The organism is Streptomyces sp. NPDC005728 (assembly GCF_040630895.1).
Lineage (GTDB): Bacteria > Actinomycetota > Actinomycetes > Streptomycetales > Streptomycetaceae > Streptomyces.
Genome location: NZ_JBEXYL010000011.1, coordinates 1 through 56,291, shown reverse-complemented (window position 1 = coordinate 56,291; position 56,291 = coordinate 1). Strand labels below are relative to the sequence as shown.

The following is a 56,291-nucleotide window of genomic DNA, read 5'->3' as shown; positions in this document are numbered from 1 at the left end:
GAGGGTCTGGCTGAAGGCCTTGTCGTGGGAGTTGTCGCGCATGAGGCGCTGCCACTCCTTCAGGTCGTCGCCTTGCAGCTTGTCGCCGTTCAGGATCTGGTTCGCGTACTGCTTGGCCTCGCGGGCCTCGTACACCTCGATGTCGCCGACGGCGGAGCCGTTGAAGGTGTGGCTCTGCCCGTTGACGGGGTCCAGCATGCGCTGGAACCAGCTCTTGATGCCGGCCGCCTCATGGAGAGCGAGCCTGACGCCCTGGTCGGCGTCGTCCACCTTCTGTACAGCGTCCTTGATCTTCTGCGTCCAGCCTGCCTCAGCTGCCTTTGCCAAAGAGGCGTGTTTGGGATATTCAGGGTCGTTCCGGTAGGGGGCGAGCTTGCTGAAGTCGTAGACCGCCTCGCCCTTGCTGTTGACGGACATCTGGTCCGCCTTCGCCTGCTGGACGACGTCGTTCACGTCGCCGATCAGCTTGGAGAACTGCTGATGCGCGTCCCGCAGAATTGAGGCGATGGCGCGGGCTTCTGTCTGCGCGCCCTTGAACTGTTCGCGGGTGGCCGCCAATTGCGCGGCCATGGCAGCGGCGGTGAGACCTGCTGTGCCCTCGGTCGCGGCCGACTCCACCTTCGCGGCATAGAGGGCCTCCAGGTCCTCGAAGCCGCCGGCCATGGCCTCCCAGTCGGCGGCCGCCGTCGTCAGAGTGCCGAGCTTGATGGTGACCAAGTCCTGATAGCTGAGCATGCCCGTCCTTCCCCCAGTCCCCGTTTCCCCGTTTTCCTAGATCTAGCGCCGGGGGTGGGTCCTGGCATCGATCTGCGCTGTCCGGCTGCCGACGCCATAGTCGACGTACTGGAGATGCTGGTGGCTGTCCTCCAGCGCCTCCTGGTCCTGCCCCAGGCGACCCTTCAGGTTCTTGACCTGCAACTCCCACTCAGCATGGGCGTCCTTGAGCCCGGATCCGGTCTCCCAGCCGCTGAACTCTCGCACGGCCGTGGCGGAGGACTCGTCGGCGTGACTGCCGGCCTTGTCCGTTTCCCGCGGTATTTCACCCTGCAACGCCTTGGCTGCGGCGTCCTTCCCCGCTTTGTTTGTCTTCAGATCAGGCGCGCCCCCAGGGCTGCCTCCTCCGGTACCCGCAGCACTGTCCAGCCGCATCTGGTTCTGCCGATGGGCCAGCGCGTCAGCCTTCAGCTGCTCCCACTCGTCCCACGCCATCTCAGGACCTCCCCCGGTAGTTGCTGTCTCCGTACCACGTGGTCTGCCCCGGTCCCGGTGGCATGGCCACTGGAGCATGGGCTACCGCCGCTGCACGTCGGCGCTTACGAAACGCTCCGGCGATGAGAACCCCACCCGCAAGTACGACAACTCCAGCGCCCCCGAAAATCCATGGCAGCGCAGCGCCGTTGGTCTTGGATGCGGATGCCGTCGAGCTGCCCTCATCCCTCGCCGACGCCGTGGCGGCCCCCTTGGGCGTCTTGGACGCGGCCTGCTTGAAGTCAGGCAACGGGTACACGTCAGCAGGACCCGGGACGCCGGGGCTGGTCAGCGCGATGCGGGGGCGGACGGCGCCGTAGCCGAGGGAGTCGGTGCGCTCTTTGCCACTCGTTGGCTTGCTCGCGGTGTTGAGCATGACCCGTAGGACCTGGTTGTTGGTCCAGTTCGGGTGCTTGGACCAGATCAGGGCGGCGGAAGCGGAGGTGAGAGCGGTGGCGTCGCTGGTGCCGTGTGAATTACACAGTTCCGTGCCGCCGAGGCAGGCGGAGACGATATTCTCGCCCGGCGCGACCAGGTCAACCTGAGGGCCGTGCTCGGACTCCTTCGTCGCCGTGACGTTTCTGTCGATGGCTCCGACACCCACCGCACCCGGAGTCGCCGCCGGGTACTGCAATGCGTTGAGGGTGTCACCGTCGTTGCCCGCAGCTGCGAAGATCAGCTTTCCTTTGGACAGTGCGTAGGCGACGGCGTCTGTCAGCTCCCGGGATTGCGTGGTACTCCCCGCCGAGATGTTGATGATCTGGGCATCCGAATCGGCCGCGAACCGGATGGCCTTCGCCGCGGCAGTGGGAAAGTCATCCTGATTGCCGTCGGTGCGGTTGCGTTCGATGAAGCCCGGGATTCGGATTGGCATGATCTTCGCGCCCGGGGCCAGGCCGTACGAGCCCGTGGTGGCGCTTTTGGCGCCCGTGCCGGCGATGAGGGCAGCAATGGTGGTGCCGTGGCCGTCGTAGTCCGTGCGTTCGTCACCGGCCCGCCTGGAGAAGTCCTTGCCCGCCACGACCTGGCCGCGCAGATCCGGGATGTCGGCCTGGACGCCAGTGTCGATCACGGCAACAGTGATTCCCTTGCCCGTACTGGTCCTCCACATCTGCTCGGCGTGCATGGCGTCGAGGTACCACTGCCGCTCACGGACGGTGTCTGCGTGGGCGGGTGTGATGGCAAGGCTCGCCAACAGGACCCCGACGGCTACGGACGCGGCCCGGCTGCGCCATCCGGCCTGCTTGCTGCGGCTGCGCATCGTCATCCTTCTCGTCCTATGTCTCCATCGGGCCCTTTGGGCAGGGGCGGCGGCTTCAGCCGGTTGTCCCTTGCTTCTGCCAGGTGATCCCTCTCCTCTGCCTCATGATCCCTGTGCTCTGTCCGGTCGGTCGCGCCGGGGCCGGAGCGCTTGTCGCGAGCGGAGCGGTCGTCGCGCTTCGAGGCGGTGGAAGAACCCCGGGATGCTCCACCTTGTCGCAGCAGCTGCTCGTCTTCGGGTGCTCCCTCTCTGGCTCGGACATCACGTGTGGTGAACCCCGCCCGACCGCGGCCCCGGGATGGTTTGGGTTGCCCGCCGACGATCCCATTGGACGGGGCAGGCATGCGCCCTCTTGCCGTGCCCTCCCGCTCCGCTGCGGGATTCTCACCGCGGGCCGGCGCGGCCCCTGCAGCAGGACGGCCCGGCACTGCACCGCGGCCCCTGAGAGGCTGCTGCTGGTTCGGAGTACCACCGATGACGTTGCCGCGTGGAATCGCACCACCAGACCGTCCTGCCGTTGGCGAGGCGGGACGACCGCCCGAGATACCGCGGGTAACTCCAGTGGAGGGGGAGCCAACCGGCACGCGCGCAGTGCCGGACTGACCGCCGGTCTCACCAGGGCCAAAGGGACCGGAGAATGCGCGCCCTGGGGGACGCGGATTCGTGGACGTGCCTGGTCCAGTCGGCGTGACCGGAGGGCGTCGGCCCTCGTTCAGGGGACGCTCACCGCCTCCCCGGACCCCTGACGGCGGCGTCGGTCCGGTCCCGAACACAGGGGGGAGCGGCCCTGTCGCCGAAGGCAGCCGACCGTCCGGGCCGCCTGGTGCGACGGACGGTGGCGAAGGGGAGGCAGGAAGCACCGGCGAGGACGGCAAGTTCTTTACGCTGTCGATCGCCGTGTTCGGTGCATCCTCGTGAGTTCGTGGCGGTGTATCCGACACGTCAGCCGGGTTCGTCGGGTGGTTTGGGGTCGTCGGGTGGTGTGGCAGGGACACCCTCGGCACCGGACTTGACTCGCTCCTGCCGGAGCCAACGGTCGGCTGCCGCTCTGGTACCGCTGTTCGCGCGGTCGTCCCCGGGGTTGCCTCGCCGCCAGCTTTAGGGGCGGAAATGTGGGTTTCGCCGCCGCGCGAATCCGGCACAAACCGCTGAGGCAACTCCGGGAACTTCGGCGCCTCCAGGGCGTTGATCTGCTCCGTCGATGCCGTGTACGACTGGGCGAGCTTCATCATCAGCCCGCCGGCCTCGGTGCGAGAGTTGGTGTACGAGGTCTTGGCCTTCGTCACCGCGGAATCCGACGGACCGCCGTCGTGACTGCCGACATCCGTCGCCTTCGCCGCGTGCGCGTCCAGCACCGAGCGCGCGCTGACACTCTGGTTCCGCAGCATTTCCAGCTGCGGCTTGACCTCGTGCAGCGTGTCCGCCGCGTGCCCCAGCCACTTGCCCGCATTCTCGCTGTAGTCACCCAGGCTCAGTGTGGCCAGCGCGGCCTGGTTGCACCAGATCCGGAACGCCTCACCGCCCTCACCCTCCCACTCGACGGCCAGACTGTGAGTAAGCAGATCGCCGCCGATCTCCTTGATCGTCCCGGCAGCCTCCGTCAGGAGCACACCGAGACCGCTGACCGTCGGCCCGTCGGCGGACTCGACCATGGCCCACAGCTGTTCAGGATCCTGGACAAAGAACCGGGTTTGGCTGATCGACTCCCACATGCGGCCAGCAAAGTCAGACATGGAGCCGTACCGCCTTCCCCGTTGTGGACGCCCCACCGCACTGCCACGACGCCACGAACATCACAGATCACCGGCCTGCGAGTCCGACCTGGAGCCGTGCCGGCCCCGGCTGGGCCCGCCCACCCCGCTATTAGCGTGTCCCTCCGCTCCCGGCCGAGCCCCATCAACAGCCAGTTTGTCGGCCTCGACGCGGATTCGGTGAAGGCGAGCGCGAACACCGTCATCGAGATCGTGATAGTTGCTCTTCGACGCGTCCACCGTGACCATCAACCCCTCGATCTGCAACGCCAGCATCCTGGACAGGTGCTCCAGTCGGGAGTGCACACTGCTGTAGGCGTTGTGGAGCGCGTTGGCCTCCTCGAAGTTGCCCAACCGTCCCGTCGGCAGGGCTCCGTCCGAGATCCTGTGCGGGGCAGCCTTCGACTCCTCCAGGCGGGTCAGGAGGTCATCCACCCGGTTCTTGAAGGTCGTCAGAGTCTCGCCCTCGACACGCAACTGGGCCATGGCGGCACCGACGCCTGCAATCGGCGCGATGCCAGACGCGGCAAGCGCACTTGCCGACGCTTCCGCCGCAGCAGCAACTGCCTGCGGGTCCTCCCCCTTGTCGGCCACCACACCCTCCCCCGGACAACCGGCCGCCAGCAAGCACACTCAACACTCGCTGTGTCGTACCCCTGTCGATTCCGTGAACAACAGAAGCAACTCAGGCACGATAGCTGCGATCTCGGTTCCCGGCGGAGCCCTGACGCCCCAGCAGATCACTGCTGGCTGAAAGGCGACCATGGCTTACGTCACAACTGGGCTTTTACTCCCGCATGCGGCCGAGCTGCTTAATCGTAACGCGGCGGCGATCCTCAGCAGGTCGCTGTAGCGGGGGTCGGCCTCACCGGATTCGATGCGCTGGTTGGCTGCGGCTCAGGCCGGTGGTGGCGCACAAGCTCTCCTGGGTGTGGCGGGGGCCGACTCCAAGGTCTGCGATGCGTTCGCCCAGTTCGCGACGCTGCTTACTGCTGGATTCCGCTTTCGGTGGGTATAGCAGCAGGTTGCGGGTACTCGGGGGCCACGGTCGACTACAACCTCTGGTTCCGCTCCACGGGCAGGGTGACCGTGCGGACGCCGGTGGTCGCGGGCCCGAGGTGACAGGACCCGCAGCGACGGGTGCCGGCGCCGCCCTCACGGTGGTGCGGAGTTGACGCCGGCTCCGTCGTCCTCAGGCCGCCGTGGGGGTCCGAGCGGGAGTGCGGCGGGCGGGCTCCCGTAGGTCCGCGTTCGGGCCGGCGCCCTCTGCCTCGACGAGCAGGCCCATGAGAGTCATCCGGGCGCGGGCCACTCGGGAACGGACCGTGCCGACCGGGCAGCCTCCGACCCGGGCCGCCTCCTCGTAGGACAACCCCACCACCTGGGTCAGGACGAACGCCTCACGGCGTTCGTCGGGGAGCGTGTCCAGCAGGTCGAGCAGCGCGATGCCGTCGTCGAAGCCCGGCAGGCCGCGCGGCTGGGCGCACTCGACGGCCAGCTGCCAGTCCTGGGTGTCCGCCGTCCGGGGCCGTACGGCGGCTCGGCGGAAGCTGTCGACGACCGCGCAGCGGGCGATGGACAGCAGCCAGGTACGGGCCGAGGCGCGCCCCTCGAACCGGTGCAGGCTGTCGAGCGCGCGCACGAACGTGTCCTGGGCCAGGTCGTCGACGTTCTGCGGATCGGCCCCCAGATGGGCGACGTAGCGCAGCACGTCGGCGTGCAGGGCACGCACGAAACGTTCGACCGCGTCCGGGTCACCGCTCCGGGCGGCCAGTGCCCAGGCGGTCGCCGCCGCGTCCGCCGAGGCCCTCTGCGTTCGTGGAGCAGACAGGACAGAAGTGATCACGAGGTGTCCTTCTCAGTCATCCGGAGCCCGGCCTGTCGTGAGGCCACGGCTCTACGGTGAGTGGGGTCCAGCCGTACGGGTGGTACGGCGGTGCCCGGGGCTCGCGCAGGCTCGTGTGCGTGTGGCAGCGCGTGCAGTTCCTCAGGAACGGGTCACGGCACGGCTGGTGAAGTCTTCTCAGGAAGGCTCAGGAGACCTGCTGCTGAAGAAGAAGGAGGAGAGCGAGGAGAGCCCCGGTGGATCCGGCTGTCTCAGGCGACAGCGGTACCCAGGGGCGGCCCCCGGGAGGTGATCGCGTAGCAGAGAAGGAGTCGCGCCAGCGGCCGGCGACCGGAGTCGGGGCCCCTCCGCACGGTCGTACGGCACTGCGGCACGGGCAGGGCGAGCAGCATCCGCAGGGGTGCCACCAGGCGGGCGGCCACGGCGCGCAGGATGCGGAAGACGGCACGCTCGCCGTACGCGAGCCACAGGCCGCACAGGACCGCGGCGATCAGGTGGGCGGCGAACATGCCGAACGCGGCGCCGCCTCCCATGCCGTGGGCACCGTACATGCCGGGCTCCAGGTGCGGCATGGAGCCCGCACCCGTGTATCCCATGCCCGTCATGTCCATCGCGTCCATGGGCACGGAGCCCATGTGCATGGAGCCCATGCCCTGTGTCACGCCGGACGTGCCCGCGTGCGGGCCGGACGTGTGCGGGCCGGACATGTGCGACTGTGCCAGGGAGAAGGTCTCGTGGAGCACCGCCTGGGCGGCGACCACGACGGTGACGATCAGCGCGTGTCCGCGCTCACGGCCGGCGAGGCACCAGCCGGCGGCACCCGTTCCGGCGGCACCCGCCGCCATGGCCCACCAGGACACCGGGGCACCGGACATCATCACGTGGCCGAGGGCGGCGAGCAGCACGCAGGCGGTGGCGAACACACCGGCCCGCAGCGTGCGGCACCACCCTCTGACAGTCATGACGCGCCCATCTTCGCACCCGCGGTCCGGTAGTTGTCAGGGGGTACGCAAGGACACGTGCCCTCGGACTCAACCACAGCAGGGTGACACACAGCACACCGATGGGGCGGGAACTCGGCGGGCCCCGGCAGCGACTTCTGGAACGCCACCGCTTGAGAGCAACTTACGAGCACATGAGAGCCATCACTGTCGGAACACGACCGTTCCAGGTCGGACTACGACCGCGGGCAGCTTCACCAGGCCGCTGCGGCTGAACGTCAGTGTGAACGAGACCAGGTCGCCCGCGCGCCACTCGCCGGCCGGGGCCGTCACCGTCAGGTCCACCCCGTACGGCGACATCGCGAGGCTCTCCCCCGCCCGTATCTCGATCGAGTCGACCGGGGTCCGGTAGGCCGTGGCGCCGCTCCCCATGCGGTGGCGGGCCAGACTCACTCCGCCCGGAGCGCCGGTTGAGGTGACACCCACCAGCCGGTCGGCCGAGCCGCCCTCGTTGGTGAGGCGGAAGAACGCCGCCGTCTCGCCGGAACCGGCGGCCGGGAGGAGGACGCGTCCCTCGGTGACGCTCATACGGGGCGGACTGCCCGCGTTGCCCGTACCGACCCAGGTGGTCAGGCCCGCGAGGGCCACGCTGGAGGCGGCGACGGGTACCAGGGCGGCGAGAAGGGTGTCGGTCAGTCGTCGGCGGTCGGTGAGCCGGGCCGAGAGGCGGGTGCGGAATCCGTTCACCGGTGACCGGCCCTCCCCTGCCGGCGCCCGCGCGCCGGGGCGGGCGACGGCTGCCAGGCACGCAGGCGCAAGCTGTTGCCCACCACCAGCACGGAGCTGGCCGACATGGCGGCCGCGGCCACCATGGGATTGAGCAGACCGACCATGGCGAGCGGAACCGTGACGACGTTGTAGGTGAACGCCCACGCCAGGTTGGCCCGGATCGTGCCGAGCGTGCGCCGGGCGAGCCGGACGGCGTCCCCCAGGGCTTCGATGTCCCCGCGCACGAGCGTCAGGTCGGCCGCACCGATGGCCACGTCCGTACCGCTGCCCATGGCGATGCCCAGATCGGCGACGGCGAGCGCGGCGGCGTCGTTCACGCCGTCGCCGACGACCGCGATGCGGCCGCCCTCGTCCTGCAACCGCCGTACCAGGGCGGCCTTGTCCTCAGGCGTACAGCGGGCGTGTACTTCGTCGATGCCGAGCGCGTCGGCCACGGCCCGGGCGGGTGCCTCGCGGTCGCCGGTGGCGAGCACCGGGCGGATCCCGAGCCTGCGCAACCGGTCCACGGCACGGTAACTGCCGGGTCGGACGACGTCGCCGACCTCGATCACCGCCTCGGCCACCCCGTCCACACACACGAGGACCGGCGTGTGCGCTGCGGTCTCCGCCGCGGCGAGGGCGTCCGCCAGCGCGGTGGGCAACTCGCCGTCCGGCACCAGCACTTCCACCGTACGGCCGTCCACGCGGCCGCGGACCCCCCGCCCCGGCGTGGCCGCGAAGTCCCGCACAGGGGGCAGCGGCTCCTCGGCCGCAGAGCGCCGCGCGTACGCGGTGACGGCCCGCCCGAGCGGATGCTCCGAACCCTGTTCCACGGCACCGGCCAGGCGGAGGACGGCTTCCTGACCCAGGCCGCCCGGATCGGCGGTGACCCGTGCGACGGTCATGTGGCCGCTGGTCAGCGTGCCCGTCTTGTCCAGGACGACCGTGTCGACGTGCTGGAGAGCCTCCAGCGTCTGCGGGCCGCTGACCAGCACGCCGAGCTGGGCTCCGCGGCCGGTGGCGGCCATCAGGGCGGTGGGCGTGGCCAGGCCGAGCGCACAGGGGCAGGCCACGACGAGCACGGCCACGCACGCGGTGATCGCCGCCTGCGGATCGGCCCCGGCCCCGAGCCAGAAGCCGAGCACGGTCACCGCGACGGTGAGGACGACGGGCACGAACACCCCGGCGACGGCGTCGGCGAGGCGCTGTGCCCGCGCCTTGCCCGCCTGAGCCTCCGTCACCAGCCGTGTGATACGGGCCAGCTGTGTGTCGGCCCCGACCGCGGTGGCTCGGACGAGCAGCAGACCGCCGGCGTTGACGGCCCCGCCGACCAGCGCCGAGCCGGGCCCCACCTCGACGGGTTCGCTCTCGCCGGTGACCAGCGAGAGGTCCACGGCGGAACTGCCCTCCGCCACCCGGCCGTCGGTGGCGACCCGCTCGCCGGGACGCACGACGAAGACCTGGCCCACCCGCAGCTGCCCGATGGGGACGGAACGCTCGCCGTGCTCGTCGCGTACGGACACCTCCTTGGCGGCGAGCTGTGCCAGCGACCGCAGGGCAGCTCCGGTCCCCCGTCTGGCCCGCGCCTCCAGGAACCGCCCGGTCAGCACGAACAGCGGGACGCCGACCGCGGCTTCCAGGTACACGTGCGCGGCACCGTCCGACGCGGACGGCAGCAGACTGAACGGCATCCGCATGCCGGGGTCGCCCGCTCCGCCGAGGAACAGCGCGTACGCCGACCAGGCGAAGGAGGCCGCGACACCGAGCGAGACGAGCGTGTCCATGGTGGCCGTGGAGTGGCGCAGGCCGCGTAGCGCCCGCGTGTGGAAGGGCCAGGCGCTCCACACCGCGACCGGGGCCGCGAGCATGAAGCACAGCCACTGCCAGTTGCGGAACTGCAGGGCCGGCACCATCGACAGCACCAGGACGGGGACGGCCAGCAGCGCCGTGACGACGAGCCGCTCGCGGTCCTGCCGGGTGGCTGCCCCGGTCCCGTCCTCGTCGTCTGCTGCCTCGTCGTGTCTCTCCGGCGCGGGGGGCTCGGGCAGCGCCGCCTCGTATCCCGCCTGTTCGACGGCCGTGACCAGGTCGTCCGGCAGGATGCTCGCCGGATGGCTGACCCTGGCGCGTCCGGTGGCCAGATTGACGGTCGCCGTGACCCCGTCGAGCTTGGCGAGCTTCTTCTCCACCCGCCGCACACACGCAGCGCACGTCATACCGCCGACCGTCAGGTCCGTGACCACGAGCGGCGCCATCGATTCGGTTCCCATCACTCACCGCCCCCGTGCATCCCGGGCATGTCGCCCGTGTCCCCGCCGCCCCCGCTGCCGCCCCTGTCGCCGACGCCGGTCCCGGCCCCGGCCCCGGTGCCGTGCATACCGGGCGCCACCGGGCCGGCGGCCGATCCCACGGCGTAGGACACCGAGAAGACCAGCACCAGCAGCAACAGGAAGCCGCAGAGTGCGGGCGGGGGCATCAGGCTGCGGGGAACCACGCCCGCGTCGCGGGACGAAAGTCGGGACTCGGCCATGCTCGGCCTTCCTGGTCGCGTCGAACCGTCGTACGGCGCAGAGCAGCTGCCGCCGCACCGCTGTAGCAGTCGGGCGGATCGGGAGCCGAGTTCCGGTTTCGAATTGTGGCGTGCGTCACATGACACACGCGTGCCGGCCTGCTCCTACGACGAGGCGTCGGCGTTCGCTTCGGCCTGGCGAAGGAGGCCGGGGCTTAGGTGCGGACGGTCCGGCCCCGGCACAGCGGCCCCGCGATCCCCGCGAACTCCAAGTCGAGCCCGATGCCGTCGCGTTCGGCGTGGAGGTGCAGATGGGGCTCCGTGCTGTTGCCGGAGTTGCCTACCTCGCCGAGCACCTGCCCGGCGCGCACGGGGTCACCCGTCACCACGGTCACCGTGCCGCGGCGCAGGTGGGCGAGCTTGACGATCTCGGCACCCGTGTCGATGAACACATGGTTGCCGTAGAGAGGTTGGTATCGGATGGTGCCGGGTTCCTGGTCGTCGATGTGACCGGCGGCGGAGATCACCGTGCCGTCGCACGGTGCGTACAGGGTCTGCCCGTACACGAGATAGCTCTCGCTTCCTCCGCGCCTGCCTGCGCCGCGTGCTCGCGCACCGCCGGGGCCGACCTGGATCACGTCCAGGGCACCGCGCTGCTCGGGGGCGGGAGTGTGATGGTTCAAGCCGGGTCCGCCGCCTTGTACGACGTACCAATGGCCGCCCTGCAGGGGGAAGGTGAGGGGCCGCGACACGGCAGTCCCCCAGCGATGGCGCCGTACCCGGACCAGGAGCCATCCGAAGACGGCGACCAGGACGACGCCCACGACCAGTTCGCCCTCGCCGCCGCCCGACCTCGGCAGAACCGGCAGCCGCCACGCGGAGGCGAGGCCCACGAGCGCCCCGGCCTCCACGGCCCGGCGTATCCACCACGGCAGGCGCGCCGGCGTGCACCAGCCCTCCATGAGCAGGTACCCGGCGGCGACGATGAGCAGGCGGCCGCACCAGGCGACGCGGGAGGGGGCCTGCCAGCACGCGTCGATGCGGGCGGCCAGGAGCAGCACCCAGACGATCCACACCAGGGCGGCGCGCGCCCCGTGGGGGATGCGCACGCGCGGCGAGCGATACGCGCCCGGAGCGATCAGGAGCCCGTCGAGCACCTGGCCGTCGCCCGTGGCGGCGAAAGCGAGGGTGCGCCCCTTGGTGCCTTCGATCACCAGGCCGTCGGGGGTATCTCCTACGCCGGTGATCTCGCCGACCCGCGCGCGGGTACCGTCCATGATCTCGTCGAGTCGTTCGCGCCCCACGGCGGCGGCCACGCGCGGCGCGAGAGACTCCCGTCGGTCGGGCTCGGCAATGAGGAACCTGTACAGGATGTCGGCCGCCGGCTGCCCCGTGCGGCCGGGGGCCGTCGGTTTCTCCGTCTCCTCACGCATCGGTCGCACCGTCCCGCCCGGCCGCCAACGCCACGGGGGTCCTGCCGCGTGCCGGTTGCATCAGGGGCCAACTCCGGTGCACAAGACGGACTTTGACGGACCGGAAGCGACGTTCGAGCGACCGGGGGTCGTCGTCGCGCAGGCATGCGCAGTCCGCGCCGATCATCAACAACCCGAAACACACGAGGCCCATACACACCATGATCCCAGGTGCATGCCCTCCAGGGCCGGTGATCTTCCGGAAGCCGGCCCCGCAAGGCACTGGACACCGCGTTGGTGTCGCCAGAGCCCGCAGGTGTCGACGACTCTCCTCGGGGCAGTCGGGATCGTAGAGACCCGCGACGGCCCTGGGCACCAGACGGCCCGAGCGGCACGGACGGAGGGCGGCATCAGGTGCGCACCGTAGGCGTGGAGGAGGAACTCCTCCTGGTCGACCCCGACAGCGGGGAGCCGAAGGCGCTGGCGGCCGCCGTCCTCGCCCATGCCGCCCTGGACGATCCCGGACAGGACGTCTTCGAGAAGGAGCTGTTCGGGCAGATGCTGGAGTTCGCCACGCATCCGCAGTCGGAGATGGCGGACCTCGGTGCCGAGATCGTGCGCTGCCGCAAGGAGGCGGCGCGGCACGCCGGCGAGATCGGGTGCGCGGTCGCCGCGCTCGCCACCTCACCGCTGCCGGTCAGCCCGTCGATCAGCGTGAACGAGCGCTACCAGTGGATGGCCGAGCACTACGGGTTCGCCACCCAGGAGCAGCTGGTGTGCGGCTGCCATGTACATGTGTCGGTGGAGTCCGACGAGGAGGGCGTGGCCGTGATCGACCGGCTGCGGCCGTGGCTCGCCGTGCTGTGCGCGCTCAGTGCCAACTCACCGTTCTGGCAGGGCCGGGACACCGGCTACGCCGCCTACCGCAGCCGCCTGTGGGAGCGCTGGCCGTCGGCAGGGCCGACGGAGCTGTTCGGGTCCGCCCAGCGGTATCACCGGCACGTGGCGGACATGGTGGCCACCGGGGTCATCCTGGACGAGGCGATGGCGTACTTCGACGCGCGACCGTCCGCGCGCTACCCGACGGTCGAGATCCGGGTGGCGGACGTGTGCCTGCGCGCGGATACCGCCGTCCTCGTCGCCGCGCTGGCCCGGGCCCTGGTGGAGACCGCCGCGCGCGACTGGCGGGCGGGCAGACCACCGCTCGACCACAGGGTCGGCCTGCTGCGGCTGGCCGCCTGGCAGGCCGCCCGGTCGGGCCTGGACCAGGATCTGCTCGACCCCGCGACCATGCGGCCCCGGCCCGCCTCGGACGTGGTGCACTCGCTGCTGGAGCACCTCGGGGACGCGCTGGTCGAGAGCGGCGACACGGCCCGCGTCGAGGAGGCCGTGGCCGGGCTGCTGAGCTGGGGCAACGGTGCCCGCGAACAGCGGCGGCTCATGGAGCGCACGGGCAGCCTGCGCGACGTCGTCACCGAGTGCGTACGGCACACCCAGGGGTGAGCGACTCGGTCTGCCAAGGCAGGCCGGGGTACACCCGGACCTCGCGTCCTCGCGTCAGATCTCGTCCTCGATGCGGATGGCGGCTCTGAGGTCGTCGTGCGCCTTGCCCGCCGAGCCCTCCTGCGCTTCGAGCAGGGCGGCGGCGATGGCGTCCAGCTTGCGCTGGACGGCGCGCTCGGCCCGTAGCTCCGCGTTCTTCAGCAGGGCGAGCAGGAGCAGCGTCACGGCCGTCATACAGTCCCCGGCGAGCACCTGCCAGTCCGTGCCCAGCCCCGCCACGTGGACGATCGCCATCCATGTGACGAGCGCCAGGCAGAACAGGAAGAACAGAGGGGAGCTGGTGAATCTCGACGCGGCCTCCGCGAACCGTTCGAACGTCAGGCGCCGGTCGCCGCCCCGGTCGGCGGGATGTGGGAAGGTCATCGGCCCTCACCTCTCCGTGCGCGCCCGCCGCCGTCCGCGAGGACGTCCGCCACGAGTCGAAGATCGGCGACGAGGCCGTCGTAGACCGCCGTGCGGTCGATGGCGCGCGGTAGGGCGGACGGGTGGACCGCCGCCACCAGCCGCCTGATCCCTTCGCGTGAGACCCGTACCGCCCGCCCGGTGGGGCTGCCCCGTCCGAGTACCCGCCCGAGGCGGAGTACTCGCGGCACGTGAGGAGCCGCTCCGCGGACCTTCGGACATCCGTACGGCGGTTTGCGGCGGCCGGTCGGGGGCAGCCGACGGGAAGCACGTCCGTGGGAGAGCCGCATGCGCCACCGGGACGGGGCCGCCCGGACCGCATCCGCACTCCTGCGGTGCCCGCTCACCCCAGACACAGGATCTGCGAGGCATGATGCGCACTCGAGTGACGGCACAGCGCCATCCGCGCCATCCGCACGACGACGCCCCGGACTCGGAGGAGGACTTCCGCAGGCTCGCCGCGCTGCCCGAGGGGCAGCAGCACGACCTGCTCCGCAAGGACATCGTCGAGGCATGGCTGCCGATGGCCGAACGGCTGGCAGGACGGTTCCGCAACCGCGGTGAGAGTGACGAGGACCTGCGCCAGGTCGCGGCGCTCGGTCTCGTCAAGGCGGTTGACCGCTACGACCCCGACCGCGGCCACGCCTTCGAGAGCTACGCGGTGCCCACGGTCACCGGCGAGATCAAACGGCACTTCCGCGACCACATGTGGGGCCTGCACGTGCCGCGCCGGGTCCAGGAACTGCGCAACCGCGTACGGTTCGCCTGCCAGGACCTGTCGGGGAGCGTTTCCGACCGCCTGCCCGGCGTCGCCGAGATCGCCGACCACGCGCAGCTGAGCGAGGAGGAGGTCCGGGCCGGTCTCCAGGCGCTGGAGAGTTTCAGCACGCTGTCCCTCGACGCAGGGCTTCGCGGCAGCGCGGACGGCCACAGCCTCGCCGACTGTCTCGGCGAGAGCGACCCCGCCCTCGACACCGTCGTGGACCGCGAGGCCGTCAAGCCCCACCTGGCGGCACTCCCCGAGCGCGAACGCACCATCCTCTACCTGAGGTTCTTCAAGGGCATGACGCAGAGCCGCATCGCCGATCAGTTCGGAATCTCGCAGATGCACGTGTCGCGCCTGATCAACCGGTCCTGCCACCAAGTACGCGACAGGGTGCTGCGGGAGACCGCCGGGTGCGACACCGGGCACGACAAAGGCCGGCCCGGACGCGACAAGACCGACTGACCGCCGTTGCGGCCCAGGTCCTGGGCCTGGCCCTGACCCTGGCGGGCGCCGACGACACCGGGCACATCCCGGGCCGGCCTTCCCCTGTCACGGAGAGCCTGGCCGTCCGGCCTCCTCGGCCGCGGCGACGCGAGCCGGGGCCCATAGCGGGACCGCGTCACGGGGTCCGGCACACAGCCGCAGACAGGGGTCGTACCGCGGCGCACACCATCGGTGCCTGTCCGGGGTCACAGCGGGGTCGCCGCGCGCAGGATCCGGAACAGGGTGACGGCGGAGTTCGCCGAGGACATCGCGGACAGCAGGGCGCCCGCGGCGGCACCCCAGGCGGCGAGACCGACCGAGGTGAAGGCCGACGGCCAGGTACGGGCCACCGGGGCGGGGCCCAGCAGCGCGGCCACCCGGCGCGGGACGGGGCCGGTCGCGGCGAGCGCGGCGAGGGTGGGCGCGGGGGTGCCGCGGGACAGCAGCGCCGCCTTGCCGATCGCTCGGGCGACGGCACGCCGGTCGCCGACCGCGCGGGCCGCCTCCTCGTCCGCCCAGCGCTCGGCCGCGTAGACGACGGCCGTGCGCAGAGGGCGCAGGAAGGGGTTGGCGCGGGCGGCCAGGTGGGCGGCGAGCAGATGGCGGTGGTGGCGGGCGGCGAGGTGGGCGCGCTCGTGGGCGAACAGGGCACGCCGCTCGGCGGGGGCGAGCCCGGCCAGCAGCGCGGTGGTGACGACGATCCGGCCCCGCCCGCCGGGCAGGGCGTAGGCGTAGGGCGTGCTGTCGGGCAGGACGGCCACGGTCGGACCGGGCAGCGCGGCCAGCGCACGGCGGGCCCGGCGGGTGACCCGGCGGTGGCGCCACAGGGTGCGGGCGCAGGCGGCGGCCACCACGCACAGGGCGGGGATGGCGGCGCGCCCCGCGACCTCGTCGTACGGGACGGCGGCCCGCACCTCGGGGTCGGACCAGCCGTCGGGGAGCGGGTTGCCGGGCAGCTGGGCGGTGCCCACGACCATCAGCAGGGCCAGGCACAGCGTGCTGCACACGGCCATGACGACGGCGACCGCGGTGAGCAGCCGGGTGGCGGTGCGCGGGTGCAGGCGCACCTCGGCGAGCCGGGCGACCGGCCAGGCGGACAGCGGCAGCACCAGCGGCAGGAAGACGAAGACCCCCATGGGCGGTCAGTCTTCCGTACCGCCGTCGCCGGGGTGCGGCGTGTTCCGGTTGTTCACCGAGCCCGGCTCGGCGGCGTCCAGCAGCGCCCGCAGCACCTGTTCGTCGCGGGGCGGCAGGGCGGTGACGAAGCTCGCCAGGACGGCCTCGCGGTCCCTCTCGCCGTCCAGCAGGCGGCGCATGCGCAGCGCGGCGAGCCGGGCCACGTCGGCGGTGGGCGTCCACAGGAAGGAGCGGCCCTGCCGTTCGCGGGCGACGACGTCCTTGGCGAGCAGCCGGGTGAGGATGGTGACGACGGTGGTGTAGGCGAGGTCGCCGCCGAGACGCTCCTGCACCCACGCGGCGGTGACCGGCCCCTCCGCCTCGCGCAGCGCGCCGAGGACCTGGCCCTCCAGTTCGCCCTGGCCCCGCCGCCGGGCGCGGCCACCTTCCCGCACCATGTCCCGCCTCCCTCTTTTTGTGGCTCGGTGCGCCTCCGGGGCGCCGCAGCAGCGTGTCGTTCCACGCTACTTCACCTCGGCCGTCCTCCTGTACGGGCGCCGTCCGCGCTGAGAGCTGCCCCCTCCACGAGGCTGACCGGCAGGTGGGCATGGCATCCTGACGCGATGGCACCTCCCAGTGATCGCGCGCCCCTCGCCGAGCGGGTCGAGGAACTCCTCGCCGTCGACGGCCCCTTGCCCATCGTCGCGGCCGGCGACCCGGTGCTGCGGAGCGGCACCGAGCCGTACGACGGCCAGCTGGAGCCCGGTCTGCTGGCCCGGTTCGTGGCAGCCCTGCGCACGACCATGCACGCGGCCCCCGGCGTGGGACTGGCCGCCCCGCAGGTCGGGGTCCCGCTGCGGATCGCGGTGATCGAGGACCCGGCGCCCGTGCCCGAGGAGGTCGCACAGGCCCGGGGCCGGGTGCCGCAGCCCTTCCGGGTCCTGGTGAACCCTTCCTACGAGCCCGTCGGCACCGCCCGCGCCGCGTTCTTCGAGGGCTGCCTGAGCGTCCCCGGCTGGCAGGCGGTCGTGGCCCGGCACGCCGAGGTGCGGCTGCGCGGCCAGGACGAGCACGGCCGCACGCTGGACGAGGTGTTCACGGGCTGGCCCGCCCGCATCGTCCAGCACGAGACGGACCACCTCGACGGCCTCCTCTACCTCGACCGCGCCGAGCTGCGCTCCCTGTCCGCGAACGAGGCGGTGGCCGAGCGGTGGACGCAGCCCACACCGGAGGCGGCGGCCGAGGCACTGGGCTTCGAGCTGCCCTGAGCGGACGGGTCAGCTGTCCCGGTACGCCTCCAGCAGCCGCAGCCACACCTCGCTGATCGTCGGATAGGACGGGACCGCGTGCCACAGGCGGTCGACCGGGACGCGGCCCGCGACCGCGACGGTGGCGGAGTGGATCAGTTCACCGACGCCGGGGCCGACGAAGGTGACACCGCGCAGGATCTCCTCCTCCAGGTCGACCACCATGCGGGCGCGGCCCTTGTAGCCGTCGGCGTAGAGGCCGGCCCCGGCGACGGAGGAGAACTCGACGTCGACGGCGCGGACGCGGTGGCCGGACTGTTCGGCCTCGGCGAGGGAGAGGCCGACGGCGGCGGCCTCCGGGTCGGTGAAGACGACCTGGGGTACGGCGTAGTGGTCGGCGGTCGCGGCGTGCGCGCCCCAGGGCTCGTCCAGGAGGGGGCTGCCGGCCGCGCGGGCGGCGATGGCGGCGCCCGCAATGCGGGCCTGGTACTTGCCCTGGTGGGTGAGGAGGGCGCGGTGGTTGACGTCGCCGACCGCGTACAGCCAGTCGGTGCCGTCGACGCGGAGGCTGTCGTCGACGTCCAGCCAGGAGCCCGGCTCCAGGCCGACGGTGTCGAGGCCGATGTCGTCGGTGTGCGGGACGCGCCCGGTGGCGAAGAGGATCTCGTCGGCCTCGAAGCGGTCACCGGTCTGGGTGACGACCACGACGGTGCCGTTGTCGCGGCTCACGGACTCCACGGCGGTGCCGGTGCGGACGTCGACGCCCGCCTCGGTGAGGGCGTCGGCGACCAGCTCTCCGGCGAACGGCTCCATGCGGTTGAGCAGGCCCTTGCCGCGGACCAGCAGCGTGACCTGCGAGCCGAGGGCCTGCCAGGCGGTGGCCATCTCGGTGGCGACGACACCGCCGCCGATCACGATCAGCCGGCCGGGGGCGGCCTTCGCGCTGGTGGCCTCGCGGCTGGTCCACGGCTTGACCTCGGCGAGGCCCGGCAGAGGGGGCAGCTGGGCTCGGGTGCCGGTGCTGACGGCGACGGCGTGCCGGGCCGTCAGGGTGGTCACGGTGCCGTCGGGGCCGGTCACGGTCACCGTGCGGGGGCCGGCGAGACGGCCGTGGCCGCGGTACAGGTCGGCGCCGATGCCGTCGAGCCAGCGGACCTGGCCGTCGTCCTGCCAGTGCGAGGTGTAGTCGTCCCGGCGGGCGAGGACGGCGGGGGTGTCGAGGGGGCCCTGCACGTCCTGGCTCAGACCGGGCAGGCGGCGGGCGTCCGCCTGGGCGATGACCGGCCTGAGCAACGCCTTGCTGGGCATGCAGGCCCAGTACGAGCACTCGCCGCCGATCAGTTCGCTCTCGACGACCGCGGTGGTGAGGCCGGCCGCACGGGTGCGGTCGGCGACGTTCTCCCCCACGGGTCCGGCCCCGAGCACCACGACGTCGTACGCGATGGATTCCGTTTCCGTCATGGGGTCAGTCTGGTGGGTGGTTGGCCCGGGGGCCACACGGGTACGCGCGCGGAACATGCCCGTGCACGCGGGGAGCAGCCACGGAATAGGCGGCCGGGTCACCGTGTTTCCGCCGTCGGCACAACCCCCACACCAGGAAGAGGGAGTCACCCCATGAGCAGCACTGTGGAGCTGACCAAGGAGAACTTCGACCAGACGGTCACCGAGAACGAGTTCGTGCTCATCGACTTCTGGGCGTCCTGGTGCGGGCCGTGCCGTATGTTCGCGCCCGTGTACGAGAAGGCCGCCAAGGAGAACCCGGACCTGGTGTTCGGCAAGGTGGACACCGAGGCGCAGCCGGAGCTGGCCGAGGCCTTCGGCATCCAGTCGATCCCGACGCTGATGATCGTCCGCGACCAGGTGGCGATCTTCGCCCAGCCGGGCGCCCTGCCCGAGGCCGCCCTCACTGACGTCATCGGGCAGGCGCGGAAGCTGGACATGGACGAGGTCCGCAAGAGCATCGCCGCCCAGCAGGCGCAGGGCGAGTAGCACCAGGGCCGATGGGCACTCAGGTCCTGGAAGGCCGAGCGGCACCCGGGTCCTAGAAGGGGTACGGTGCCACGTCGCCACGTACGGTCGTCCAGCGCAGTTCGGTGAAGGCCTCCAGGTTGGCCTCGCCGCCGAGGCGGGCCCCGGTGCCGGACGCGGCTACGCCGCCGAACGGGGCGACCGCCTCGTCGTTGACCGTCTGGTCGTTGACGTGGACGATGCCGGTCGGGATCCGCTCGGCGAGGTCCAGGGCGCGGGCGGTGTCCCGGGTGACTATGCCGAGGGAGAGTCCGTAGGAGCTGTCCGCCGCGAGCGCGGCCGCCTCGTCGGCGGTGGCGAAGGAGCGGACCGGGGCGACCGGGCCGAAGATCTCCTCGGTGTAGGCGGGGGTGTGGTCGTCGACCCCGGCCAGCACGGTGGGCCGGTAGAAGAGCCGGTCGTGGGTGCCGCCCGCGGCGAGTTTCGCCCCGCCGGCGGTACTCGTCTCCACCAGGCCGTGGATCCTGGCGAGTTGGCCCGCGTCGATGACCGGGCCGAGGTGCACGTGGTCGCGGTACGGGTCGCCCACGGCGAGCGAGTCGGCCTTGGCGGCGAGCCGTTCGACGTACTCCTCGTACAGGGAGGCGTGGACGAGGTGGCGGCCGGTCGTCATGCAGATCTGGCCCTGGTGGAAGAAGGATCCCCAGGCCGCCGTGGAGATGACCGCGTCAAGGTCGGCGTCCTCCAGCACGATCAGGGCCGAGTTTCCGCCGAGTTCGAGGTGGGCGCGCTTGAGGCGGCGGCCGGCGGCCTCGCTGACGGCGCGGCCCGCGGCGGTGGACCCGGTGAAGGAGATGACGGGGACGAGCGGGTCCTCCACCAGCGCCTGCCCGACGTCGGCGCCGCCGGGCAGCACGTGCAGCAGATCCGCCGGCAGGCCCGCCTCGGCGAGGACGGCGGCCAGGGCCAGTCCGCCGCAGACGGCGGTGCGCGGATCGGGCTTCAGGACGACCGCGTTGCCGAGCGCGAGGGCGGGGGCGACCGAGCGGATGGAGAGGATCAGCGGGGCGTTGAACGGCGCGATCACTCCGACCGTCCCGACGGGGACCCGGCGGGTGTAGGACAGCCGGGGTGCCTCGCTGGGCAGCACCTGTCCGGTGGGGCGGGAGGCGAGCGCGGCGGCCTCGTAGCACTCCTGGGCGGCGACGTGCAGTTCGAAGTCGGCCTTGCCCGGGACGGACCCGGACTCGCGGACCAGCCACGTGCGCAGTTCGTCGGCGTGCTCGGTGAACAAGTCTCCTGCCCTGCGCAGCACTTGGGCCCGTACGAAGTGCGGTGCACGGGCCCAGTCCTGTTGGGCGGCGCGGGCGGCCCGGGCCGCCGGGGCGACATCCTCGGGTGCGGCGAGGGCGAGCGTGCCGAGCGCGTCGCCGGTGGCGGGCTCGGTCACGGTGTACTCGGGGCCTGCCGGGGTGCGGGGCTGCCAGGACTTCGGGTCGAGCAGCGGCATGTCGGCTCTCCGATCGGTCGCCGGGCGGTACGGCTCAGGGTGCGGGCCGGGTACGGGGACGCTCCTATTTTGTTGAGCGCGAAACTACATCGCGGTCACGCCTCTCCGGAACCCTAACCGCCGCCGCAGGCCGGGTCAGCCGGAGTCGCGCTGGACGAGCGACGCGCCGAGCACCTTGCGCACCTCGGGCTCGCCACCGGGGTCGCGCACCGCGCGGTCGACCAGTTCCGCGAGGTCGCGGCCGGAGGGCAGCTCGATACGGACGGTGCTGAGCCGGGGGCGCAGCAGCCGGCCGAGCATCAGGTCGTCGGCGCCGACGACGGCGACGTCCTCCGGGATGCGCACGCCCTCGTCCTGGAGGGCGCGCATCAGCAGCATCGCGTACTCGTCGTTGTAGGCGAACACCGCGTCCAGGCCCAACCCGGCCCAGCGGGCGGCGAGTTCGGCGGCGGCCCGCTCCGTGTACGCGAGCGGCAGCGCGGTCACGGTCGCGTCCGTGCCGTGCAGAGCCTGGTGCACACCGGCGAGCCGGGGCCGGGAGAAGGCCTCCAGGCCCGGCTCCTCGGGGACGATCACGCCGACACGGCGCCGGCCGCGGGCGTACAGATGGGCGCCGGCACAGTGACCGACGACGTCGTGGTCCATCAGCAGGGCGTGCGCACCGTCGACCCGTTCGGGGCCGAGGGTCACCACGGCCCGGGCACCGGCCCGCTTGAGGACCGCGACGCCCTGCGGGCCGAGTCCCGCGCCCGGTACCAGGACGGCGACGGGGCGCAACTCGGCCCAGGCGCGGGCTGCTTCGTCGCCCTGGAGGCCGACGCTGCCGTACTGCACGACGGTGTAGTCGAGGCGGCCGAGGGCCGACTGGAGTTCGCTGAGGAAGCCGCCGTAGAGCGGGCCCACCGGTATCGCCGGGGCGGGCATCAGGACCATACGGCTGTGTCCGGCGCGCAGGCTGCGGGCGGCCGCGTGGGGCACGTACCCCAGTTCGCGTGCGGCCTCATGGACGCGGCGGCGCGTCGGTTCGCTGATCCGTACGGCGCTGGTGTTGTTGAGGACGTAGGAGACGGTCGCGCGCGAGACGCCGGCCAGCCGGGCCACATCGGCACTCGTGGGCACGGCGTGCGGTGCGGGCGCAGCGGACGGGGGCGTGTTCGGTATCTGCACCATGACAGACCGCATCTTGGCAGAGGGGTGGAGGGCGGGGGCGGGCGGGGGAAGGTCGTCCGCGATTGAACGAAAGCCGCCGACCCGGCGAGCGGGCTTCGGCGAACCTGCCCGTGACGAACACGCTCGCTACGAACTTGTTCGTAGCGAACACGTTCGTTACAGTCGAAGCATGACCGCATCCCCCCGCTCCCGCCGCGAACGTCCCGCCAAGCCCGCCCTCACCCGCGAGGGCATCGTCGCCGCCGCGGTGGCCGTCCTGCGCACCGAAGGGCTGCGGAAGGTGACCATGCGGCGTCTGGCCCAGGAGCTCGACACGGGCCCCGCCTCGCTGTACGTCTACGTCCGCAACACCGACGAGCTGCATGCGGCCGTCCTGGACGAGCTGCTCGGCACGGTCGGTCCCGCCCAGGCCGAGGGCAGCTGGCGGGACCGGCTGGAGCGCGTGCTCACCGCCTACACACAGATGCTCCTGGAGCATCCGAGCCTCGCCCGCTCCGCGCTGACCGCCCGGCCGAGCGGCCCGCACTACCTGAACCTGATCGAGACCCTGCTCGCCCTGCTCGACGAGGGCGGGGTCCCGCGCGAGCGGGCGGCGTGGGGCGTGGACCTGCTGCTGCAGCACGCCACCTCGACCGCCGCCGAGCACGCCGGGGGCGACTCCCCGGGCGACTGGCAGGCACTGGACCGCGCGCTGACCGGGGCATCCGAGGACACCCACCCGCACATCGTCGCCGCCGGCCCCGACCTGCTCTCCGGCACCCCCGGGGCCCGCCTGTCCTGGGCCTTCCAGGCACTGATCAACGGCATCGAGCGTACCGCCGTACCCCACTGACCCCTTCACCTCCCAGGAGGCCACCATGACCACCTCCACCCCCTCCCTCCCCCACCACCCGATAGCCGTCGTCGGCGGCGGACCGGGCGGGCTCACGCTCGCCCGTGTGCTGCACGTGCACGGCATCGAGGCGGCCGTCCTCGAGCTGGACGTCTCGGGGGCCGCGCGCACGCAGGGCGGCATGCTCGACATCCACGACGACTCCGGCCAGGTGGCGCTGCGCGCGGCCCGGCTGTACGAGGAGTTCCGGGCCCGGGTCCATCCCGGCGGCGAGGCCGTGCGGGTCCTCGGCCAGGACGGGGCCGTCCGCCTGGAGCAGTCCGACGACGGCACCGGCGGGCGCCCCGAGATCGACCGCGGCGAGCTGCGCGACCTACTGCTCGACTCCCTGCCCGAGGGCACCGTCCGCTGGGGCGTGAAGGTGACCGGCGCGCGCCCGCTCGGCGACGGCCGACACGAGGTGGCGCTCGCGGACGGCAGCGCGTTCACCACCGACCTCCTGGTCGGCGCGGACGGCGCCTGGTCCCGCATCCGCCCGCTGCTCTCGCCCGAGCGGCCCGCCTACACCGGCGTGTCGTTCGTCGAGGCCAGTCTGCCGGACGCCGATGCGCGCCATCCCGAGAGCGCCCGCGTGGTCGGCGGCGGCATGCTGTTCGCGCTCGCCGCGGGCCGCGGCTTCCTCGGACATCGCGAGTCCGACGGCAGCCTGCACGTCTACGCGGCCGTCGAGGCGCCCGAGGACTGGCTGGACGGCATCGACTTCACCGACACCGAGGCGGCGAAGGCGGCTGTGCTCAAGGAGTTCGACGACTGGGACGAGAGCCTGAAGGCACTGGTGGCGGACGCGGACGGCGCGCTCGTGCCGCGGCGGATCCATGCCCTGCCGGTCGGTCACCGCTGGGACCGGGTCCCCGGAGTCACCCTGCTCGGCGACGCCGCACACCTGATGTCGCCGTTCGCCGGCGAGGGCGCCAACCTCGCGCTGCTCGACGGCGCCGAGCTGGGCCTCGCGCTCGCCGCGCACCCCGGGGACAGCGAGGCGGCGCTGGCCGTCTACGAGGAAAAGCTGTTCCCGCGCAGCGAGGTGTCCGCGGCGATGTCCCTGCAGAGCGGCGCGACGCTGTTCCGCGCGGACACACCGCAGGGGCTGATCGACTTGTTCACGGGCCAGGACGGCTGACCGACCCCCTGGGACGGGTTTCCGGCTCCCGGCTCCCGCCGGGGACTGACCGGCCTGCTCAGGGAGGACTGCCCGGACTGCTCCGCACGGCCCTGGCCGACCCGCTCTGTGGCGACTGCCCGGACTGCCCCGTGCCGACCCGGCCGGCCCGCTCCGTAGGGAATGCGCGGGCTCCCCCGTACAGATCTAGCCGGCCCGCTCAGTGCCCGTCACCCGGGTGACGAGGTCGATCCAGCCGGCCTCCAGGCGGCGCATGGGCATCCCGCACTGCCTGGTCAGGTGGTTGATCAGGGCAGGGTCGAGATACGCCATCAGCGTCTGGGAGAGGAGTTCACAGTCGGCGACCGGCACGATCTGCCGCAGCAGCATCGCGACGTGCGTACGGAGCGCCTGGACCGAGGGGTGGGAGAACCGGCGGGTCGGCTCCGGCTGGGCGGCCAGCTGCAGGTCGAGTTGCTCGGACGAGCGGTACAGCACCGCCACGCCGAACGCCTGCAGCCGCTCCAGAGGCGGTGCCCCCGGCCCCAGCGGCGGCGGCCCGCCGAGGAAGTCCGCCTGGAGCTGCCTGGCCGAATGGTCGAGGAGTGCCATGAGCAGCCCGGTGCGGTCGCCGAAGCGGCGGAACACCGTGCCCTTGCCCACCTGGGCCGCCGCCGCCACGGCCTCCATCGTCACTCCGGCCACTCCGTGCTCGGCGATCAGCAGGGTCGCGGCTTCCAGCAGGCGGGCTCTGTTGCGGGCCGCGTCGGCGCGCAGGCAGGGCTCGTCGAGGGCCGACGAGACCTCCAGCAACTGAGGGGTTTCGAGGGGCTCCTGGGGCTTCGGGAAGGGCGGCAGGGAGCTGGACATGAAGACAGCGTAAAGCATCGGGAAGAAAACTGGACCGTGGTCCGGTTAGCCTGGTAGAAAGTTAAACGGACCTCGGTCCGGATGTAACCGCTAAGTTTCAGTCCCCTTGGAGTACCGCATGTCTGTTCGTATCCTCGCGTTCGTCGGCAGCCTCCGCGCCGGTTCGCACAACCGCCAGCTCGCCGAGGCGGCCGTCAAGCTCGCGCCCGCGGGCGCCGAGGTCGAGGTCTTCGAGGGCCTGGCCGACATCCCCTTCTACAACGAGGACATCGACGTCGAGGGCAACGTCCCGGTCGCCGCCGCCAAGCTGCGTGCCGCCGCCCAGGCCGCCGACGCCTTCCTGCTCTTCTCCCCCGAGTACAACGGCACCATCCCGGCCGTCCTGAAGAACGCCATCGACTGGCTGTCCCGCCCGTACGGCGCCGGCGCCTTCGGCGGCAAGCCCGTCGCCGTGATCGGCACCGCGTTCGGCCAGTACGGCGGCGTGTGGGCGCAGGACGAGGCCCGCAAGGCCGTGGGCATCGCCGGTGGCAAGGTGATCGAGGACATCAAGCTGTCCATCCCCGGCTCCGTGACCCGCTTCGCCGAGACCCACCCGGTCGACGACGCCGAGGTCGCCGCCCAGCTGACCGAGGTCGTCGCCCGCCTGCACGGCAACGTGGGCGAGACCGCGGCCGCCTGAGCCGCACGCACCCGGAAAGGGGCCGGCGCCTGCTCCGGCCCCCTTCGCGTCGCCGCCCGGCGGGGTGCCGAGGTACGGCTCCCGCCCCGCCCGCTGCCGGTCACCCTGCTCACGCCGAACGGTCTCGGCCTGCGCGCCGCGGCCCGGGCGCCCGCGCTGCCGCCGCTGCTCGCGGCGCGAGCGTGCTCGGTCGGGGCGACGACCGTGATCGCCCCGCTCGCCGGGGCACTGGCCGCCGGCCCGGTACCCGAGGAGCGCCACGGCGTGGTCGGCGGCACGCTGCCGAGCGGGTCGATCGCGGGCATGCTGCTGGCGCCGGTCAACGCGGCGACCGTGCTCGTCACGCCGTTCCCAGGACGCCAGGTGCGCAGCCGCCTCAACACCGCGTACCTGACGTGTGCGTACGGTCGTCCGGTGGACAGGTTCCGCCGTCGGTCTCCGGATTCCTCCGGGAACACGGATCCTGGCCGTAGGAGCCGCAGCCGGCCGCCCGGGTCACCGGTGCCGCAAGACGGGTGACCTGCGCCGCACGATCCAGGTTCAGGTGAGGAGAAGCCATGCCCCCGGTCCCGCCTCCGCCCCCGTTCGATCCGGAACTCGGCGCCTCGCTGGAGCTGATCAAGGACGTGGTCGCGCCCGGCCTCACGCTGGAGGAGATCCCCGCGATCCGGCAGGGCACGGACACCGAGCTGCTCGCCGAGGTCGACCTCACGATGGGCGGCACCTTCGCGGTGGAGGACCGTAGGGTGCCCGGCCCCCAGGGAGCACCGGACATCTCCCTCCTCGTCCGCCGCCCCGTGTCCCCCGCCTCCGCCACCCCGCTGCCGGTGATCCACCACGCGCACGGCGGCGGCATGGTGCTCGGCGACAACCGGACCGGCGTGGACGGTCCGCTGGCCTGGGCGCGCGACCTGGGCGCGGTCGTGGTGTCGGTGGAGTGCCGGCTCGCGCCGGAGCACCCGCACCCGGCGCCGATCGAGGACGTGCACGCCGGCCTGCTGTGGACGGCCGGGCACGCCGAGGCGATCGGCGGCGACCCGGACCGGATCGTCGTCGCGGGCGCGGGCAGCGGCCTGACCGCCGCCCTCGCCCTCCTGCTGCGGGACCGCCGAGGGCCACCGCCAACGGCCGGCTCCTGCTGTGCCCGATGCTCGACGACCGTAACGACACCGTCTCCGGCCACCAGATGGCGGGCGTCGGCCTGTGGGACCGCACCGCCAACGAGACGGGCTGGACGGCGCTGCTGGGCGAACGCCGGGGCGGCCCCGACGTCTCCCCGTACGCCGCCCCCGCCCGCGCGACCGACCTGTCCGGCCTGCCCCCGGCCTTCCTCGACGTCGGCTCGTCGGAGACCTTCCGCGACGAGGTCGTCGACTACGCCTTGCGCATCTGGCAGTCCGGCGGCGTGACCGAACTCCACGTCTGGCCGGGCGGCTTCCACGGCTTCGACGGCCTCGCACCCCGGGCAGCCGTGTCCCAGGCAGCCCGCACAGCCCAACCGGGATGGCTGCGCAGGCTGTTGACCCAATGAGAATCGCCTGAAGTGGACAGGCGAGCCGCCTGGTCCTCCGAGGCGTCAGCCCCCGCTCCCCGCCGCCTTCTTGATCGCCTCCCGGATGCGGGCGTACGTACCGCAGCGGCAGATGTTCTCGATGGCGTCGATGTCGGTGTCGGTGGGGTGGGGGGTGCGTTTCAGGAGGGCCGCGGCGGCCATGATCTGGCCCGGCTGGCAGAAGCCGCACTGGGCCACGTCGCAGTCCAGCCAGGCCTGCTGGACGGGGTGGAGGGTGTCGCCGTCGGCGAGGCCCTCGATGGTGGTGACCGTGCGGTTCGCGCAGTCGGCGAGCGGGACCACGCAGGGCTGGACCTCGGCGCCGTCGAGGTGGCTGGTGCAGGCGCGGCAGACGCCCACTCCGCAGCCGTACTTGGGGCCGGTGACGCCGAGAAGGTCGCGCAGGACCCACAGCAGGGGCATGTCGGCCGGGGCCTGGACGGTCACCTGTCTGCCGTTGAGGGTGAAGGAGTACGAACGCATGGGTGCCTCGGAAGGTGAGTCGTCGGTCAGAAGGTGAGCGGGAAGCTGCGGGGTGCGGTGCCGGTCGCGCGGGCGTAGGCGTTGGCGACCGCGCCCGACGCCGCGGGGACGCCCAGTTCCCCGGCGCCGCCCGGCTCCCTGGTCGAGGGCAGGATGTGGGCCTCGAAGTCGAGCGGGGCGTTGCGCTGGCGGGCGTAACGGAAGTCGGCGAAGCTGCCTTCGCGGACGGCGCCCCGGTCGATGTGCAGGCCCGCCTGGAGGACGACGGAGATGCCGTCGGTCGCGGTGCCCATCAACTGTGCTTCCAGGCCACGGGGATTGACCGCCACACCCACGTCGGCCGCCATCACCACCTTGGTCACCCGCGGGTTCTTCGGGTCCGTCGCGTCGATCTCGGCGAGGCAGGCCACGCAGGAGCCGTACTCCTCGTGCACGGCGACGCCCTGGGCACATCCGGCGGGCATGGCGCGACCCCAGTGGCCGGCGGCCGCCGCCTTGTCGAGGACGGCCTTGACGGCCCTGTTCCGCAGGGTCGTCCGGCGGAAGGCCACCGGATCCTTGCCGAGGCTGCGGGCGATCTCGTCCACGACGATCTCCTCGGCGGTCCGCATGGTCCCGGAGTCCACCGACCGCCAGGGACCTAGCGGCACGGCAAGCTCGATACCGCCCGAATCACCGGACAGGCGGCCGAAGTTGTAGAGGCCGGTGTCGCTGGGCTGGGGGCCGGAGCGGGCGGTGCGGCCGCCCTGCGCGGACAGGCCCGCATCGTCGTACGACTCCGAGACCGAGGCCATCGCATGCTCGAAGGCCACCACCCGGCCCCCGGCCACACTGGCCCGGATCCGGTGATGGCTCGCGGGACGCATGCGGCCGTGCCGGATGTCGTCGCCGCGGCTCCACATCAGCTTCACCGGGCGACGGGCCGCCTTGGAGACCAGTGCCGCCTCGATCGCCGCGTCGTGGTTCAGCCGGCGGCCGAACGAGCCGCCGGCCCGCACCACATGGACCCGCACCTTCGACGGACGCAGGCCGACCGCCTGGGCGACCGCGTCGCGCGCGTCCATGGGGGTCTGGGCGGAGAACCACAGCTCCGCCCGGTCGGCGCGGACGTCCGCCACCGCCGTGAGCACCTCCATCGGAGCGTGGCCGACGAACGCGAACGCGAACTCGCCCGCCACCGGGGTCGATCCGCGCGGCGGGGTGCGGAGCCGGGGCACGGCGGCCTTGAGCCGGGAGCGGATCTGCGCGTCCGAGAGGGCGGCGAGCGGGCCGGGCGCCCAGGTCAGACGGAGGGCGTCCCGGGCGCGGAAGGCGTGGTGGAAGGTGTCCGCGACGACGGCGACGCCGCCGGGCAGCCGCACGATCGCGTGCACACCCGGCAGGGCGCGGGCGGCCCGGTCGTCGACCGAGAGGAGCCTGCCCCGGATCGTCGGCGGCCGGGCCACCACCGTGGGTTTCGCCCCCGCCACCGCCACATCCCCGGCGTACTTGGCCCGCCCGGTGACGATGTCCCGCGCGTCGATCCTGGTCGTCGGCCGTCCGATCACCCGGTGCCGGGACGCGGGCTTGGGCTTGCTCGGGACGTCGGGGCGGCGGATCCGCGCCGCGCTCTCGGTCAGCGAGCCGAAGGTGGCGGTGCGCCCGTCCGGGGCGACGACCATGGTGTCGCGGGTGTGCAGGGTCCGGGCGGGCAGGTGCCAGCGCCGGGCGGCGGCGGTCACCAGCCTGGCCCGGGCGGTGGCGGCGAGCTGCCGGGCCGGGCCGTACAGCGAACTCACCGAACTGGAGCCGCCGGTGTACTGGTTGCCCTTGGTGCGGGCGTCGGCCAGCGGGATGCGCACGTCGGCGAGGCGGGCGTCCAGCTCCTCGGCGATCATCATGGCGACCGCGGTGGTGATGCCCTGGCCCACCTCTGCCCGGGGCAGCCGTACGACGATCTGGTTGGCCGCTGTGACCTCCAGGACCAGCATCTCCTCGTCGGTGCCGGTCACCAGGACGTCGGAGCCGGCCCGGGCGGGCTCGGCGCCTTCCGCGGGCGAGGGGGTGCAGGCGAGCGGGGCGGCGACCGTCAGGGTGGCCGCGGCCACCGTGTAGACCATGAATCTGCGGCGGGACGGGCCCGCGGAGGGCTGGGGCTCGGTGCGGTCCAAGCGAGGGCTCCTGTCGGCGCGTGGGGCGGGCCGGGGCACGGCGCGTGAGGGGGCGGTGCGTGTCCCCGTGCGGGTCGCTCGACAGATAGGAGGGGCTCGGTGCGGCTGCGGTTCCCTGCCGGAACGGGCGGCGCCGCGCCCCGGAGACACGTGGCCCGGGGCGCGGAACCGGTCAGGCCCAGGCCGTCACCGGTACGAAGGAGCTGTCCTGGCGGAACAGGTCCGTGCCGTCGGGGAGGTCGACGCGGAGCTGGTAGTCGTAATGGCGCAGGTAGCGGCCCGGGTAGTTGTACGACTCGAGGCGCACCGACCCGGTCGCCGTGCCGGTGCGGGCGATGAAGGTGGCGTCCTTGGCGAACGTCGTCGTGCCGTCGTCGGCGTCGAACCGGCCACGGAAGTCGTAGTGGCGCAGGTAGCGGCCGGAGGCGTCACGGAAGGAGTAGCTGTTCGCGTCCGCCAGACCCGCGACCACGGTGAACGTGGCGGCCTGCTTGTCGGCGGTGGCACTGGAAGCGCTGACCACGGGCAGGTCGAGCACGCCGGACTGCTCCTCCCAGTACCGGGTGGTGTAGTTGGCGGACCGGAAGGAGCGGGTGGCGTTCTTGGTGAGAACCGGGCCGCCGGACACCGTCTCCTTGATGACCGTGAAGTGGCGGGCCGTGCCCGAGATGCCCGCCAGTGCCTTCGGCACGGTCCAGGTCGCGAAGGTGTCGTAGCTGTCGCTGTAGTAGTAGGTGCCGTCGCCGTAGCCGTCGAAGAAGATCCGCCAGCCACCGTTGTCGAGCTGGATCACCGACGGACCCTCGCGGTAGCTGCCCCAGCCCGCCCAGTCGCCCGTCCTGGAGATCGTGTACGGGCCGGTGAGGCTGGAGGCGGTGCCGTACTCGATGTACTTCGCGGTCTCGTTCTTCGTGAACGCGTGGTAGGTCGTGCCGGTCCGCACGATGTACGTGTCGATGTGGTTGCTGCCGATGCCGGACAGGGCCACCGGTGAAGTCCACGCGGTCAGAGCGGAGTTGGTGGCCTTCAGCACGTACGGCGTGAAGATCCACTCGTCGTCGGAGGTGGAGCAGGACACGATGACGTTGACACTGCCGTCGGCGTCCACGAACCACTCGGGCGCCCAGGCGCGGGACAAGTTCGCGATCGGGACCGTGTAGTCGTACAGGAAGGTCCAGCTGACGCCGTCGGTGCTGCGGGCGAAGCCGATGGTGGTGCTGACGTCCTGCCAGGTGTGGGTGGTGTAGGTGAGGTAGTAGGAGCCGTCGGTGTGTTGGAACACGCCGGCGTCCCGGATGCGGTTCGCGGGCGGGGTGTAGGCGGCGGCCCGCACCAGCCGGAAGTCGGTGGCGTCGTCGGACCGGTAGACGTTGACCGTGCCGTCATCGCTGTTCAGGAACGGGACGATGGTGTAGCGGGTGGCGGACCCGGCGGCCGGTGCGGAGGCGAGCGCCGTACCGAGCAGGCCGGGTGTCTCGCCCAGGAGGACCGCTGCGGCGGGCAGGGCGGCCAGCGCCCGCAGCAGGGTACGGCGGGACGGGGATGCGGGGGGCGGTGTGCTCACGGGCGGCTCTCCTGAACTCGTGCGTACGATATTTCGAACGTGGTTCGATAAATCGCCCAGAAACTAAGACGGAGTCAGGTTCACGTCAATGGATTGAACTTGACTCGATGTCACCTGTGCGAAACCTGTACGGCACCTGCCACCTGGCGGTTACCGTTCAGTAGACACCGTTCCCCACGGCTTACGGAGGTGCTCCCGCCATGACGCCCGACCGTGCCGCAGGCCTTGCGGAGTCCGCTCGCGCGCTCGCCGACGGGGAGGTGACCTCCCGCACGCTGGTGGAGCAGGCCCTGGCCCGGATCGAGGCCACCCAGCCGGTCCTGAACGCCTTCCGGGTGGTGCGCGCCGAGGCCGCGCTCGCCGAAGCGGACGCCGCCGACCGGGAGCTGGCCGCCGGAGTGCGCCGCCCGCTGCTCGGGGTACCGGTGGCGGTGAAGGACGACATGGACGTGGCGGGCGAGCCGACCGCGTTCGGCTGCCCGGGCGACTTCCCGCCGGTCGCCCAGGACGGGGAGGCGGTACGGCGGCTGCGGGCGGCCGGGGCCGTCATCGTCGGCAAGACGAACACCTGCGAGCTGGGGCAGTGGCCGTTCACGGAGGGCCCGGCGTTCGGGGAGACCCGCAACCCGTGGCACACCGGCCACACCCCCGGCGGCTCGTCCGGCGGTTCGGCGGCCGCCGTCGCCGCCGGTCTGGTCCCGGCCGCGCTCGGCTCGGACGGCGCCGGTTCGGTGCGGATCCCGGCCTCCTGGACCCATCTGATCGGCATCAAGCCGCAGCGCGGGCGCATCTCGACCTGGCCGCACGGCGAGTCCTTCCACGGCATCACCGTCAACGGCACGCTGGCCCGCACGGTCGCCGACGCGGCCCTGCTGCTGGACGCGGCGAGCGGCAACCACGACCGGGACCCGCACCGGCCACCGGCGCTCACCGTGGCGGAGGCGGTCGGCCGCGACCCCGGCCGGCTGCGCATCGCCCTGTCGCTGAAGCCGCCGTTCACGGCGGTGCCGGCACGGCTGCGCCCGGAGATCCGCGCCCGGGTGCGCGAACTCGCAGAGAAACTCGCCGCGTTGGGACACACGGTCGAGGAGGCCGACCCGCCCTACGGCCAGATCGGGCTCACCTTCGTGCCGCGCGCCACCGCCGGCATCGCCGACCGGGTCCGCGAGGCCCCCGACGCCGCCCTGCTCGACCCGCGCACCCGGGACGCGGCCCGGCTGGGGCGGCTGCTCGGCGGGGCCCCGCTGCGGGCGGCCCGGCGGGCCGAGACGGTCCTGCACCGGCGGATCGGCGCGTTCTTCAAGTCGTACGACGTGGTTCTCGCGCCCACGACGGCCGCGCCCCCGCCGGCGATCGGCGCCCTGTACCGGCTCCGCGGGCTGGCCACCGACCGGGCGATGATCGCCGCCTGCCCGTACGCCTGGCCGTGGAACGTGCTCGGCTGGCCCGGCGTGAACGTGCCCGCCGGCTTCGTCGGCGCCCTGCCGGTGGGTGCCCAACTCCTCGGCCCGGCCCACAGCGAACCCCTCCTGGTCTCGCTCGCCGCCCAACTGGAGGCGGAGTTGCACTGGCACGAGCGGTGGCCGCCGCAGCAGGCGGACAGGGACTCCACGGCAGCCTGACCGCGCGCGGCCGGCCTGCGGACGCCGGTGACGTGACGGCGCGGCAGACGGACGCGGACGCCGGTGACGTGACGGCACGGCAGACGGACGCGGACGCCGGGTGACGTGGCGGCACGACACACGCGGAGGCCCGGCGGCTGACACCACGCCGGTCGGTCGCGGATTCGCGGGCGGCATGCGCACGTTCCGCCCGTACCCTGTGACCATGGACGATGCTTCGATGATCGGGTTCATGGGGCGGGTGACGGGGACGATCGGGCCGGGGCTGGTCGGCGAGGTGATCGTCCGGGTGCGCGGTGGCGCCGAGCACTTCCTCGCCTACGCGGCCGACAGCACGGGCCGGATCGAGCGGGGCACGGTCGTGATGGTGGTGGAGTACCTGCCGCCGAGGACGGTCTACGTCACTGCCGCATACGACAGTTGAGCGCGCTCCGCCCCAGGTGAGGGGCGGATGCGTCAAGATTGCAACAAGGATGCGTCAGCGTCTTCTCGGCGCGTCCCGGCAGGCGCACACTCCCTTCGTTCGGTGCCGAACGGGCACCATGCAAAGGGGGCGTATGCCGATGGTTGTCGGCGTCGTTGCGGGGGCGGTCGTCGTTGCCGTCCTCATTCTGATCGGTCTGTTCAAGATGATGTGGCGGGTCGCCGAGCCGAACGAGGCACTCATCATCTCTGGGTCCAAGCACCGCACCGAGGGGCTCGACGAGGGCTTGGGTTTCCGCATCGTCACGGGGCGCGGCACGCTGGTGCTGCCCGGTGTGCAGGCGGTGCGCAAGCTCTCCCTGGACCTGAACGAGACCGAGTTGCAGGTGGACTGCGTGACCCACCAGGGCATTCCGCTCAAGGTGCGGGGCGTGGTCATCTTCAAGGTGGGCGACGACTTCGTGTCGATCGCCAACGCGGCCCGCCGTTTCCTTGACCAGCAGCGGATGATGTCGGAGCGGGTGCACAACGTCTTCGCCGGTCATCTCCGTTCCATCGTGGGCGGGTTGACGGTCGAGGACATGATCCGCGACCGGGAGAAGCTGACCGGGCAGACCCGGGCGGCCTGCGGTACGGAGATGGAGAAGCTCGGCCTGATCGTCGACTCGCTGCAGATCCACGAGATCGAGGACCCGACGGGGTACATCCAGAACCTGGCCTCCCCGCACGCTGCCGCAGTTCAGCGGGACGCGCGCATCGCACAGGCGGAGGCGAATCGTCTCGCCACCGAGGCCGAGCAGCAGTCGTTCGCCCGGATGGCGGAAGCCACCCGGGACAGCGAGATCCTGCAGGCCGGCTACCAGGCCGAGCGGGACAAGGCGGCAGCACGGGCGCGTCAGGCCGGTCCGCTCGCCGACGCGGGCGCCCGGCAGGAGGTCGTGGTCCAGGAGACGCGGGTCGCCGAGCTGGAGGCCCACCGGCGGGAGCAGCAGCTCCAGGCGGACGTCCGCAAGCCGGCGGACGCCAAGGCCTACGAGAAGCGCACGCTGGCCGAGGCCGAGCGCGATGCGCGGATCTCGGCGGCGCAGGCCAAGGCGAAGGAGACGGAACTCGCGGCCGTGGCCGAGGCGACCCGGGTCAAGACGGCCGCGGGCGCCGAGGCGGAGGCCACGAAGACCCGGGGTACGGCCTCGGCCGCGGCGACCCGGGCCACCGGTGAGGCCGAGGCCGCCGCCGCACAGGCCAGGGGTCTGGCGGAGGCCGAGGCGACCAAGGCCAAGGGTCTCGCGGAGGCGGAGGCCATCAAGGCCCGGGCCGCCGCACTCGCCGAGAACCAGGAAGCGGTCGTCGCCCAGCAACTCGCCGAGAACTGGCCGGAGATCGTCCAGGCCGGCGCGTCCGCCTTCGGCAACGTGGACAACATGGTGCTGCTCAACGGCGCCGACGGCATGGCCGAGTTGTTCGCGAAGGCGCTCACCATGGGCGGCACGGGCCTCGGCCTCGCCCGCCAGCTGCTCTCCTCGATGAACCAGAACGGGCAGCCGCAGAACGGCACTTCGCCGTCTCTCAACGGGGTCGTGACCGCGCCCCCGTCGCAGAAGGTTCCGGTGGAGCAGGAGGACTAGAGCCTGATCCGCCGGACAGACCCCAGGGCCTGTCCGGACCGGTCGGGCGGCCGGGGTTCCCTCACCAGGGACCCCGGCCGTCCGTGTTTCCAGATCCGTTCAGGCGTGCACATGCCCCGGATGCCCCCGTTCGTACCCCCGCCCCCAAGGCCCGCTGACCCGCGAGCACATGGGACCACTAGGGTGCCTGCGTGAGCACGCATACCGATGAGAACGTTCCCGGGCATCACGGCCCGCACGCCACCGCCGAGGCCGACCCGCGTGAGGTCGGCAAGGTGCGCACCGAGTACTCGCCCGCCCACGACGGCGACCCGGACCCGGGCGAGATCGTCTGGACCTGGGTGCCGTTCGAGGAGAACGACGGCCGGGGCAAGGACCGCCCGGTGCTGGTGGTCGCCCGGGAGGCGGCAGGCACCTTCCTCGCCGTGCAGCTGTCCAGCAAGCGGCACGACGGCGACCGGGAGTGGGTGGCCATCGGCAGCGGCCCCTGGGACCGGTCGGGCCGCGATTCGTGGGTGGACGTGGACCGCGTACTGCGGCTGCACGAGGAGGGCATGCGCCGGGAGGCGTGCGCGCTCGACCGGATGCGCTTCAACCTGGTCCGGCAGCGACTTCACGAGCGGTACGGCTGGACCTGACGCGCACTACTGCGCAGCCGTGGGAACGGCCTCCGGAAACGCCCGTACGAAGGCCTCCCGGACCGTCGCTCCCGGCGTACGGTCCAGGACGCCGAACACCACGTGGTCGAAGGTCCGCGCGAACCGGCCGCCGGGGCCGAGCAGCGCCCGGAAGGCGCCCGCGACCTGCGCCGGGTCGTTCTGGAAGACGCCGCAGCCCCAGGCGCCGAGCACCAGCCGCCGGTAGCCGTGGGCCGCGGCGGTCTCCAGCACCCGCTCGGCCCGCCGGGCCAGGGCGGCCGGCAGTTCGCCGGCGCGCTCGGGTGCGGTACGCCGTACGACGCCCGCATTGGGGGCCGCGGCGGTCAGGAAACCCGCGAGGTACGGCTCCTCCAGCAGGCGGCCCCGGTCGTCGCGGAACACCGGCACGGCAGGAGTGTGGATCACCCGGTCCGTGTAGACCGGGTCACGGTGGGCGCGGTGGTGGTCGTAGAACTCTCTGGCCCGGAGCAGACAGGTGTAGAGCGCGGAGGCGCGGCACAGGGCCTCCTCCTGGGCCTGGGCGCCGTTCAGGTAGCCGCCGCCGGGGTTGCGGGCGGAGGCGAAGTTCAGGACGGCGACCGGGGCGTCGGCGAGCCTGCGGGCGGCTTCCAGGCTGCTCTCGCCCGTGACCTCGACGCAGGTCTCCGCATCCGCCGCCGGGGTCACCGGCACCGGCCCGGGGCCGTGCATCCGCGTGCCCGTCCGGGCGGCCTCGAGCGCCGCTGCGACGGAGACCTCCCGGCCGCCGGGTGTGCGGTACGTCCCCGCCGCCACGATCTGCTCGGTCTCCGTGGCGATGCCCCGCAGGCGCGCGCTCACGGCGCCACCCCCGTGGACTCCGTGACCGCGGCCGGCGCAGCCTCCCCCGTCGTGCTCATGCACGCATCCTGGGTGATGCTGGTAGTGCGGTGCAACGGAGTTTCCCGGCGCCGGAACGGTCCGGGAACGCCCGAGAAAACGGAGATTACCGATCTGGAACGTCCCGATGGGCACCCTTGTGCGATTCGTTGCGAGGGTCTTGGCTGGGACGAGTGCCGGTCCGGCTCGCCGAACGCCGGGCCGGTGACATGGTGGAATCTCAGGAGGATCCTGGCATGTCCGACTCGATATCCGATGGTGGCGACTGTACGGAGCACCGCACAGCCGTCACCGAACCCGAGGTGGAGGCCCTCGTCCGGGGCATCTGCTTCAAGACCGGCCCGCCCCGCACGCTCGGGGTCGAAGTGGAATGGCTCGTCCACGAGCTGCGACTGCCGCAGCTCCCGGTGACACCCGAACGACTCGAAGCGGCCTACGCCGCCCTGCGGACCGTGCCTCTCAGCTCGCCGCTGACGATCGAACCCGGCGGCCAACTGGAGCTGAGCTCGCCGCCCGCCGCCTCCCTGATGGAGTGCATCGACACCGTCTCGGCCGACCTGGACACCGTCCGCGCGGTCCTCGCCGAGTACGGTCTGGGACTCGTCGGCGCAGGCCACGACCCCTGGCACGAACCCCGCCGCTACCTCCACGAACCCCGTTACGACGCCATGGAGGCCTGCCTCGACCGCACGGGTGCGGCCGGCCGGCACATGATGTGCAGCTCCGCCTCCGTCCAGGTGTGCCTGGACGCCGGCTACGAGAGCCCCGGGCCGCTCGGGCACGAGCGGCGCTGGCAACTGGCGCACCAGCTGGGCGCGGTCCTGGTGGCGGCGTTCGCCAACTCCCCGCTGGTCGGCCGGCAGCCCACGGGCTGGATGTCCACCCGGCAGCTGCTGTGGATGGAGATCGGCGCCGGCCGGGCGGGCGCTCCCGACCCGGACGGGCAGCCGCGGACCGCCTGGGCCCGGCATGTGCTGGACGCCCCGGTGATGTGCGTCCGCCGCGACGGCAGTCCCTGGGACGTGCCCGAGGGACTGACCTTCCGCGAGTGGATCCGCTCGCGGGCACCCCGGCCGCCCACCCGGGCGGATCTCGACTACCACCTGACCACCCTGTTCCCGCCGGTCCGGCCGCGCGGCCACCTGGAGCTGCGCATGATCGACGCGCAGCCGGGTGACGACGGGTGGATCGTGCCGCTCGCGGTGACCGCGGCGCTGTTCGACGACCCGGAGGCCGCCGAGTCCGCGCACCAGGCGGTGAAACCCCTGACGGAGCGGGCCATGAACCTGCCCGCCCCGCACAATCCGCTGTGGACCGACGCGGCCCGTCACGGGCTCGCCGACCCGGAGCTGCGCGAGGCCGCCGCCGCCTGTTTCGCGGCGGCGCTGGAGGCCCTGCCCCGGCTCGGCGCCGCACCCGCGGTCCTCGACGCCGTGGCGGCCTACCTGGACCGCTACGTCGCCCGGGGCCGCTGCCCGGCCGACGACCTGCTGGACAGCCTGCGCGGCACCGACCTGCCCCCGTCCCGGCTTCGCCCGGCCGGGGGTGCCCGCACCGCGCACGGGAGGAAGGACATCCGCACATGACCGCCCCGGAGACCGAGGTCACGACACCCGAGCCGGACGCCGAGGCGCTGCGTGACCGCGCGCTCGCCTCGCTCACCACCGCCCGCGCCCGCACCACGCTGCTGACCAGCTGCGTCGAGGACCCCGACCTCACCGCCCAGCACTCCCCGCTGATGTCACCGCTGGTGTGGGACCTCGCGCACATCGGCAACCAGGAGGAGCTGTGGCTGCTGCGGGCGGTCGGCGGCCGGGAGGCGATGCGGCCCGAGATCGACGGCCTGTACGACGCCTTCGAACACCCGCGTGCCGAGCGGCCCTCGCTGCCGCTGCTGCCGCCCGCCGAGGCCCGCGGTTACGCGGCCGAGGTGCGCGGCCGGGCCCTGGACCTGCTGGAGACCGCGGACTTCCACGGCACCCGGCTGACCGAGTCCGGGTTCGCCTTCGGGATGATCGCGCAGCACGAACAGCAGCACGACGAGACGATGCTGATCACCCATCAGCTCCGCACGGGACCGCAGGCCCTGACCGCCCCCGACCCCGGACCGGCCCCGCTGTCCACCGGCCCGTCCGAGGTCCTCGTGCCCGGCGGCCCGTTCACCATGGGCACCTCGAGCGAGCCGTGGGCGCTGGACAACGAACGCCCGGCGCACCCGGTGGACGTGGCGCCGTACTGGATCGACACGACCCCGGTGACGAACGCGGCGTACCGGGCGTTCATCGAGGACGGCGGCTACGACACCGAGCGCTGGTGGACGCCGGAGGGCTGGGCGCACGTCCGGCGGCACTCCCTGACCGCCCCGCTGTTCTGGCGACGCGACGGCAACCAGTGGCTCAGGCGCCGCTTCGGGATCACCGAGGTTGTCCCGCCCGACGAGCCGGTGCTGCACGTGTGCTGGTACGAGGCGGACGCCTACGCCCGCTGGGCCGGGCGCCGGCTGCCGACCGAGGCCGAGTGGGAGAAGGCGGCCCGGTACGACCCGGCCACCGGCCGCTCCAGCCGCTACCCGTGGGGCGACGCCGACCCGGCACCCGAACACGCCAACCTGGGCCAGCGGCATCTGCGACCCGCCCCCGCCGGCAGCTACCCGCAGGGCGAATCGCCGCTCGGTGTCCGGCAGTTGATCGGGGACGTGTGGGAGTGGACGGCGAGCGACTTCCTGCCGTACCCGGGGTTCACGGCGTTCCCGTACAAGGAGTACTCCGAGGTGTTCTTCGGCCCCGAGCACAAGGTGCTGCGCGGCGGTTCGTTCGCCGTGGACCCGGTGGCCTGCCGGGGCACCTTCCGCAACTGGGACTACCCCGTGCGGCGGCAGATCTTCTCCGGGTTCCGCACCGCACGCTCGGAGGCCGTCTGATGTGCCGCCACCTGGCGTACCTGGGCCCCGAGCAGCCGCTGGGACGGCTCCTCGTGGAGCCCCCGCACAGCCTGTACCGGCAGTCGTGGGCGCCGCGGCGGCAGCGGTCCGGGACGGTCAACGCCGATGGTTTCGGGGTGGGTTGGTACGCCCCGGACGATCCGCTCCCGGCCCGCTACCGGCGGGCCGGGCCGATCTGGGCGGACCTGTCCTTCACCGACCTGACGCGGGTGGTCCGCGCCGGTGCCCTGCTCGCGGCCGTACGCGACGCGACGCACGCGGGCGCGGACGCCGAGGCCGCGGCGGCACCTTTCGCCGCCGACCGGTGGCTGTTCAGCCACAACGGTGCGATCGCCGGCTGGCCGGACTCCGCAGCACCGCTGGTGTCCGCCCTGCCCCCGGTCGAGGTGCTGTCGATGGAGGCACGCACCGACTCGGCGTTCGTCTGGGCACTGGCCCTGCACCGGCTGCGCACCGGCGAGAACCCCCGCGTCGCCCTCGGTGAGACGGTGCGCCTGCTGGCCGAGGCGGCCCCCGCCTCCCGGCTGAACCTGCTGCTCACCGACGGCGCCACCATCACCGCCACCACCTGGGGCGACAGCCTCTGGTACCGCACGGAGCCCGGCACGGGCACGGTCGTCGCCTCCGAACCGTACGACGACGATCCGCTCTGGCAGGAGGTCCCCGACCGCACCGTGCTCACGGCGAGCCGCGGCGGCGTGCTGCTCGCCCCGCTCGAGGACCCGGCGTCCTCCCCCACTCTCGACTCCGCTCGAGCGGGAGCACCCCCATCACCGAAGGAGCCCTGTACGTGAGTCCCCTGCACGTCACCCGCACTCTCCCCGAGGACGCCACGGACGCCGCGCTGCGCGCCGACGTCCTGAGCGGCCTCACCGTCAACCCCAAGACGCTGCCGCCCAAGTGGTTCTACGACGCCCGGGGCAGCGAGCTGTTCGAGCAGATCACGAAGCTGCCCGAGTACTACCCGACGCGGGCCGAGCGCGAGATCCTCGCCACCCGGTCCGGCGAGATCGCCGCCGCGAGCGGTGCCCGCACCCTGGTCGAGCTGGGCTCCGGATCCTCCGAGAAGACCCGCTATCTGATCGGCGCGCTCACCTCGCTGGCGGCCTACGTCCCCGTCGACGTCAGCGAGAGCGCCCTCGTCCAGGCCGGACAGGCGCTCATCGAGGAGCGGCCCGGGCTCGAGGTGCACGCGCTGATCGCCGACTTCACCGCCCCGCTGACCCTCCCCGAGACGCCCGGGCCACGGCTCGTGGCGTTCCTCGGCGGCACGATCGGCAACCTGCTGCCCGCCGAACGGGCGAAGTTCCTGGCCTCCGCCCGGAGCCTGCTCGCGCCGGGCGACGGGCTGCTGCTCGGCACGGATCTGGTCAAGGACGAGCGGGTGCTGGTCCGGGCGTACGACGACGCGGCCGGGGTGACGGCCGCGTTCAACAGGAACGTCCTGGCCGTGGTCGACCGGGAGCTGGGCGCGGACTTCGACCCGGACGCCTTCGAGCATGTGGCGCTGTGGGACGCGGAGCAGGAGTGGATCGAGATGCGGCTGCGCTCGCGCACCGCGCAGACCGTCAAGGTGCCCGCGCTGGACCTGGCCGTGGACTTCGCAGCGGGCGAGGAGCTGCGCACCGAGGTGTCGGCGAAGTTCCGCGAGGAAGGGGTGAGCGCGGAACTCGCCGCGGCAGGGCTGGAGTTGACCCACTGGTGGACGGACTCCGAGGACCGCTTCGCGCTGTCGCTCAGCGTGGTGCGGTGACGGTCGCTCCGCCCGGTGCGGCCAAGCGGACCCGGGGCTGTGAAGCGGACCCGGGGCGCGTGAAGCCGCCCCGGGCCGGTCAGCCCAGAGGCGGGGTGAGCGCTTCGGTGATCTTCCGGGAGGCCCGGCGGGCCTCGGTCGCCGGGTACGCCCCGCCGAGCACCGCGGTCATGTACCCCTTGATCGGGTTGTCCGCCTCGACCGCGGCCCACTGAGGGGTGTGGGGGGTCGCCCTGCCGTGTGCGGCGCCCGCCGCCATGGCGGCGACCCCCTCCTCCCCCGCGACCGCGCTCGCGAGGGTGGTCTTGTTGGGCACGTAGTTCATGGTGCGGGCGAGTTCGGTGTCCCACTTGGCGCCGGTGAGCGCCCCGATGACGGCGGTCGCGGCGAACTGGTCGTCGGTGTTCTGCGGGACGACCAGGTCGGAGCCGCCGGTGAAGACCGTGCCGGGCCGGGCTGCCGTCTTGCCGGGCACCGGGAAGAAGCCGAGCTTGTCCTTGAGGCCGGGGTTCTGCTGCACGATCGCCTGGGCGAGCCCCGGTACGGCGATGATCTGCGTGACCTTGCCGCCCGCGAACACCCCGGCCTGGGGCGGGTGCTCCTCGTCCGCGTCCACGGGCCCCTCGCCGAGCGCCTGGAGCTGCCGGTAGAACCCCATGCCGCGCAGCGCGGCCGGTGTGTCCAGGGTGCCCCGCCATTCGTAGTCCTTCTCCTCGGCCAGGTCGCCGCCCTCGTCCCAGATGAAGCCGGAGAGGGTGTACCAGTCCTGTCCGGCCAGGTAGATGCCCTGGTTGCCGCCGGAGTTGAGCTTCTGCGTGTCGGCGAGCCACTGGCCGCGGGTCTTCGGCGGGGCGGTGATGCCGGCCTGCTCGAAGAGGTCCTTGCGGTAGACGACCACCCGGTTGGCCGCATACCAGGGGACGCCGTACTGCTTGTTGCCGTCCTTGCCGGGTTCGGCGAGACCGGGCAGCCAGTTCTCCTTGCCCCAGTCGCGCATGGACTCCAGCGTCAGATCGGCCAGCCGGCCGTCGTCGACGTACTGCGGGACCTGCGTGTTGCCCACCTCGATGACGTCGGGGCCGTCCTTGCCGTCGCCCTTGAGCGCCTTCTGGACCTTCTCCACGATCCCGGTCCATTCCTGGATGCGGATGTCCAGGCGCAGGTCCTCGTGGGTGCGTTCGAAGTCCTCGGTGAAGCGCTGCAGGAACTCCTTCGAGGCGCTGTCCTTCATCAGCCACACGGTGACGGTCTGGCGGTCCTGCCCGCCCGGGAGCAGGCCGCAGCCGCTGACGAGGGAGCCGGTGACACAGAGGAGGGCGAGCAGTCGACGTCTCACGAGGGGTCCTGTTCTGTCTGGCATGGGCGGTGCGGACAGGGAAAGGGGCCCGACGTGGGGGGACGAGCGCGGGGCTCGTACGGGTGTACGGGATTTTGGTATGGACCAATGCGTAGGTCAAGCGCTACCCGGGGTACCGGGGCGACGCCTCGCGCCCCGGGCGCGGATACGGCACGGTGGAGTACGGCGTGACACACCGGTCACGACGGACGCGAGGCACAGGCCCACCGCGCCGGCCTCGCGGCGGAGAGGAGCCCCCGCATGTCGAACCACACCTATCGGGTCACCGAGATCGTCGGCACCTCGCACGAGGGCATCGACCAGGCCATCCGCAACGGCATCGCGCGCGCCGACCAGACTCTGCGCAACCTCGACTGGTTCGAGGTGACACAGGTCCGCGGCCAGATCGAGAACGGGCGGATCGAGCACTACCAGGTAGGCCTGAAGGTGGGCTTCCGCATCGAGGACGGGGAGTAGGCCGCCTCACCCGGCCCCCCAGGCGTCAGGTCCGGGCGTCAGGTCCGGCCCTCCCGCTCCTGGGCGTCCTCCAGCACGGCGGACTTCGCGGCCCAGCGGGCCCGTACGACGGTGAATCCGGCGCGCTCGGCGTCGTCGCACACGAGCTCGTCGTCATCGACGAGGACCCGGACCTCGCGGTCCCGGGCGAGCCGGCGCAGGATCTCCAGCTTGGTGAACCGGGCGGGCCTGCGGTCGGCATTGCCCCGCATGTGGATGCGCCCCTCGGGCAGTCCGTGCGCGGCGAGCCAGTCCCGTGTGTCGCGCCGGCACCGTTCGGGCCGCCCGGTGAGGTACACGATCTCGCACTCCCGGGCCTGCTCCTGAAGGAGCGCCACCCCCTCGGCGAGCGGTGGATCCTCGGGCGCGGCCGCGAAGAACCCGGACCAGTTCCGCGGCCTGCCCTCCAGGAAGTGCTGCCGGTGGGCGGTGTCGGCGAGGGTGTTGTCGAGGTCGAACACGGCAACCGGGCGCGCACTTCTGTCAGTCACGGGGCCACCCTAGCCACTGCCATCTAATTGGTTATGGGATCCATTTTCATATAGCGTCCTCGGTGCCCGTCCCGCGGTACCGAGGAGGAGACCCATGGCCGTTCCCAAACGGAAGATGTCCCGCAGCAACACCCGCCACCGCCGCGCCCGGTGGAAGGCGAGCACCCCCCGGCTGGTCCCGGTCACGATCGACGGCGTCAGCCACCTCGTACCGCAGCATCTCGTCCGGGCCTACGAACGCGGGCTCCTGCGCGCCGAGGACTGAGCCGTCCTGGGGCACCGCGGCGACCTCACGCGCGTGACGCCACACGCGGCGGGAATCCTGGGGCCGCCACGGTGTTGAACCCTGCGTGAATGCAGTGATCACCCGGACCAGGTTCTCCGTCCTCGACCGCTCCCGCACCCGCGAGGGCCACCCGCCCGCCGAGGCGCTGCGGGACACCGTCTCGCTGGCGCGGGAGGCGGAGGCGCTCGGCTACCACCGGTTCTGGGTGTCCGAGCACCACGGCGTGCCCGGGGTCGCCGGATCCGCGCCGGCCGTGCTCGCCGCCGCCGTGGCCGCCGCGACCCGCACCATCCGGGTCGGCACCGGCGGGGTCATGCTCCCCAACCACCAACCCCTGGTGGTGGCCGAGCAGTTCGGTGTACTGGAGGCGCTCTTCCCGGGCCGGATCGACATGGGGCTCGGCCGTTCCGTGGGCTTCACGGACGGGGTGCGCAAGGCCCTCGGGCGGGACAAGGACGACGCCGAGGACTTCGCGGCGCAGCTCGGCGAGCTGCTCGGCTGGTTCGAGGGGACGTCGCCGACCGGGGTGCACGCCCGCCCGGCGGAAGGCCTGCGGGTGCCTCCGTTCGTGCTGGCCATGGGCGAGGGCGCGCGGACAGCGGCCCGCGCCGGCCTGCCCATGGTCATCGGGGACCTGCGGGGACGGGACAGGATGCTGCGCGGCATCGACCAGTACCGCTCCCAGTTCCGCCCCTCCCCCTGGGCGTCCGAGCCGTACGTGGTGATCTCCGGGACGGTCGCGGTGGCGGAGACCCCGCAGGCCGCGCAGCGGCTGCTGGTGCCGGAGGCCTGGGCGATGGCGTACGCGCGTACCCACGGCACCTTCCCGCCCCTGGCCCCGGCCCAGGAGGTCCTGGCCCGCGCGATGACCGCGAAGGAACGCGACTTCTACGCGTCCGGTCTCGCGGGCCACCTCGCCGGCACTGCGGACCAGGTCGCCCAGGAGCTGGAGACGGTGCTGAAGGAGACGGGCGCCGACGAGGTCCTCGTCACCACCAGCACGTACGACCGTACGGCGCTGCTGGACTCCCTCCGGCGCCTCGCCGGTCTGTTCGCGCCGCGCGGCTGAGCGACTCAGCCCTCCACGTCGGCCGGCCGGTCCGCGCGGGTCACCACGGAGCCGTCCGCCGCGTCCACCACCGCCCGGTCGCCCGGGTTCAGCCGGCCGGAGAGCAGCATGTCGGCGAGGCGGTCGTCCACCTCGCGCTGGATGGTGCGGCGCAGCGGCCGGGCGCCGAAGTCGGGCTGGTAGCCGATGTTCGAGAGCAGTTCGGCAGCCGCGTCGGTGACCTCCATCGTGACGTCCTGGGCGTGCAGCCGGCGCCGGGTGTGCTCCAGCAGCAGATCGACGATCTGGCGCAGCTGGGTGCGGTCCAGGCCGCGGAAGACGATGATCTCGTCGATGCGGTTGAGGAACTCGGGCCGGAAGTGCTGCCGGAGAGCGGGCGTGACGGCGTCGCGGACCTTGGCGTAGTCCTCGGTGCCGGCGGCCAGGATGCGATCGGCGCCAATGTTCGACGTCATGATGACGACGGTGTTCTTGAAGTCGACCGTGCGGCCCTGGGAGTCGGTGAGCCGGCCGTCGTCCAGCAGCTGGAGCAGGGTGTTGAAGACGTCCGGGTGCGCCTTCTCCACCTCGTCCAGCAGCAGCACGGCGTACGGCTGCCTGCGCACCGCCTCGGTGAGCTGGCCCGCCTCCTCGTGCCCGACGTATCCGGGAGGCGCCCCGACCAGCCGGGAGACGGTGTGCCGCTCCTGGAACTCGCTCATGTCGAGGCGGATCATGCGGCTCTCGTCCCCGAAGAGGGCGGCGGCCAGGGCGCGGGCCAGTTCGGTCTTGCCGACGCCGGTCGGGCCGAGGAAGAGGAAGCTGCCCACGGGCCGGTCGGGGTCGCTCATGCCGGCGCGGGCACGGCGCACCGCCCGGGCGACGGCGGTGATCGCCTCGTCCTGGCCGACGACCCGCTCGTGCAGGTGCTCCTCCAGTTTCATCAGCCGCTCCCGCTCCTCCTCGGTGAGCTGGGACACGGGGATGCCGGTGGTGCGGGAGACGACCTGGGCGATGTCCTCGGCGGTGACCTTCGGGGCGTGCTCCTCCGCCTTGCCCGCCGCGGCCAGATCGGCCTCGGCCTCCCTGATCCGGTCGCGCAGGTCCCTGGCGCGCTCGTACTCCTCGTCGGCGACCGCCTGGTCCTTCTCCCGGCTCAGGGCGGCGATGCGGTCCTCGATCTCGCGGGTGTCGGCCTGGGGTGTCTTTGCGCGCAGCCGGACCCGGGCGGCGGCCTGGTCCATCAGGTCGATGGCCTTGTCGGGCAGGAAGCGGGAGGTGATGTACCGGTCGGACAGCTCGGCCGCGGCGACGACCGCCTCGTCGGTGATGCGGACCTGGTGGTGGGCCTCGTAGCGGTCGCGCAGGCCGCGCAGGATCTCGATGGTGTCGTCCACGGTGGGCTCGCCGACGAGGATGGGCGCGAAGCGGCGCTCCAGGGCCGCGTCCTTCTCGATGTGCCTGCGGTACTCGTCCACGGTGGTCGCGCCGATCAGGTGCAGCTCGCCGCGGGCCAGGGCCGGTTTGAGCATGTTGCCCGCGTCCATCGCGCCCTCGCCGCCGCCTCCGGCACCGACGACGGTGTGCAACTCGTCGAGGAACAGCACCAGTTCGTCCGCGTGCTCGCGGACCTCCTCCAGCACCTTCTTCAGCCGCTCCTCGAACTCGCCCCGGTACTTGGTGCCGGCCACCATGCCGGCCAGGTCGAGCGAGACCAGCCGCTTGCCCTCCAGGGTCTTCGGCACCTCGCCGGCCACGATGCGCTGGGCGATGCCCTCGACCACGGCCGTCTTGCCGACACCGGGGTCGCCGATCAGGACGGGGTTGTTCTTGGTGCGGCGGGAGAGGACCTCGATGGTCTGCTCGACCTCCTCGTCCCGCCCGATCACCGGGTCCAGGCGGCCGCCTCGGGCGTCCTCGGTGAGATCACGGCCGTACTCGTCCACGGTGGGGGTGCTGCTGGGCTTCTTCCGCTCGCCCGCCCCCTCGGCGGGCAGCCGGGCCGGCTCCCAGCCGCCCCCGCCGAGCACCTGCCCGGCCGCCGACTCCGGGTTGGCGGCGAGCGCGCGCAGCAGATGGCCGGGGCCGATGTACGAGTCGCCCTCGGCGCGGGAGATCTGGTAGGCGTCGAGCAGGGCGCGCTTTGCGGACGGGGTGAGCGTGGTGGGCTCGGTCTTCTCCCCGCCGTTCGCGCCGGTGCCGAGCTGCTCGCGGATGCGGTCCGGGTCGGCGCCCGCCTCGGTGAGCAGCCGCCGGGTGGAGTCGTTGTAGGTGGCGGCGGCCAGCAGGTGCCGGGCGTCGAGTTCCTCGCTGCCCTCGGCCGACGCGACGTCCCGGGCCTCGGCCACCAGGTCGCGGGCCCGCTCGGACAGCAGACTGCCGATGTCGACGCGCTGCGGCCGCCGGGCGGGCGCCGCCGGGCCGCCGCTGCTGAAGAAGCGGGACATCAGCTCGTCGAACTCCTCGAACGGACTGCGTCCGAATCCGAAGCCGGGGGTGTTCATGAGGGCGGGCCTTTCTGCAGCATCCGACATCCGCCCCCAAACTCGCACAAACGCCATAAACGCGCATGAGGGGTGACTCCGAGATGCGGTCCCCGCCCGGACCGGAGACGCTGGGAACGGAAGCCTCAAGCGACGAGGAGGGCTGCCATGTCCTTCATGGACAAGATCAAGGGCATGCTCAAAGGCCACGAGGACATGGCCGACAAGGGCATCGACAAGGGCGGCGACTACATCGACCAGCAGACCGGCAACAAGTACCAGTCGCAGGTCGACACCGCCCAGGACAAGCTGAGGGACGAGCTCGGCACTCGCCAGGACCGGCCCCCGCAGTCGTGAGGAACGGGGCCGACTAAGATCGCCCCGGTGCACAACCCCCATGATCCGTACGACCCCTACGTCCATGTCCGCGGTGCCCGCGAGCACAACCTCAAGGGCATCGACGTGGACATCCCGCGGGACGTACTGACCGTGTTCACCGGCGTGTCCGGCTCGGGTAAGTCGTCCCTGGCGTTCGGCACCGTCTATGCCGAGGCGCAGCGACGCTACCTCGAGTCGGTCGCGCCGTACGCGCGCAGGCTGATCCACCAGGTCGGGGCGCCCAAGGTCGGCGAGATCACCGGCCTCCCGCCGGCGGTCTCCCTCCAGCAGCGGCGTTCGGCCCCCACCTCGCGTTCCTCCGTGGGCACGGTCACCAACCTCTCCAACTCCCTGCGCATGCTGTTCTCGCGCGCCGGCGACTACCCGCCCGGCGCGGAGCGGCTCGACTCGGACGCGTTCTCCCCCAACACGGCGGCCGGTGCCTGCCCGGAGTGCCACGGCCTCGGCCGGGTGCACCGCACCACCGAGGAGCTGCTGGTTCCCGACCCCTCGCTGTCGATCCGCCAGGGCGCGATCGCCGCGTGGCCGGGCGCCTGGCAGGGCAAGAACCTGCGCGACATCCTCGACACGCTCGGGTACGACGTGGACCGGCCCTGGCGCGAGCTGCCCGCCGAGGAGCGGGAGTGGATCCTCTTCACGGACGAGCAGCCGGTGGTCACCGTCCACCCGGTCCGGGACGCCGACCGGATCCAACGGCCTTACCAGGGCACGTACATGAGCGCCCGCCGGTACGTGCTGAAGACGTTCTCCGACACCAGGTCCCCGACGCTGCGGGCGAAGGCGGAGCGCTTCCTCACGAGTGCCCCCTGCCCGGTGTGCGGCGGCAGCAGGCTGCGGCCCGAGGCACGGGCGGTGACCTTCGGCGGCCGGACCATCGCGGAGCTGGCCGCGCTTGCGCTGACCGACCTGGCCGCCCTGCTCCACGGCAGCACCGAGACCGTCCGGGTCCTCACCGAGGACCTGAAGTCCCGGATCGCGCCGGTGGTCGAGCTGGGCCTCGGCTATCTCAGCCTGGACCGTGCCGCCCCCACCCTGTCGGCGGGCGAGCTGCAACGGCTGCGGCTCGCCACCCAGTTGCGGTCGGGGCTGTTCGGCGTGGTGTACGTGCTGGACGAGCCGTCGGCCGGACTGCACCCCGCGGACACCGAGGCCCTGCTCGCGGTACTGGACCGGCTCAAGGCGGCCGGGAACTCGGTGTTCGTGGTCGAGCACCACCTGGAGGTCGTGCGCGGCGCCGACTGGCTGGTGGACGTCGGTCCCGGCGCGGGCGAGCACGGCGGGCGGGTGCTGTACAGCGGCCCGGTCGCCGAGCTGGCCTCGGTCGAGGAGTCGGCCACGGCCCAGTACCTCTTCGACGAGGCCCCGGGCCCGGCGCGCAAGGTCCGCGAGCCGCACGGCTGGTTGCAGGCGGGTCCCGTGACCCGGCACAACCTGCGCGGGGTGACGGCCGAGTTCCCGCTCGGCGCGTTCACCGCCGTCACCGGAGTCTCCGGCTCCGGGAAGTCCACCCTCATCGGCGAGTTGACCGAGGACCTGGACGGGGTCGGCCGTCTGGTCCGGGTGGACCAGAAGCCGATCGGGCGCACTCCGCGCTCCAACCTGGCCACCTACACCGGCCTGTTCGACGTCGTGCGGAAGGTGTTCGCCGCCACCGACGAGGCACGGGAGCGCGGCTACGGCGTCGGGCGGTTCTCCTTCAACGTGGCGGGAGGGCGCTGCGAGACCTGCCAGGGCGAGGGGTTCGTCAGCGTCGAGCTGCTGTTCCTGCCCAGCACGTACGCACCCTGCCCGGACTGCGCCGGCGCCCGCTACAACCCCGAGACCCTCCGGGTGGCGTACCGGGGACGGAACATCGCAGAGGTTCTCGACCTCACCGTCGAGGAGGCGGCCGGATTCTTCGCCGACACCCCGGCGGCGGCCCGCAGCCTGGGCACAGTCCTGGACGTGGGCCTCGGCTATCTGCGCCTGGGCCAGCCCGCCACCGAGTTGTCCGGCGGCGAGGCCCAGCGGATCAAGCTGGCGAGCGAGCTGCAGCGGGGCCGCCGCGCCCACACCCTCTACCTGCTGGACGAACCGACGACCGGGCTGCACCCGGCCGACGTCGAGGTGCTGATGGACCGGCTGCACGGGCTCGTCGACGCCGGGCACACGGTCGTCGTGGTCGAGCACGACATGACCGTGGTCGCGGAGGCCGACTGGGTGATCGACCTCGGACCGGGCGGCGGCGACCGGGGCGGCCGCATCGTGGCCACCGGGCCGCCGCAGCAGGTGGCACGGGCGGAGGGCAGCGCTACGGCGCCCTATCTGGCCCGGGTCATGCCGTGACGCGGTCGGGCTGCGGCGGCTCCAGCAGGACCGCATGCGTCCAGCCGGGCTCGGAGGGGACCGGCTGCGCGGCTCGGGCGAGGGCACGGCGGTCGGGATGGGCACCGGGCGGTATCACCGGTCGTAGGTCCACCTCGGCCACCAGGTTCCGGGCGCGGGCGACCCGCCACAGGGAGGCGAGCAGGGTGTCCTCGCCGACGAACGCGGCCGCGGTGCTCGCGGCCCCTCCCCCGTCCTGCAGATAGCGCAGCCGGACCGGCTGCACCGGCACGCCCGCGTCCAGCGCCGCCTGGAAGACGGCCCGGTGGAAGCGGCCGTGCGCCCGCCCGCACCAGGTGCTGCCCTCGGGAAAGGCGACCACGGCCGCGCCCTCCGTCATGGCGTGCGCGATCCGGGCGACCGTGTCGGGCAGGGCGCGCAGCCGGTCACGCTCGATGAACAGCGCCCCGCCGCGTGCCACCAGCGCCCCCGCCACGGGCCACTGCCGGATCTCGGTCTTGGCGAGCATCCGGGCGGGGCGTACGGCGGCCAGCAGCGGGATGTCCAGCCACGAGACGTGGTTGGCGACCAGCAGCAGCCCGCCGGCCGGTGCCGCGGTGCCGGTGAAGCGGACCTGGACCCCTATGGCCCGCACGATCGTCCGGCTCCACCGTCTGACCCACTCGGCGGGGATCCTCCCGCCGAGCGGGGCCAGCACGATCCCGGCCAGCACCAGGGCCACGACCACGGTGATCCGCAGCACGGCCCGGGGTACGGCCGCGACGGGCGCGGCCGGCTCCACACAGGCGCCCGGAGTGCAGGGCGCGCTGGGCAGCCAGACGCTCATCAGGCCGGCACGAGGGAGAGGAAGTGCTTCAGATACCGCGGGTTGACCCGGCGCATCGACAGCAGCACGTACAGGTCGGCGACCCCGAAGTCCGGGTCGTGCGCGGGTTCCCCGCACACCCAGGCGCCGAGACGCAGATAGCCGCGCAGCAGGGCCGGCAGGTCGGTGTGCCCGGCCGGGACCTCGGCGTTCGGGGTCCACGGCAGCAGGGGCCGTACCCGGAACTCCTCGGGCGCCAGGTGCTTGGCGCGCACCCGCTCCCAGGTGCCGGTGGCCAGTGTGCCGCCGTCGGCCAGCGGCACGGAGCAGCAGCCGGCCAGCCACTCGTGGCCCCGGTCGACCATGTAGCGCGCTATCCCGGCCCAGATCAGCCCGATGACCGCGCCGTCCCGGTGGTCGGGGTGCACGCAGGAGCGGCCGACCTCGACCAGCCCGGGCCGGATCCCGTCGAGCGCGGCGAGATCGAACTCGCCCTCCGAGTACAGCCGGCCGGCGACCGCGGCGCGCTCCGGCGGCAGCAGCCGGTAGGTGCCGACGACCTGCCCGGTCACGGTGTCGTTCACCAGCAGGTGGTCGCAGTAGGCGTCGAACGGGTCGACGTCGAGGCCCGGCTGCGAGGTGGCCAGCAGGGCGCCCATCTCCCCGGCGAAGACGTCGTGCCGCAGCCGCTGCGCGGCACGGACGTCGGCCTCGTCGCGGGCGAGGGTGACGGTGTAGCGGGTGGGTGCCTCTGGCTGCGGAGGACGGTCGAGCGTGGTGACGCCGGTCATGGCTCTCTCCATGGTCACGGGCCGGGGTCGGCGGGGACGGCAGACCGTCGGTCCGGGCTGCCTGTCCTGTTCTTCCGACGCCGGTTGGCCTACGCGTGTCCGAGGACCGGAGAGTGGGTGTGGGCTTGTTGAACGGCATGGGTGAGGACACCGGCGGAAAACCAGACGGGGCCGGAAGGAGCACCTCTCCCGACCCCGCCCGTCCGCCCCATGTACGGCGAACGTCTCTTCGTAGGGCTAGCGCTTGGCCGCCTTCCGGGTGGCCCGCAGCCACTCCTTGTTCATGCTCGTGATCGAGACCAGCGGAATGCCCTTGGGGCAGGCGGTCGCGCACTCACCGGTCAGCGTGCACCCGCCGAACCCCTCCGCGTCCATCTGCGCCACCATGTCCAGCACCCGCGTCTCCCGCTCGGGCGCCCCCTGGGGAAGCACGTTCAGGTGGTTGACCTTGGCGGACGTGAACAGCATCGCCGCGCCGTTCGGGCAGGCGGCCACGCACGCACCGCAGCCGATGCACTCGGCGTGCTCGAAGGCGAGGTCCGCGTCCGGCTTCGGCACCGGCGTCGCATGCGCCTCCGGCGCGGAACCGGTCGGCGCGGTGATGTACCCGCCGGCCTGGATGATCCGGTCGAACGCGGTCCGGTCGACGACCAGGTCCTTGATCACCGGGAAGGCCGACGCCCGCCACGGCTCGATGTCGATCGTGTCGCCGTCCTTGAAGGAGCGCATGTGCAGCTGGCAGCTGGTGGTGCGCTCGGGACCGTGCGCATCGCCGTTGATCACCAGGCTGCAGGCGCCGCAGATGCCCTCGCGGCAGTCGTGGTCGAAGGCGACCGGGTCCTCGCCCTTGAGGATCAGCTCCTCGTTGAGCGTGTCGAGCATCTCCAGGAAGGACATGTCGGTGGAGATGCCGTCCACCTCGTACGTGGACATGGCGCCGTCGGCGTCGGCGTTCTTCTGCCGCCAGACGCGCAGGGTGAGCTTCATGCGTAGCTCCGCTGGGTGGGGTGGACGTACTCGAAGACCAGGTCTTCCTTGTGCAGGATCGGGGCCTCGCCCGTACCCGTGAACTCCCAGGCCGCCGCGTAGGCGAACGCGTCGTCCTTGCGGGCGGCCTCGCCGTCCGGCGTCTGGGACTCCTCGCGGAAGTGGCCGCCGCAGGACTCGGCGCGGTGCAGCGCGTCGAGGCACATCAGCTCGGCCAGCTCCAGGTAGTCGACGATGCGGTTGGCCTTCTCCAGCGACTGGTTGAACTCCTCGCCGGTGCCCGGCACCTTGATCCGCCGCCAGAACTCCTCGCGGATCTGCGGGATCCGCTCCAGCGCCTTGCGCAGTCCGGAGTCGCTGCGGGCCATGCCGCAGAACTCCCACATCAGCTCGCCGAGTTCGCGGTGGAAGGAGTCGGGGGTGCGGTCCCCGTCGACCGCGAGGAGCAGGTGGAGGCGGTCCTCCGTCTCGGCCAGGACCTCCTGGACGACCGGGTGTTCGGCGGTGACCGGGTCCTGGTGCGGGTTGCGCGCCAGGTAGTCGTTGATGGTGGCCGGCAGGACGAAGTATCCGTCGGCCAGACCCTGCATCAGTGCCGAGGCGCCGAGGCGGTTGGCGCCGTGGTCGGAGAAGTTGGCCTCGCCGATCGCGAACAGGCCCGGCACGGTGGTCTGCAGGTCGTAGTCGACCCACAGGCCGCCCATCGTGTAGTGCACGGCCGGGTAGATCCGCATCGGCACCTCGTACGGATCCTCGTCGGTGATCCGCTGGTACATGTCGAAGAGGTTGCCGTACTTCGCCTCGACGGCCCCCCGGCCCATCCGCCGGATCGCGTCGGCGAAGTCCAGGTAGACGCCCTGCCCGCCGGGACCGACCCCCCTGCCCTCGTCGCAGACGTTCTTCGCGGCGCGGGAGGCGATGTCGCGCGGGACCAGGTTGCCGAAGGAGGGGTAGATGCGCTCCAGGTAGTAGTCGCGCTCGTCCTCGGGGATCCGGTTCGGCGGGCGGTCGTCGCCCTTGGCCTTGGGCACCCAGATCCGGCCGTCGTTGCGCAGCGACTCGCTCATCAGGGTGAGCTTGGACTGGTGGTCGCCGGTGCGCGGGATGCAGGTCGGGTGGATCTGCGTGAAGCAGGGGTTGGCGAAGTGGGCGCCGCGCCGGTGCGCCCGCCACACGGCGGTCGCGTTGGAGTTCATGGCGTTCGTGGACAGGTAGAAGACGTTGCCGTAGCCGCCGCTGGCCAGGACGACCGCGTCCGCGAAGTACGTGGAGATCTTCCCGGTGATCAGGTCCCGGGCCACGATCCCGCGCGCCCGGCCGTCCACCACGATCAGGTCCAGCATCTCGGTGCGCGGGTGCATCTCCACGTTCCCCGCGGCGATCTGCCGGGACAGCGCCTGGTAGGCGCCGAGCAGCAGCTGCTGGCCCGTCTGGCCGCGGGCGTAGAACGTGCGGGACACCTGGACGCCGCCGAAGGAGCGGGTGTCGAGCAGGCCGCCGTACTCGCGGGCGAAGGGCACGCCCTGTGCCACGCACTGGTCGATGATCTCCACGGAGATCTGCGCGAGCCGGTGCACGTTGGACTCGCGGGCGCGGAAGTCTCCGCCCTTGACGGTGTCGTAGAACAGCCGGTGGATCGAGTCGCCGTCGTTGCGGTAGTTCTTCGCCGCGTTGATACCGCCCTGCGCGGCGATCGAGTGGGCGCGGCGCGGGGAGTCCTGGTAGCAGAACTGGACGACGTGGTAGCCCTGTTCGGCGAGGGTGGCGCCCGCGGAGCCGCCCGCGAGGCCGGTACCGACGACGATGATCGTGTGCTTGCGCCGGTTGGCGGGGTTGACCAGCTTGGCCTCGAAGCGGCGCTTGTCCCAGCGCTCGGCGACGGGTCCGGACGGGGCCTTGGCGTCGACGACGGGCCCGCCGTTCGCGTAGTCGGTGTAGGTCATCTTCAGCTCACCACTCCGGTCATGACGCCCACGGGTACGGCGACGAAGCCGGCCGTGAGCAGCAGTGCGAGGACGTCGGCGACGGTCTTCAGGGCGCGGTCGCGGGTGCGGCTGCCGACGCCGAGGGTCTGGGCGGCGCTCCAGAAGCCGTGCCGGACGTGCAGGCCGAGCGCGAGCATCGCGACGATGTAGACGACGTTGCCGTACCAGGTGGAGAAGGTGTCCACGACGTTCTGGTACGGGTGGCCCTCCTGGAAGCCGCCCGGGTGCACGGTGCCGGTGGTCAGGTCGAGGACGTGCCACACGATGAACAGGCCGAGGATGATCCCGCCCCACCGCATGGTGCGCGTCGCGTAGCTCGACCGCGGCTTCCTGTGCACGTACTTGCTGGGCCGCGCCTTGATGTCGCGTCGGCTGAGCTGGTACGCGGAGACGGCGTGGGCGACCACGGCGACGATCAGCACGACGCGGATCAGCCACAGCGTCCACTCGTAGTGCATGAAGGGTTCGCCGACGGTGCGCAGCCAGTGCCCGTAGTGGTTGAACTCGCCCGCCCCGAAGAAGATCTTCAGGTTCCCGATCACGTGGGCGACCAGGTACAGCAGCATGATCACACCACTGACGGCCATCACCGTCTTCTTGCCGACGGAGCTGTCCCACACGGTGCGCGCCATCGACGGCCGTCGGTCCGTCCGCGTTGCCAGAGCCATGTCTCAAGACGCTAGGGCCGACGTGCCCGATCGGTCCAAGACATGGTCTGCCTCGATTCCATAGGAGAAAGCTATGGTGAAATCATGCAGTTCCAGCAGCTTCAGTACTTCGTCGCCGTCGCCGAGACCCGGCACTTCACCCGGGCCGCCGAGCTGGTCCATGTCGCCCAGCCGTCGCTGTCGCAGCAGATCAAGGCGCTGGAGCGGGAGCTGGGCGCGGACCTGTTCCTGCGCGCCCGGGGCAACATCACGCTCACCGACGCGGGCGAGGCGCTGCTGCCGCTGGCCCGGCGGATCCTCGCGGACGCGGACACCGCCCGGCACGAGGTGCAGGAGCTGGTGCAGCTGCGACGGGGCCGGGTACGGCTGGGTGCCACGCCGAGCCTGTGCACCGGCCTGCTGCCGGACGTCCTGCGCTCCTTCCACGACCGCTATCCGGGCATCCAGCTGCTGATCGAGGAGGGCGGCTCGCACGACCTGGTGCGGGGACTGGCCCGGGGCGCCCTCGACCTCGCCCTGGTCGTGCTGCCGCTGCCGACGCCCGCACCCGCGCTGACCACGGTGGAGCTGCTGCGGGAGGATCTCGTGGTGGTGTCCTCACCGGAGGCGCCTGCGCCCGGGCAGGGTGGCCGGGTGGTACGCATCGCCGATCTGGAGGGCGAGCGTCTGGTGATGTTCCGGCACGGCTACGACCTGCGGGAGCTGACCGTCGGGGCGTGCCGGGCGGAGGGCTTCGAGCCGGAGTTCGCGGTGGAGGGCGGCGAGATGGACGCGGTCCTCGGCTTCGTCCGGGCCGGGCTCGGCGTCGCGGTGGTCCCGCGCATGGTCGCCGCGCGGACCGGGCGCGGTCTGCGGGTGACACCGCTGGCCAGGCCCGGGCTGCAGCGGACGATCGCCCTGGCACATCGCAGCGATGTGGCTCCGCCGCGGGCGGCCAGGGAGCTGCAGCGGATGCTGCTCGAGCGGTGAGGGTGTGCTGTGGGGGGGGGGGGGGCGCCCCCCCCCCCCCCCCCCCACCCCCCCCGAGGGTAGGAGGA

Annotated in this window: 52 protein-coding genes and 1 pseudogene (1 of these 53 running past the window's edge); 23 read left to right on the top strand and 30 right to left on the bottom strand. The window is 72.3% G+C overall.

Translation table 11 applies throughout. The features are described 5' to 3' along the window. From ABZ471_RS10800 to ABZ471_RS10755, 10 genes are all read right to left on the bottom strand, one after another. Positions 1-735 carry the beginning of a hypothetical protein gene (locus ABZ471_RS10800; RefSeq protein ID WP_359064698.1) on the bottom strand. Its footprint begins 1,536 nt before the window's first position, so the window shows 735 of its 2,271 coding nt (coding positions 1-735); the start codon lies at positions 733-735; its stop codon lies beyond the left edge, outside the window. Positions 736-777: 42 nt separating this feature from the next. After that, positions 778-1,209, bottom strand: coding sequence for a hypothetical protein (locus tag ABZ471_RS10795; protein ID WP_359064696.1), 432 nt, complete (start codon positions 1,207-1,209; stop codon positions 778-780). A gap of 1 nt (position 1,210) precedes the next feature. After that, positions 1,211-2,515: a type VII secretion-associated serine protease mycosin gene (mycP, locus tag ABZ471_RS10790; RefSeq protein ID WP_359064694.1), complete on the bottom strand. Its 1,305-nt coding sequence runs from the start codon at positions 2,513-2,515 to the stop codon at positions 1,211-1,213. Between the two features lie 1,787 nt (positions 2,516-4,302). Then, on the bottom strand, positions 4,303-4,854 hold the full coding sequence (locus ABZ471_RS10785; protein ID WP_359064692.1) for a hypothetical protein: 552 nt from the start codon (positions 4,852-4,854) through the stop codon (positions 4,303-4,305). Positions 4,855-5,452: 598 nt separating this feature from the next. After that, a complete protein-coding gene (locus tag ABZ471_RS10780) occupies positions 5,453-6,106 on the bottom strand; it encodes a sigma-70 family RNA polymerase sigma factor (RefSeq protein ID WP_359064690.1) in 654 nt (217 codons plus the stop codon). Positions 6,107-6,357: 251 nt separating this feature from the next. Next, positions 6,358-7,068 (bottom strand): hypothetical protein, encoded by a 711-nt coding sequence (locus tag ABZ471_RS10775; RefSeq protein ID WP_359064688.1) that lies wholly within the window; start codon positions 7,066-7,068, stop codon positions 6,358-6,360. Positions 7,069-7,251: 183 nt separating this feature from the next. Next, the gene (locus ABZ471_RS10770) at positions 7,252-7,794 is read right to left on the bottom strand and encodes a copper chaperone PCu(A)C (protein ID WP_359064686.1); all 543 of its coding nucleotides are present in this window, start codon (positions 7,792-7,794) and stop codon (positions 7,252-7,254) included. After that, complete coding sequence (locus ABZ471_RS10765; RefSeq protein WP_359064684.1) at positions 7,791-10,085, bottom strand: heavy metal translocating P-type ATPase; 2,295 nt, start codon at positions 10,083-10,085, stop codon at positions 7,791-7,793. Before ABZ471_RS10765 ends, ABZ471_RS10770 begins: the two co-directional genes overlap by 4 nt. Next, positions 10,085-10,345: a hypothetical protein gene (locus tag ABZ471_RS10760; protein ID WP_359064682.1), complete on the bottom strand. Its 261-nt coding sequence runs from the start codon at positions 10,343-10,345 to the stop codon at positions 10,085-10,087. Before ABZ471_RS10760 ends, ABZ471_RS10765 begins: the two co-directional genes overlap by 1 nt. A gap of 194 nt (positions 10,346-10,539) precedes the next feature. Next, positions 10,540-11,757, bottom strand: a complete 1,218-nt coding sequence (locus ABZ471_RS10755; protein WP_359064680.1) for a M23 family metallopeptidase — start codon at positions 11,755-11,757, stop codon at positions 10,540-10,542. Positions 11,758-12,150: 393 nt separating this feature from the next. Between ABZ471_RS10755 and ABZ471_RS10750 the strand changes: the two genes are divergently transcribed. Then, positions 12,151-13,239 (top strand): glutamate--cysteine ligase, encoded by a 1,089-nt coding sequence (locus tag ABZ471_RS10750; RefSeq protein ID WP_359064678.1) that lies wholly within the window; start codon positions 12,151-12,153, stop codon positions 13,237-13,239. Between the two features lie 54 nt (positions 13,240-13,293). Here ABZ471_RS10750 and ABZ471_RS10745 read toward each other — a convergent pair whose 3' ends face one another. Together ABZ471_RS10745 and ABZ471_RS10740 are read right to left on the bottom strand one after the other, a co-directional pair. Further along, positions 13,294-13,662, bottom strand: coding sequence for a low affinity iron permease family protein (locus tag ABZ471_RS10745; protein ID WP_359064676.1), 369 nt, complete (start codon positions 13,660-13,662; stop codon positions 13,294-13,296). Then, a complete protein-coding gene (locus tag ABZ471_RS10740) occupies positions 13,659-13,892 on the bottom strand; it encodes a hypothetical protein (RefSeq protein ID WP_359064674.1) in 234 nt (77 codons plus the stop codon). Before ABZ471_RS10740 ends, ABZ471_RS10745 begins: the two co-directional genes overlap by 4 nt. Positions 13,893-14,074: 182 nt before the next feature. Here ABZ471_RS10740 and ABZ471_RS10735 point away from each other — a divergent pair, with 182 nt between their 5' ends. Continuing rightward, positions 14,075-14,929, top strand: coding sequence for a SigB/SigF/SigG family RNA polymerase sigma factor (locus ABZ471_RS10735; RefSeq protein WP_359064836.1), 855 nt, complete (start codon positions 14,075-14,077; stop codon positions 14,927-14,929). A gap of 227 nt (positions 14,930-15,156) precedes the next feature. Here the strand turns inward: ABZ471_RS10735 and ABZ471_RS10730 are convergent, their stop codons facing one another. Next, a complete protein-coding gene (locus tag ABZ471_RS10730) occupies positions 15,157-16,086 on the bottom strand; it encodes a M56 family metallopeptidase (protein ID WP_359064672.1) in 930 nt (309 codons plus the stop codon). 6 nt (positions 16,087-16,092) lie between these two features. Then, positions 16,093-16,524: a BlaI/MecI/CopY family transcriptional regulator gene (locus ABZ471_RS10725; RefSeq protein WP_359064670.1), complete on the bottom strand. Its 432-nt coding sequence runs from the start codon at positions 16,522-16,524 to the stop codon at positions 16,093-16,095. Between the two features lie 165 nt (positions 16,525-16,689). Between ABZ471_RS10725 and ABZ471_RS10720 the strand changes: the two genes are divergently transcribed. Continuing rightward, on the top strand, positions 16,690-17,334 hold the full coding sequence (locus ABZ471_RS10720) for a peptide deformylase (RefSeq protein WP_359064668.1): 645 nt from the start codon (positions 16,690-16,692) through the stop codon (positions 17,332-17,334). Positions 17,335-17,343: 9 nt separating this feature from the next. On the opposite strand, the gene ABZ471_RS10715 is transcribed toward ABZ471_RS10720, so the two are convergent. Continuing rightward, on the bottom strand, positions 17,344-18,774 hold the full coding sequence (locus ABZ471_RS10715) for an NAD(P)/FAD-dependent oxidoreductase (protein WP_359064666.1): 1,431 nt from the start codon (positions 18,772-18,774) through the stop codon (positions 17,344-17,346). A gap of 153 nt (positions 18,775-18,927) precedes the next feature. On the opposite strand from ABZ471_RS10715, the gene trxA reads away from it, so the two are divergent. Beyond that, a complete protein-coding gene (gene trxA / locus ABZ471_RS10710) occupies positions 18,928-19,302 on the top strand; it encodes a thioredoxin (protein WP_359064664.1) in 375 nt (124 codons plus the stop codon). 52 nt (positions 19,303-19,354) lie between these two features. Here trxA and ABZ471_RS10705 read toward each other — a convergent pair whose 3' ends face one another. Beyond that, complete coding sequence (locus ABZ471_RS10705) at positions 19,355-20,791, bottom strand: aldehyde dehydrogenase family protein (RefSeq protein WP_359064662.1); 1,437 nt, start codon at positions 20,789-20,791, stop codon at positions 19,355-19,357. 135 nt (positions 20,792-20,926) lie between these two features. Next, positions 20,927-21,973 carry a LacI family DNA-binding transcriptional regulator gene (locus ABZ471_RS10700; RefSeq protein ID WP_359064660.1) on the bottom strand — a complete coding sequence of 349 codons (1,047 nt, stop codon included), beginning with the start codon at positions 21,971-21,973 and terminating at the stop codon, positions 20,927-20,929. A gap of 157 nt (positions 21,974-22,130) precedes the next feature. Between ABZ471_RS10700 and ABZ471_RS10695 the strand changes: the two genes are divergently transcribed. Both ABZ471_RS10695 and ABZ471_RS10690 read left to right on the top strand, forming a co-directional pair. Further along, positions 22,131-22,793, top strand: coding sequence for a TetR/AcrR family transcriptional regulator C-terminal domain-containing protein (locus ABZ471_RS10695; protein ID WP_359064658.1), 663 nt, complete (start codon positions 22,131-22,133; stop codon positions 22,791-22,793). A 25-nt stretch (positions 22,794-22,818) separates the two neighbouring features. Beyond that, on the top strand, positions 22,819-23,973 hold the full coding sequence (locus ABZ471_RS10690) for an NAD(P)/FAD-dependent oxidoreductase (protein WP_359064656.1): 1,155 nt from the start codon (positions 22,819-22,821) through the stop codon (positions 23,971-23,973). A 186-nt stretch (positions 23,974-24,159) separates the two neighbouring features. Here the strand turns inward: ABZ471_RS10690 and ABZ471_RS10685 are convergent, their stop codons facing one another. Then, entirely contained in the window at positions 24,160-24,840 is a 681-nt protein-coding gene (locus tag ABZ471_RS10685) for a helix-turn-helix domain-containing protein (protein WP_359064654.1), read from the bottom strand. A gap of 100 nt (positions 24,841-24,940) precedes the next feature. On the opposite strand from ABZ471_RS10685, the gene ABZ471_RS10680 reads away from it, so the two are divergent. The 3 genes and pseudogenes from ABZ471_RS10680 (at position 24,941) to ABZ471_RS10670 (ending at position 27,035) form a co-directional block, all read left to right on the top strand. Beyond that, a complete protein-coding gene (locus ABZ471_RS10680) occupies positions 24,941-25,504 on the top strand; it encodes an NAD(P)H-dependent oxidoreductase (protein ID WP_359064652.1) in 564 nt (187 codons plus the stop codon). A gap of 204 nt (positions 25,505-25,708) precedes the next feature. Then, positions 25,709-26,023 (top strand): hypothetical protein, encoded by a 315-nt coding sequence (locus tag ABZ471_RS10675; protein ID WP_359064650.1) that lies wholly within the window; start codon positions 25,709-25,711, stop codon positions 26,021-26,023. Between the two features lie 194 nt (positions 26,024-26,217). Continuing rightward, a pseudogene (locus ABZ471_RS10670) lies at positions 26,218-27,035 on the top strand (alpha/beta hydrolase). 45 nt (positions 27,036-27,080) lie between these two features. Here the strand turns inward: ABZ471_RS10670 and ABZ471_RS10665 are convergent. From ABZ471_RS10665 to ABZ471_RS10655, 3 genes are all read right to left on the bottom strand, one after another. Continuing rightward, the gene (locus tag ABZ471_RS10665) at positions 27,081-27,539 is read right to left on the bottom strand and encodes a (2Fe-2S)-binding protein (RefSeq protein WP_359064648.1); all 459 of its coding nucleotides are present in this window, start codon (positions 27,537-27,539) and stop codon (positions 27,081-27,083) included. 26 nt (positions 27,540-27,565) lie between these two features. After that, complete coding sequence (locus tag ABZ471_RS10660) at positions 27,566-29,638, bottom strand: molybdopterin cofactor-binding domain-containing protein (RefSeq protein ID WP_359064834.1); 2,073 nt, start codon at positions 29,636-29,638, stop codon at positions 27,566-27,568. 223 nt (positions 29,639-29,861) lie between these two features. Continuing rightward, positions 29,862-31,253, bottom strand: a complete 1,392-nt coding sequence (locus tag ABZ471_RS10655; RefSeq protein WP_359064646.1) for a glycoside hydrolase family 43 protein — start codon at positions 31,251-31,253, stop codon at positions 29,862-29,864. 200 nt (positions 31,254-31,453) lie between these two features. Between ABZ471_RS10655 and ABZ471_RS10650 the strand changes: the two genes are divergently transcribed. From ABZ471_RS10650 to ABZ471_RS10635, 4 genes are all read left to right on the top strand, one after another. Beyond that, complete coding sequence (locus tag ABZ471_RS10650; RefSeq protein WP_359064644.1) at positions 31,454-32,875, top strand: amidase; 1,422 nt, start codon at positions 31,454-31,456, stop codon at positions 32,873-32,875. Between the two features lie 205 nt (positions 32,876-33,080). Further along, entirely contained in the window at positions 33,081-33,299 is a 219-nt protein-coding gene (locus tag ABZ471_RS10645) for a hypothetical protein (RefSeq protein ID WP_359064642.1), read from the top strand. A gap of 133 nt (positions 33,300-33,432) precedes the next feature. Next, positions 33,433-34,923, top strand: coding sequence for an SPFH domain-containing protein (locus ABZ471_RS10640; protein WP_359064640.1), 1,491 nt, complete (start codon positions 33,433-33,435; stop codon positions 34,921-34,923). 191 nt (positions 34,924-35,114) lie between these two features. Then, positions 35,115-35,561: a type II toxin-antitoxin system PemK/MazF family toxin gene (locus tag ABZ471_RS10635; RefSeq protein ID WP_359064638.1), complete on the top strand. Its 447-nt coding sequence runs from the start codon at positions 35,115-35,117 to the stop codon at positions 35,559-35,561. 6 nt (positions 35,562-35,567) lie between these two features. Here ABZ471_RS10635 and ABZ471_RS10630 read toward each other — a convergent pair whose 3' ends face one another. After that, positions 35,568-36,401, bottom strand: coding sequence for a TIGR02452 family protein (locus ABZ471_RS10630; protein ID WP_359064636.1), 834 nt, complete (start codon positions 36,399-36,401; stop codon positions 35,568-35,570). A gap of 275 nt (positions 36,402-36,676) precedes the next feature. Between ABZ471_RS10630 and egtA the strand changes: the two genes are divergently transcribed. The 4 genes from egtA to egtD are packed head-to-tail and all read left to right on the top strand — an operon-like array spanning position 36,677 to position 41,134. After that, a complete protein-coding gene (gene egtA / locus ABZ471_RS10625) occupies positions 36,677-38,026 on the top strand; it encodes an ergothioneine biosynthesis glutamate--cysteine ligase EgtA (protein ID WP_359064635.1) in 1,350 nt (449 codons plus the stop codon). Continuing rightward, positions 38,023-39,360 (top strand): ergothioneine biosynthesis protein EgtB, encoded by a 1,338-nt coding sequence (gene egtB / locus ABZ471_RS10620; RefSeq protein WP_359064633.1) that lies wholly within the window; start codon positions 38,023-38,025, stop codon positions 39,358-39,360. Before egtA ends, egtB begins: the two co-directional genes overlap by 4 nt. Beyond that, entirely contained in the window at positions 39,360-40,175 is an 816-nt protein-coding gene (egtC, locus tag ABZ471_RS10615; RefSeq protein ID WP_359064631.1) for an ergothioneine biosynthesis protein EgtC, read from the top strand. Before egtB ends, egtC begins: the two co-directional genes overlap by 1 nt. Then, positions 40,172-41,134: an L-histidine N(alpha)-methyltransferase gene (gene egtD, locus ABZ471_RS10610; protein ID WP_359064629.1), complete on the top strand. Its 963-nt coding sequence runs from the start codon at positions 40,172-40,174 to the stop codon at positions 41,132-41,134. The genes egtC and egtD overlap by 4 nt, the downstream gene beginning before the upstream one ends. 79 nt (positions 41,135-41,213) lie before the next feature. On the opposite strand, the gene ABZ471_RS10605 is transcribed toward egtD, so the two are convergent. After that, the gene (locus tag ABZ471_RS10605) at positions 41,214-42,470 is read right to left on the bottom strand and encodes an extracellular solute-binding protein (protein ID WP_359064627.1); all 1,257 of its coding nucleotides are present in this window, start codon (positions 42,468-42,470) and stop codon (positions 41,214-41,216) included. Positions 42,471-42,731: 261 nt separating this feature from the next. Between ABZ471_RS10605 and ABZ471_RS10600 the strand changes: the two genes are divergently transcribed. Next, complete coding sequence (locus ABZ471_RS10600; protein WP_359064625.1) at positions 42,732-42,947, top strand: dodecin; 216 nt, start codon at positions 42,732-42,734, stop codon at positions 42,945-42,947. A 38-nt stretch (positions 42,948-42,985) separates the two neighbouring features. On the opposite strand, the gene ABZ471_RS10595 is transcribed toward ABZ471_RS10600, so the two are convergent. Then, positions 42,986-43,477 carry a hypothetical protein gene (locus ABZ471_RS10595; RefSeq protein ID WP_359064623.1) on the bottom strand — a complete coding sequence of 164 codons (492 nt, stop codon included), beginning with the start codon at positions 43,475-43,477 and terminating at the stop codon, positions 42,986-42,988. Between the two features lie 94 nt (positions 43,478-43,571). Here ABZ471_RS10595 and rpmF point away from each other — a divergent pair, with 94 nt between their 5' ends. Both rpmF and ABZ471_RS10585 read left to right on the top strand, forming a co-directional pair. After that, positions 43,572-43,742, top strand: coding sequence for a 50S ribosomal protein L32 (gene rpmF, locus ABZ471_RS10590; protein ID WP_359064621.1), 171 nt, complete (start codon positions 43,572-43,574; stop codon positions 43,740-43,742). 85 nt (positions 43,743-43,827) lie between these two features. Beyond that, the gene (locus tag ABZ471_RS10585; protein WP_359064619.1) at positions 43,828-44,832 is read left to right on the top strand and encodes an LLM class flavin-dependent oxidoreductase; all 1,005 of its coding nucleotides are present in this window, start codon (positions 43,828-43,830) and stop codon (positions 44,830-44,832) included. A gap of 5 nt (positions 44,833-44,837) precedes the next feature. Here ABZ471_RS10585 and ABZ471_RS10580 read toward each other — a convergent pair whose 3' ends face one another. Continuing rightward, positions 44,838-47,315: an AAA family ATPase gene (locus ABZ471_RS10580; RefSeq protein ID WP_359064617.1), complete on the bottom strand. Its 2,478-nt coding sequence runs from the start codon at positions 47,313-47,315 to the stop codon at positions 44,838-44,840. Between the two features lie 147 nt (positions 47,316-47,462). Here ABZ471_RS10580 and ABZ471_RS10575 point away from each other — a divergent pair, with 147 nt between their 5' ends. After that, positions 47,463-47,651, top strand: a complete 189-nt coding sequence (locus tag ABZ471_RS10575; protein WP_359064616.1) for an antitoxin — start codon at positions 47,463-47,465, stop codon at positions 47,649-47,651. 27 nt (positions 47,652-47,678) lie between these two features. Further along, on the top strand, positions 47,679-50,018 hold the full coding sequence (locus ABZ471_RS10570) for an excinuclease ABC subunit UvrA (RefSeq protein WP_359064614.1): 2,340 nt from the start codon (positions 47,679-47,681) through the stop codon (positions 50,016-50,018). Here ABZ471_RS10570 and ABZ471_RS10565 read toward each other — a convergent pair. The 5 genes from ABZ471_RS10565 to ABZ471_RS10545 all read right to left on the bottom strand — a co-directional run bounded on the left by ABZ471_RS10565 (position 50,008) and on the right by ABZ471_RS10545 (position 55,218). Then, a complete protein-coding gene (locus tag ABZ471_RS10565) occupies positions 50,008-50,844 on the bottom strand; it encodes a lysophospholipid acyltransferase family protein (protein ID WP_359064612.1) in 837 nt (278 codons plus the stop codon). The genes ABZ471_RS10570 and ABZ471_RS10565 overlap by 11 nt on opposite strands. Continuing rightward, positions 50,844-51,614, bottom strand: coding sequence for a GNAT family N-acyltransferase (locus ABZ471_RS10560; protein WP_359064610.1), 771 nt, complete (start codon positions 51,612-51,614; stop codon positions 50,844-50,846). The genes ABZ471_RS10565 and ABZ471_RS10560 overlap by 1 nt, the downstream gene beginning before the upstream one ends. Positions 51,615-51,851: 237 nt before the next feature. Next, positions 51,852-52,601, bottom strand: coding sequence for a succinate dehydrogenase/fumarate reductase iron-sulfur subunit (locus ABZ471_RS10555; protein ID WP_359064608.1), 750 nt, complete (start codon positions 52,599-52,601; stop codon positions 51,852-51,854). After that, positions 52,598-54,544, bottom strand: a complete 1,947-nt coding sequence (locus tag ABZ471_RS10550; protein ID WP_359064606.1) for a fumarate reductase/succinate dehydrogenase flavoprotein subunit — start codon at positions 54,542-54,544, stop codon at positions 52,598-52,600. Before ABZ471_RS10550 ends, ABZ471_RS10555 begins: the two co-directional genes overlap by 4 nt. A 2-nt stretch (positions 54,545-54,546) precedes the next feature. Then, positions 54,547-55,218, bottom strand: a complete 672-nt coding sequence (locus ABZ471_RS10545) for a succinate dehydrogenase (protein ID WP_359064832.1) — start codon at positions 55,216-55,218, stop codon at positions 54,547-54,549. 120 nt (positions 55,219-55,338) lie between these two features. Between ABZ471_RS10545 and ABZ471_RS10540 the strand changes: the two genes are divergently transcribed. Further along, the gene (locus ABZ471_RS10540; RefSeq protein ID WP_359064604.1) at positions 55,339-56,223 is read left to right on the top strand and encodes a LysR substrate-binding domain-containing protein; all 885 of its coding nucleotides are present in this window, start codon (positions 55,339-55,341) and stop codon (positions 56,221-56,223) included. Positions 56,224-56,291: the final 68 nt, after the last annotated feature.

Bases quoted from the DNA above. Each gene is read 5' to 3' on its own strand.
- ABZ471_RS10795 (WP_359064696.1), bottom strand. From the start codon at position 1,209: ATGGCGTGGGACGAGTGGGAGCAGCTGAAGGCTGACGCGCTGGCCCAT.
- mycP (WP_359064694.1), bottom strand. From the start codon at position 2,515: ATGACGATGCGCAGCCGCAGCAAGCAGGCCGGATGGCGCAGCCGGGCC.
- ABZ471_RS10775 (WP_359064688.1), bottom strand. From the start codon at position 7,068: ATGACTGTCAGAGGGTGGTGCCGCACGCTGCGGGCCGGTGTGTTCGCC.
- ABZ471_RS10765 (WP_359064684.1), bottom strand. From the start codon at position 10,085: ATGGGAACCGAATCGATGGCGCCGCTCGTGGTCACGGACCTGACGGTC.
- ABZ471_RS10760 (WP_359064682.1), bottom strand. From the start codon at position 10,345: ATGGCCGAGTCCCGACTTTCGTCCCGCGACGCGGGCGTGGTTCCCCGC.
- ABZ471_RS10755 (WP_359064680.1), bottom strand. From the start codon at position 11,757: ATGCGTGAGGAGACGGAGAAACCGACGGCCCCCGGCCGCACGGGGCAG.
- ABZ471_RS10745 (WP_359064676.1), bottom strand. From the start codon at position 13,662: ATGACCTTCCCACATCCCGCCGACCGGGGCGGCGACCGGCGCCTGACG.
- ABZ471_RS10735 (WP_359064836.1), top strand. From the start codon at position 14,075: ATGCGCACTCGAGTGACGGCACAGCGCCATCCGCGCCATCCGCACGAC.
- ABZ471_RS10730 (WP_359064672.1), bottom strand. From the start codon at position 16,086: ATGGGGGTCTTCGTCTTCCTGCCGCTGGTGCTGCCGCTGTCCGCCTGG.
- ABZ471_RS10725 (WP_359064670.1), bottom strand. From the start codon at position 16,524: ATGGTGCGGGAAGGTGGCCGCGCCCGGCGGCGGGGCCAGGGCGAACTG.
- ABZ471_RS10720 (WP_359064668.1), top strand. From the start codon at position 16,690: ATGGCACCTCCCAGTGATCGCGCGCCCCTCGCCGAGCGGGTCGAGGAA.
- ABZ471_RS10715 (WP_359064666.1), bottom strand. From the start codon at position 18,774: ATGACGGAAACGGAATCCATCGCGTACGACGTCGTGGTGCTCGGGGCC.
- trxA (WP_359064664.1), top strand. From the start codon at position 18,928: ATGAGCAGCACTGTGGAGCTGACCAAGGAGAACTTCGACCAGACGGTC.
- ABZ471_RS10705 (WP_359064662.1), bottom strand. From the start codon at position 20,791: ATGCCGCTGCTCGACCCGAAGTCCTGGCAGCCCCGCACCCCGGCAGGC.
- ABZ471_RS10700 (WP_359064660.1), bottom strand. From the start codon at position 21,973: ATGCGGTCTGTCATGGTGCAGATACCGAACACGCCCCCGTCCGCTGCG.
- ABZ471_RS10695 (WP_359064658.1), top strand. From the start codon at position 22,131: ATGACCGCATCCCCCCGCTCCCGCCGCGAACGTCCCGCCAAGCCCGCC.
- ABZ471_RS10690 (WP_359064656.1), top strand. From the start codon at position 22,819: ATGACCACCTCCACCCCCTCCCTCCCCCACCACCCGATAGCCGTCGTC.
- ABZ471_RS10685 (WP_359064654.1), bottom strand. From the start codon at position 24,840: ATGCTTTACGCTGTCTTCATGTCCAGCTCCCTGCCGCCCTTCCCGAAG.
- ABZ471_RS10680 (WP_359064652.1), top strand. From the start codon at position 24,941: ATGTCTGTTCGTATCCTCGCGTTCGTCGGCAGCCTCCGCGCCGGTTCG.
- ABZ471_RS10665 (WP_359064648.1), bottom strand. From the start codon at position 27,539: ATGCGTTCGTACTCCTTCACCCTCAACGGCAGACAGGTGACCGTCCAG.
- ABZ471_RS10660 (WP_359064834.1), bottom strand. From the start codon at position 29,638: ATGGTCTACACGGTGGCCGCGGCCACCCTGACGGTCGCCGCCCCGCTC.
- ABZ471_RS10650 (WP_359064644.1), top strand. From the start codon at position 31,454: ATGACGCCCGACCGTGCCGCAGGCCTTGCGGAGTCCGCTCGCGCGCTC.
- ABZ471_RS10645 (WP_359064642.1), top strand. From the start codon at position 33,081: ATGGACGATGCTTCGATGATCGGGTTCATGGGGCGGGTGACGGGGACG.
- ABZ471_RS10640 (WP_359064640.1), top strand. From the start codon at position 33,433: ATGCCGATGGTTGTCGGCGTCGTTGCGGGGGCGGTCGTCGTTGCCGTC.
- egtA (WP_359064635.1), top strand. From the start codon at position 36,677: ATGTCCGACTCGATATCCGATGGTGGCGACTGTACGGAGCACCGCACA.
- egtB (WP_359064633.1), top strand. From the start codon at position 38,023: ATGACCGCCCCGGAGACCGAGGTCACGACACCCGAGCCGGACGCCGAG.
- egtC (WP_359064631.1), top strand. From the start codon at position 39,360: ATGTGCCGCCACCTGGCGTACCTGGGCCCCGAGCAGCCGCTGGGACGG.
- ABZ471_RS10600 (WP_359064625.1), top strand. From the start codon at position 42,732: ATGTCGAACCACACCTATCGGGTCACCGAGATCGTCGGCACCTCGCAC.
- rpmF (WP_359064621.1), top strand. From the start codon at position 43,572: ATGGCCGTTCCCAAACGGAAGATGTCCCGCAGCAACACCCGCCACCGC.
- ABZ471_RS10580 (WP_359064617.1), bottom strand. From the start codon at position 47,315: ATGAACACCCCCGGCTTCGGATTCGGACGCAGTCCGTTCGAGGAGTTC.
- ABZ471_RS10575 (WP_359064616.1), top strand. From the start codon at position 47,463: ATGTCCTTCATGGACAAGATCAAGGGCATGCTCAAAGGCCACGAGGAC.
- ABZ471_RS10565 (WP_359064612.1), bottom strand. From the start codon at position 50,844: ATGAGCGTCTGGCTGCCCAGCGCGCCCTGCACTCCGGGCGCCTGTGTG.
- ABZ471_RS10560 (WP_359064610.1), bottom strand. From the start codon at position 51,614: ATGACCGGCGTCACCACGCTCGACCGTCCTCCGCAGCCAGAGGCACCC.
- ABZ471_RS10555 (WP_359064608.1), bottom strand. From the start codon at position 52,601: ATGAAGCTCACCCTGCGCGTCTGGCGGCAGAAGAACGCCGACGCCGAC.
- ABZ471_RS10550 (WP_359064606.1), bottom strand. From the start codon at position 54,544: ATGACCTACACCGACTACGCGAACGGCGGGCCCGTCGTCGACGCCAAG.
- ABZ471_RS10545 (WP_359064832.1), bottom strand. From the start codon at position 55,218: ATGGCGCGCACCGTGTGGGACAGCTCCGTCGGCAAGAAGACGGTGATG.
- ABZ471_RS10540 (WP_359064604.1), top strand. From the start codon at position 55,339: ATGCAGTTCCAGCAGCTTCAGTACTTCGTCGCCGTCGCCGAGACCCGG.